We start from the raw sequence: 51,936 nt of genomic DNA, 5'->3' as shown, positions 1-51,936 counted from the left end.
GAAGGCTGGACGGTTCAACGGTTACTAAGAATGATCCAAGTAAATCTGTTTGAGAGAAAAACCTTAAAAGCTTTATTCATGCCCGATAAAATACCGATAAAACAAAAGGAAGCTCAATTGAGCTTCCTTTTATGAAAAATTGTGGGACAGCAGTGGGCTGAGGCTCGCTTTTTATTTCTTTAAAATGTTCCTTCTCCTTTTGAGATGAGGAACACTATTCTACAAGGGAGAGATCTAACGATTCAAAATCTAGAAGCTAAACAATGATTTTCTCTTGATTAAATGAGAAGAAATTAAAAAAATCAACGCACCTCAAACTCTGCTTCAGCAGGATCAAAACGCCAGGTCCGGACAATACGCAGTTCTGAAATATCTTTCATGCCTTGATCAAAACCACCAAAGGGTGCCGCTTTACGCACTGAAGTTTTTGCAGCCTCATCCAATAAAGCATGACCAGAACTGTCAATCAGGCGAATGGCACGAATCCCGCCATTTCTGTTCAGAATCACCATTAAACGAACTTCCCCTGCCAAGCGTTGCACTTTTGCAGCATCGGGATAATAACGGTTACCGTAAAATTCAACTTTTTGACGGAATTTTTCTAAATAAGCGGCTGAAATATCCTGCTTAGCTTGAATGCCATCTACAGTTTTAATTTTTTGCTGACGGCTGAAATTTTGCTGACGTTGTAAATATTGTGCTTCTAAACTTGCCACCATCGCTGCTTTGGCTTGGAACTGGCTATTCAGCGCTTCCATGGCTTTTTTACGCTGATTCTGTTCGGCTTCCTTCTTCCAGCTTAAAGTCGTCATTAAGACTTTTTCTTCAAAGCTGAGTTCACGTTTTTGCTGTAATCGCTCTAAACTTTCTTGTTGTTGCTCACCTGCACTTTGCTCAAGCATTGGTGCTGGCATATCACTCGACATGCGATGTGCTTCACGAAAGGTTCCTGAACCTTGTTGATCTGCCTGTGCAAGAAAATCAGCATTTTCAACTTTGTCTTTACTCGGGCGTAAAGTCACTGCAATTTCTTTCACTGCCGCATCACTTTCTTCCGGCATGGCAAATTGCAAGGTCAAAATCATTAAATGTAGAACAGCAGCCAAAATCACTGCGCTTCTGAAAATAGGATCTTTCCACCATGTATTCATGAAAGGTGCAAAACTGATTTTCTTAAGCATCACATTAAACCGACAAAATGTCTGGTCCCCAAACTGCATAAAACAGTATAAAATAAACACAGTCTTCACTTTTTAATAAAAAACGAGAACTCAATCAACAAGTGAACTGTAGACAATTAAAATCATGAAAATGGTGCAATTAATTTTGCTAAACTGCAAGATTGAATACTTGTATTTTTAATACTTTTCGACAAAATCTATCATCTCTCGAAGCCTAAGAAGATTCACTTGCTAGGATGCGCCATATGCAAACGCTAATATCCAATATCTCGAAACGTATACGTCAAGTGTACCAAAAAGCCGAGGGATTTATTGAAGATGAGCGTGAATTTCCATTATCTCAAGTTTTTTTGAATGCAACGTTCCAGCGCTTTGTCACCGACAATGTGTCTATGTTGAAAGATTTACATGCCGATCTGCATGATGACTGGCTACGTTTATATGCCACAATGAATGTCAAAGGTTTATACATCACCCTTTCAGTCGATTTAAAACTGGTGCAGATGGAGCTGAATAAAGACACTCAGCTTATTGTGTTTGAACAAATCAGTGACACCAAAGTAATTGAAGCAAAATACAAAAATACATTCCAAAAGCTTGCTGTAAAATTTGCTTTATTTTTCTACCAAAAAGTCTTAAATCAAGATCCTTTGGGCATGATTCTGGAAAAGCTCAATGTCATTAAGGTCAAAGACGATTTACTGCATTTAGACCTAAACCGCTGGCTAGGTAAAAATCGTTCCATCATCGACACTTTAGCCAAAGTCCATGTAAACCATGCAGTTTTACGTGAAGCTGAATTGGTGGTTATGGGCAATGTGAATCTGACCGCGCTCTTTAAAAAAATGTCAGAAGAACCGATAGATGATTGGGATATAGCAGATCTTCCTGAAACTGAAGTCAGTCCGCTTAAACAAAAATAAGCTGATTTTTTTTCATGATTAAAATCTGTATTTTTAACTGGAAAAAAACTACATAAAGATACAGATTGGACAAAATTTCGAATTTTATCTTCATAATCAAAGCGCATAATAGCAACCAAGCAAAAAAATGCACTTTATTCAAACTTCATAGGAACACCCTACTTATGGCTCACAATGTATTGAAAACAATCGCGTTAGCATCTGGTGTAAGCACTACACTGTTGTTTGCTGGTTTCTCAAGCCAAGCATTTGCCATGAGTCCATTCCAGGCAAGTTATCAATTTAGCTATAATGGCAAAAATATGGGCTCGGCAACTCGCACTTTAAGCAAGTCGGGGAATAACTGGACTTATGTTTTTGCTGCCAAAGCAGGTGCTATTGCTTCTGCAACGGAAACCAGCCATTTTAGCTTCAATGGTAACAATATCATTTCAAACAACTTTAGCCGAAGCAGCAAAATTTTGATCCACAACAACACCATGAGCATTAATTTCAATCCAAATGCTAAAACCATTAACACCAAAAAAGATGACAAAGCACGTTCTTTTGCTTGGAAATCTGGTGTTCTGGATGAGCTAAATGCTGAATTGCAACTCCGTGAAGACTTAAAAGCTTCAGGCTTAAAATCAAGCTATGCAATTGCCGATGCCAAAGAAGTTGAATCACGTCGCTTTGTAAAACAAGGCACTGAAAAAGTTAAAACCTCTTACGGTACCTTTGACACCATCAAAGTGGTGATGAAACATGATAAACCAAACCGTGATACGATTTTCTGGTTAGCACCTAAACTTGACTATGTTCCAGTGAAGGTTTCTCACCAAGATGGCAAAACATCATACGGTTTGCTGTTAACAGGCTATAAAGGCTTAACGAATTAATCGATTTGATCAATTTCGCTTGCATTTTTTGAGAGCCTTTTTAAAATACGCTTTTGCTTGAAAAAGCATCTGCCCTTAGAGGAATTCTCCCGTGCACGCACTAGAACAGAAAATCTTAAGTGAAGGTATCGTTCTATCTGATCAAGTTCTGAAAGTTGATGCTTTCTTGAATCATCAAATTGACCCTGTATTGATGCAGCAAATTGGTAAGGAATTTGCTGCTCGTTTTAAAGATGCAGGGATCACGAAGATTATCACCATCGAAGCTTCTGGTATTGCTCCAGCAGTAATGGCAGGTTTAGAACTTGGCGTGCCTGTGATCTTTGCACGTAAATATCAATCTTTAACTTTAAAAGATGATTTATATCGCTCTAAAGTTTTCTCTTTCACTAAACAGATCGAAAGCACCATTGCGATTTCAAACAAGCACATCAACTCTAGCGATAAAGCGTTAGTCATTGATGACTTCTTGGCAAATGGTCAAGCTGCTTTAGGTCTTGCTGATTTAATTCATCAGGCAAAAGCTGAAGTTGTGGGTATTGGTATTGTGATTGAGAAATCTTTCCAACCAGGCCGCCAATTGTTACTGGATAAAGGTTACCGTGTTGAATCTTTAGCACGCGTTAAATCTTTGGAAAATGGTACGGTTGAATTTGTTCGTGATTAAGTTTCGAATTGAATTTTAAGAAGAGCGCTTAGGCGCTCTTTTTTTATATTAATCTTTAGGGGATTATTCCTTAGTTAAAATATCTATGTAATTAACTATAGCTAAGTCTGACTTAAACCCATTATTTCCAGCTTTCCCATGGACGAACAGATCCCCTAGTATCTTTAAATTAAAACTGACTTAATGCTGATTTTTGATTTGCTAAAGCTACATCTGTTTGCGTGATGATGCGTGTTCTCATAGACACATGTGCAAATATTTCATCTACTTTTTTTTACCAAATCCTCAATGGATTTTATGTATTCCACCTGAATCCGGTTCTACATTATCCGCTTCAAATGAAATGTAAGAAAATCTGAAATTCATTGTACTTTTTATCTAATGATCCGATTGAAATGAGCTTCCGGAATAAATGCTACTATGGAATAGATGAATGACACTATATGCGATTATTAAATCAACAATTTATATTCATATTATTGTAAGATAAAAAGGTCTAACTATCCGAAAATAGTTAGACCCTGGATCATATTGAGAGGTGGATTTACTTTACAGTCACTGTAATGCTACCGGTGTTCACAGCACCGATTGCTGAAGTTTTGATGCCATCAATATGATTCACTTTTCCGCCTATATTTACAGATGCATCAATAGCTGCTGAATTAAAGGCTAAATTCGCTGCAGTGTAATTACTCAAGGTTTCAGAGAATTGATCATAAGTGTCGGTATTCAGGCTAGCACTGATAGAACTTTCAAACCCCGATGAACCCTCAGAACGCCATAGTTCTAAAGAACGCTCTGCACTTTTTTCAGCATCAAAAGTTTTCTCTACTGTACCTGTATTCACAGCACTCAGATTGCCTTGTTGTAAGTTAATGCTACCGGTGTTTACTGCACCAATTGCTGAAGTTTCTACTGCGAGTTTGTCTCCCACATTATTCAGTGAATTATACTTCCCGTGTACGTTGACTGTTGCATCAACAGTAGCGGTATTAATGGCAAGGTTAAGCGCAGTACCATTTTTAGCATGTTGAGATACAGCGGCCAAGGTAGCGTCTAAACCCGTATTTACAGTGACGTGGTTGCCTTGCGGATTTGCCATGGCTGCACTAGACAGGAAGGCAACAGATAAGGTGATTGTTTTAATGATCTTATTCATGGTTATTTTCCTTTTTTAATTCTGAAGTACTTCTCGCTAAGCACTTCTTTTTATAATGGGAGCGAGCCCATTTTTATATATTTTTTAATCACGCTGCGTGCTTGACCAGTAATTTTCTATAACACCTGGGTTTACATCCCACAGCTTCAGAGTCTTCTCTTCTTCTTTTTGGTTATTATCTTTTTCTTCATTCATTTTGCCTAAAGAAGATGAGTACTTTTTCATGCTGATGTATTTAATTAGATCCTGTTTGCTCATTTCAGGCTCTTCTTCAGGATTTTTAATTACCTCAGATTCTTTATTCTTAAGCGGCTTGGTATCCTTGCTTGGTGAGTTGGTCGATTTATTCTTCTCATCAGGTGAACTCATGTTATGCGAGGACGATTCCTCCAACAAAGATCTGCTGGAATCCACGGTATTTTGTTTCTGACTTTCCTTAAATTTATACAGAGCAACCGAACTTCGCGTTAAACTTAATTGGCCAAATTCAGCCGGTATTTCAGCACGGCAGCTTTCAAATGTTGCTGGTGGAATGACCTGACTGAGCAATTCAAAGGTTGCCAGATTCAACATTTGGCGTAAGGCAAAGTTTGTTGCCTCCCTCTCTCCCTTACCGACCTGAATGTTCAATAAAGTATGGCCAGCAAACCTGCCTGCACTTATGCCGTAATCCTGTGCGGCAATTTGCTTCTGCAGTGAAACATTGGCGACGACTTTACTGCTGCGTGTATCGGTCAGAGATAAATCCAAACCCACCATAATCCGGGTTTGACTGTAATTAGGGCCAACCCCGCCAATCTGCATGTCCAAACCGCCACCAGGAATAAAATCCAGACTGTTAATGCTGCCTGTCACATAATAATCAGAAGCCTGGATTTGCCTTGGATCACGAATTCCCCACTTGGCTTCACTTTCTATAATCCGAGGATCACGTCGGTTTAATAAGCTGACACCAGCCTGAAATAACGCCGATTGCACCATATCTCCAGCACCTTGGGTCACCATTTTTCCACTACCACCATTGGTCACAACATCTTTGCCTGTTTGGTCTAGAATCGCTCCAACAGAGAAACTGACATCATTCCGCAATTGTCCTTTCAGGCAGGATAAAGCCATATCAAAAGGAGTAAAAATATCGGTAATCGGTGGTCCTTGCACCAAGCTAACAGGCTCCTTGTTGGAAAGTGCCATGCCCGTACATCCTGTCAGAAAATAGCCAAAAAAGAGTGTAATACTCACAGAAGATATTTTTCTTCTGTTCAACTCAGGTAAATTCAGCATAATGATGCCCCCCCTGGTTGAGTGCTTAAGTTAGGGCATTGCTGATTATTTTGAGTGGTATTCGAATTTACAGACCCGTCATTGGCAGTATCATTCGAAATATCCACACCGTTATTTGAACCATTTATATTCACATTGCTGGTAGCTGAATTAACGGTACCTATAGAACTTGTCGATGTGCTATTTATTGTGGTTTTTCCTAACCCAGAATAATAATCTGAATCCATGAGCTCAATCAGATTTGCTTGGACTAAATTCTCATTGGAACGAGTACTTGATGATTTCCAACGCTGACTCCACTCATCAGAGGTTGCATGAGTATTACTCAGGAAACATAAACAAAATAAACCCACATTGATCACTGATATTCTCATGATGTTTACCATCCTTAGAGCTAAGATGTTTATTTATTTTTAATCATTTAGTAATAGTTAATTAGTAATGTTTAATTTCTATAACAAACATTAAATCACATAAAAAAAACCAAAGACATAATTTATCGAGTTTTATATGTTTCTTGTTTGTAAAAACAAAGTATCATGTTGTTTTAATTAATAAATTGTTATTTATTGTTTGTTTTTTAGTTGTAAGAAATTATTATATAAAAATTTTTAAAATTTATGATTCACATGAAAAAATCAATTTTATTAATATATTTTTTATATTAAAAACAATAGAAATGTTCGATAAGAAAGACTAAAATTATTAAATTGATTCAGTTTTATGAAACGATTAACTTTGATTTTATTAGAACTTCCATTTCAATGTGAACTAGATAGCGATTCATTAAAAATATAATAAAACAATCACACTTTAGATTATTTATTTAGGAATTCTGACATAAATATGGATTTTTCAGAGCATCACAGGCCAGATAGGAAGTTATACGGTACCTCCGCTTAAGGCTCTGCTTGCTTCACCAATACAATTAAAAAGCATAAAGATGTGACCAATAGAGCATGTCTATATTTTGAATTGTGAACATTCAGGGAGAGTGGGTGTTAGATGATGAAGTAACTTTAAAAAAGTGTAAATTTTAAGAATGATTGGAAAATAATTTTCTCTCAGGAGCAGATTTTTACTCTATATACGACAAATACAGTGAGAAATATTACTAAAGATTCCTTTATTTATAAGTCATGATTTTTATATTTTCCTTACTCACTCAATTCATAAACAGTCAACAAAACAAAGGAAAAATAATTATGCCTTATCTCGATTCCTCTTATTAAAGCAGCGTATTTACAACTTAGATAAACTTCTATGACTTTATTTCAACTAGAATCAAGTTGGCATGAAATGTTCCTGACATCTCCAATGAGAAGATAGATACTGCTGTGCCTCGATGCACTGACCAGTATCTTGATGAAGTCAGATCTAAACTTTATTTCAAGATAAGTAAATATAAATAGCGGATGGAAAAATCTATGCAATGTCCCAAATGTGGATCTTCGGAAGTTGAGAAACGTGATCACGAGAAAAACATCAAGACAATAAGCGGAATCCTTCTTACTTCTGCTGGGGCAACCGCAGGAACAGTCGGTGGGGCGGCAACTGGCGCATCCGCTGGGGCAGCGATTGGCGCTGTCGCTGGACCATTAGGGGTTATTTTTGGTGGAACCGTCGGGACTTTTGTCGGAGCAATTGCCGTAGGTGTCACTGGGGGTATTTTAGGTAATATCTTCGGGAAAAAAGCCGGTGTAATTATCGATAAAAATGTGTTCTTAGATTATAAATGTTTAAAGTGCAATCATCGCTTCAAAGAAAAAGTATAACGATTCAACTCTTAAATTTTATCCTGTAATTAAAAAAGACCATTCATTTTAGAATGGTCTTTTTATTTTTTATATATCGATAAAAATTCTATTCAGAAAGTCACCTATTTAAGTTCTATTTCCACTTTAGACAATTATGTGTTTGCCTGCAGTTTTTTAACCACATCACCCAAGCGTTTACCCTGCTCTTCACACAGCACTTTTTCATCTTGGCTTAAGCCTAAATCGTGGCGTGGACCACTGACATGGCTTGCACCATACGGTGTACCACCCGATTTAGTATTGGATAACGCTGGATTTGCATTTGGTAGTCCCATAATCATCATGCCATGATGGAACAAAGGGGGAAGCATGGTCAGCAAGGTACTTTCCTGTCCGCCGTGCATGGAACCTGATGAGGTAAATACACAGGCAGGTTTTTGATGCAAAGCTCCATTCAACCAGAGACTTGTGGTCTGGTCCCAAAAATACTTCATCTCAGATGCCATATTGCCAAAACGTGTTGGCGAACCCAAAGCCAAGCCTGAACAATTCGCCAAATCATCTAAAGTACAATAAATATCGCCTTCAGCAGGAATACTTGGCTCAGCTTCTTTGACCACTGTTGATAAATTTGCAACAGTGCGAATTTTTACAGCCATACCTGCAGATTCAATACCATTGGCAATTAAATGTGCCATTTCTTTAGTCGAACCATATTTGCTGTAATATAAAACAAGGACATAAGACTGCATAATTTTTATAAACGAAGCTAAAAATGAAAACTATACGGTATTTTTCCCATTTTTTGGTTAAGCTTGGTCATGAAAATTCATAAAGATGATTAAAAAAATTGAGACTTTATACCTATGTTAGAAAAGTATTTAAAAAAACTTCCTTTTTATAATGAGACTTGGTTTCAGTTTGTTTTATTTGTCATAAGACGTTTTGAAGCAGATCGTTGTCGTGAACAGGCAGGTTCACTGACCTATACCACGCTATTTGCAGTTGTTCCCATGCTGACCGTTTTCCTGGTCATCATTTCTTCCATTAAAGCGCTTGAGCCAGCCAGGCAACAATTACAACAACTGATTTATAGTCATTTCTTACCCAGATCCACAATTGCTTTTGACAAAGCCTTTAATGCCTTTACCGATAAATCCAGCAATCTAACCGTTATTGGGATTTTATTTCTGTTTATCACCACGGTGATGATGCTGACTAGTATTGAAACCGTTTTTAATCGCATTTGGCGAGTCCGGGAAACCCGTGGCGGCATTATTGGTTTTATGCGTTATTGGACTATTATTTCACTCGGTCCAATTCTTTTAGGTAGCGCATTCGCTATTTCATCTACCGTAGCATCGCTAAATGTGCTGAGCAATAATTTTGCCGGCTACGAATTAAATGGCGAGTTTATCTTTTGGTGCATTTCCTTTGTCTTGACCATTTTGGGTTTTTTCATTTTAAATTGGACTATTCCTAATCGGACTGTTCCCATCAAGGCGGCTTTGATTGCAGGGACATTCAGTACGGTGGTATTTGAATTATTGAAAAATCTGTTTGGCGTGATCATGTCCAATTTCACCAGTTATGAAATTGTCTATGGTGCTTTTGCTGCCGTGCCGATTTTCCTGTTATGGATTTTCCTGTCCTGGAATATCGTGTTATTGGGGGTTGAAATCAGTTATGCCCTGACTGCATTTCATTCAGGGAAGGATCGCAAACGCCATCCTATGATCATGCTCTTAGACTTGCTGGAATTGTTTTATCAGAAGCAACAGAAAGGCGAAAGTGTCTCTGATGAAGAAGCATTAGAGGTCTTGGGTCGTGGCGAAATTGGTCGTTGGCCTTCTTATGTGCTGATGCTTGAGAAACAAAACCTGGTTAAACGTACCGACAATGACGAGTTTGTTCTAGCGCGAAATTTGGCTCAAGTCGATTTCTGGAGTTTTTATACCCAGTTACCTTATCCACTTCCACGCCGTGAAGATATGGGCAATATTTATCCTGAAGATGTATGGATGCAAAAACTGGGGCCTGCACTGATTGAAGCAGATGACTATCTGGCAGCAAAATTGGCGATTCCCTTATCTAAAATTCTGGAAGAGAAATAGCACGCTATTTCTCTCATGCCACCGAGTGTTGAGAAAATTCCCCCAAGATAAAAATAGCTCGCCTTCCTCGGTAAAAGAGGAAGGAACATGGATCAGACTTAAATTTCCGAAGTGTTCTTCCAGCACATCATTGCCCCGAAAGTGACCAAGCATGTCCCGATCCAAAAGGTGAGATTAGGTGTTGCATCCAAAATCAGCATCGACATAAAGGAAGATAAAATTGGCATAAAATAGGTAGCGAGAATCAACAGCTTGATATTGCCGAACTGCAAACTCTGATTCCAGTTGCTATAGGCAATCCCCACCAAACCACCGGTCACTGCAATCAATAGCCACATATTCAGCTGTGGAAAAATAAAAGCCTCATCCAGAATAAAATGAATGCACCATAAGGCGATCGCCGTCACCATAAAAAATAACGGTACAGCATTTTGTCCTTGGGCATATTTTTTGGTCAGTACGCTATAACATGGCCAAAGTAATGCCCCTAAAAAAGCAAATAAATAGGCCATTGGATTTTGTTGCAGTATTTGCAGAAATTGCTGCAGATTCAAAATATCTGGATTAACCACCAGCAATAACCCAAGTACAGAAACAATAAATCCTAAAATCAACGGCCAACGATAATTCAGCTGCTTTGCCAATATTGAAAAGACAATGGTGAGAGGCGGCCATAAATAATTGATCATCGCAATAATCAGCACCTGATCATGATTTTGTGACAAGGCAATCGAAACCAAAAATAGAATTTCATAAGCCACAAATAAAGCGCCACAACCCCACAAATAAGCTTTCGACATTTGCTTAAAATGTGGCAGTCCATTCAACCCTAAAATAACCATTGCACTAAAACTATAAATCAGTGCAATGGCTGAAACAGGACTTAAAGATTCAGTAATCAGTTTAACCACGGCAACCAGACTTGCCCAAATCAAGATGGATGAGAAGCCTATCAGGGTGGCTTTATTGAACGCTTTCATGCGTTGCTATTTTTCGGCTTCAACCAGCCCTGTAAACTTACGATCAACACACCCATCATCACCATGACTGTGCCAATAATAAAATTCATTTCGATGCTTTCATTCAGCAACCACACCCCAAACAGCATGCCAAACAACGGTGTTAAAAATGAAAATACGCCTAAACGTGAAGCCAAATAGCTTTTCAGCAGCCAGAACCAAATCAGATAACTGGCAAATGAAATAACGATACTATGAAAAATCAAACTACTCATGGCAAGTGTTGTCCAATGAATAGTTGCTTGCCCCAACACGAAAGTTAAAGGCAACAGGAACACAAAACCACCCGCCAATTGATAAAATAAAGTCTGGGTTGCTGGTGCATCGGAAAGCTTGCTTAAGCGAACAGCAATTGTGGTGGCTGCCCAGAGTATGCCTGCCAATAACGCCAAAAAATCCCCAAACAGCATTTGCGATAGATTGTGCCCTGAACTGCCATCGCGCCCAAAAAACGTCACTACGATGCCTAAAAATGCAATAAAAATACCGCTCCACTGCAAAATGGATAATCGTTCTGAAGGTAATTTCCAATGCAGACCTAAAGCCACAAAAATAGGTGCGGTATAAAGCAGAACAACGGCATGCGAAGCAGAAGTAAATCGAATGGCTTGAGCAAGCATAAAGAACTCAGCTGCAAATAATAAAGCCACGACTAAACCAGGATACAAATAATCTTTGCTCCACAGTGAGTTCCCTTCCGCAAGCTTGATCAGTGGATAGACCATTAAGGCAGAAAGCCCTGATCGCAAGGCAACTTGCATTAAAGCAGAAATATCTGGAGCCGCCATTTTCAAGACGACTTGCTGTAAGCCCCAAAGAATACACAAGCCAAACATGATGATCGATGCTTGTACATCCAGTGCCTTGCGTTCTATCACTATTGTTCCTTGAAACTTACCGTATTTTTTTACGCATCCAAAGATACGCTAAACCCCTCAACTTTGAAATTGCAGAGAATCTAAAAAAAGTATTCAGCACCATATATATTCAATAAAAAAGGACTGCCTTGGCAGTCCTTTTTTATTGATTCAAAACTTAAGCCTGAACAAAGGTTTTCCAGACAAACTCCTGGCTTTGACCTTGTAATGTCATAGTCAGTTGATCCCCTGCTTTTAATGCAGCTACACCTGCAGGTGTACCGGTCATCACCACATCACCCGGTTCTAAGGTAAAGACTTGGCTGATGTCTGCAAGCAAAGTGGCAATATCAAAAATCAGCAACGAGGTATCGCCGGTTTGACGTAGCTCATCATTGACATGAAAAGAGTAATGTACATCTTTCCAGTCTTTAATTTCAGAAAGCTCGACCCAGTCTGCCAAGACACATGAACCATCAAAGGCCTTGGCACGTTCCCAAGGCTGACCTTTCTTTTTCAAGTCGTCTTGTAAATCACGTAGCGTCAAGTCCAAACCTAAAGTCACCGCACCCACGGCTTCCAAAGCTTTAGCCGGATCAGCTTCCGCCTTTAAAGTGCGGTCGATACGCAAGCTTAACTCACATTCATAGTGGCAATTGCCCCAAGTCGGGTTCCATGAAATACCTTGTTCCAAACTGATCAAGCTACTTGGCGGCTTAATGAATAAAACTGGACGATCAGGAATGGCATTACCTAATTCTTTGACATGGTCTGCATAGCTACGACCGACACAGACAATTTTAGATGGACGTGTATTCATGATCTTCCCTTTTATTTCACTTTTAAATATTTTAAAACTTACTTTTTGAATGTATTTTCAAATACGGTCTGATCCGCAGACTGCTCAAAAGCACGTTTCGGTACAATAATCACGGTACGATTTTTTAATTCAATCATATAAGTCAGCTTACCTATGGCAAAGTTTTGTACTTCGCTATAGTTGAATATCTGCTTACGGCCATTGGCATAAATTTCTGCATAATCTTGAAATAATTCGATGCCCTGTTCACTTTTACCAAACTGGTATTTCACAAATTGACGTTTAAACATCATCGGTAAAAACCAGTAACGCATAATCAATTGTAAAACTAAAAAGAAAGCACCTAGCGCCACGTAATAGCGACCTACACCATTAAAGCCGAGGTAAAAACCCCAGACAATGATCCCAATACTCACCAGTGGCGTAATAAAGCGAGTGATTTGCTTTTTACCAAAAGTAGCAAGGGCAAAACCATCTTGTGATTCTTCCAAGTTTAAGGAATAACGTAGCGATACAGCCGGCTTAGTCTCTGACATATTTCATCATCAAATTATTACAACAATTGTGCCAGATATTACACCAGATTCAGCCTTTTCCTTATTGTTTTTGCCGGCCTAAATTACATAAGTTCGCTTCACAATTGCTGGGAAATTAATTAAAACATCAGCATTCACTGATAAAAAGCATAAACAGGATGTGATATGCAAAACAATAAAAACAAATACAGCCTATTGATTCTGTGCTGCCTGATTGGCACGCAGACTTCGGCTAAAATTATTCCATGGAAAGAACAGATTCCCAGTAGTTTGAGTCTATTTCAAGGCAAGGCTCAACCACTGGCAGACTTAACTGCAAATCGTATTTTAATTTATGCTCATCCTGCGCAATCCATTACTTTACCGACCTTTAAAAATCCGCAAAGTATGACAGGCAAGTTTTATACTGGTGCAGTGGTTGTACCGAGCAATAGCCAAAATGTAGCGCGGCTTTTAATGAATTACAGCCACTATAACGGCCTATTTCCAACCTTAAAATCTGCAAAAGTACTGGAGCAGCAAGGCAATATTACCCAAATGAAATATCAGGTGCATATCCCTACCCCAATTCCGATCTTAAACTTTAAAGAAAATGTGGTAATGCAGCATCATTTAACGGCTAACAGTATTTCCACCCTTGTTCTGGATGCACCCATTCCTTACGGCGCGGGCAAAATTGAATGGTTTGATTTAGGCAGTAATAAAACTTTAATTACTATTACCCAGTGGGGCGACTTAAACCATCCCAAAGGCTTTTTATTCAGTACCATTTTGAATGCCATTCCAGAGGCCAAACTTGGCATTCCATCAGGAACCAATGCTTTTTTATTAGAAGCTTTGCAAAAATACTTTAAAACACCGAGTTACCAAACCTTAAAAGCGGGAGAACTCCCTGAAACCCCGTTAAGCTCAATCCAGGTTCAAAAAATTGCCACACTGAGCCAACTGTCTCAGGAACCGGTTTCTTTTATCTTGCCCTCAAATAAAGTGCCCTATCCACACGATTTAGAAAGCCTACGTTTTACTAGCAGCTATCAATATTTTGCCAAAAGCCCGCAACAGTTACAGCATTGGCTGAGTGTTCCTGCCTATCAGGAACTTTTTCCGCGCCAGATTAAAGACATCGATATTAAAAAAACTACCCCCAATACCTTTGATGCCGACTATAAAATTTCAGTCGGATTGGGCGTGATCAATATTCCCTTCGATTTTAAGCTGCGCTTTGATTATCCCAACAGTTTAGAAAATCAGTTTGATGCCGTGAGTGGAGATTTGCAGTTTGTCAGAGGTGGAATGCAGCTGATTCCGCAAGGCAACGGGACATTATTAAATATCACCAGCACCATGAAAATCCATGACAAAGCCCCTTTTCTACTTCGGGCGATGCGCAGCATGCCTTATCACGACATGTTGCCCGCGATTGGTGGCAATACCGTATTGGCATTGAAGATTAAGCAGAAGATGAAATAATTGTTTAACAGATTTAATTTATTCTAGGCACAAAAAAACCGCAATTAAGCGGTTTCTTCCAGTTTTACATCCGTCGATGTTATCAAGTTGGTGCGCTCAGAGAGATTCGAACTCCCGACCCCTTAGTTCGTAGCCAAGTGCTCTATCCAGCTGAGCTATGAGCGCGACGTCTTGATGTGGTGCATTATACGCGTTTTTAACGCTCTGTTAAGTGCTTTTTAACAAATACGTAATCAAGTGAACAGTTATTGGGCAAAATTGAATTTTTCAGCTATTTTTTAAACGAAAAAGTTAATTTAATCCTGCCACACTACATCTATATCCTGTAAATGATCATGCTGATAAAGAGAATTGAATCATTAATCATTACCCCACCTTACCCTTTTTCACTTCTCCTACCCGCTGGTAATAAGTGAATACCACACCATTTGATGTGACCAAGTGATCCGTTAATTCAAAAATCGTGGGAATTAAACCCTCAGCAAATAAGCGTTTACCTGTACCCAGGAGAATAGGCAAAGTCATCAGACAAAGTTCGTCAACCAAATGATGTTTGAAAAGTGCCTATGCCATATTGGCACTGCCATGAACTTTGACATCATCACCTTCTGAAGCTTTGAGCTTTTTCACATCATCAAGATTCTTCAAAAAGACAGAATTTTGCCAGTCCGAGTAATCCAAAGTATTAGACATGACCTACTTAATGACATCATTAATTCCCGCCCACATCTCAGCATGCTTTGACCAGTAAGGTTCCCAAATCTTAAAGGTGTTTTTCCCAAAAGAATCTCTGTGGACTGCATCCATTTTTGCATGATCGTATCGAGTACTTCATCCGCATCATAAAAATAAGAGGCAACCCAGCCACCATCTTTAAAGTCGCTTGACCGATCTTCCTCTGGTCCACCGGGTGCTTGAATAACACCATCTAAAGTCATAAATTCCTGAACAATGATTTTTCTCATCTTATTTTTCTCGTATCAGCCCTTCATTTTGTTTATTTTATGACCCAGTATTTGTTTTTATTATTCAGCTTATTTCAATTCTATAAATTTCAGACACAAAAAAACCGCAACATGTGCGGTTTTTTCCAGTTTTACATCTGTCGATGTTCAAGTTGGTGCGCTCAGAGAGATTCGAACTCCCGACCCCTTAGTTCGTAGCCAAGTGCTCTATCCAGCTGAGCTATGAGCGCGTACTTGAGTTGCCTTTCAGCATTCGTTACATTTACGTTTAACTTGATTGGTGCGCTCAGAGAGATTCGAACTCCCGACCCCTTAGTTCGTAGCCAAGTGCTCTATCCAGCTGAGCTATGAGCGCATTTCAAGTTATTCGTGGCGGTGAGAGAGGGATTCGAACCCTCGGTGGGCTTTAAGACCCACGCTCCCTTAGCAGGGGAGTACCTTCAGCCACTCGGCCACCTCACCGTAACGAGCCGCCATAATACAAACTAAACTTCACTTCTTCAAGTCACATTTCAAAAAATTCTGATATTTTTAATCAATCATCTATTTTTTAAACGATTTCCACCCTTATTGAGCCCCTTTCCCGCTTTTTTCGACAGTTGCTCGTGTGAAATGTGCAGCTTCACTGTAAAATTGGAATTGAAAACACAATATTGCAATCATTTTCGTGCAGTATCATGCTGCATGACTTATGCTAATCCTATCTTCTGACATGAAGCCAAAGACATTATGAAAAATTGGGTCGACCCTGAAGCTAAGGCTGAAGCCGAACGTTATGACAATCCTATTCCAAGCCGTATTCTCATTTCAGAAACGATTGAAAAATTACAAGCACCACAATCTCATGCAGATTTAGTGGAATACTTTAATATTGCAGATGAAAGAAGTATAGAAGCACTCAGCCATCGTTTAAGTGCCATGGTACGCGATGGCCAGTTGATGAAAGATGGATTTAAGTTCCTGCTCGCAACCAGCCAGCCGACTCATGAAGCAACCGTATACATCAACTCGAAAGGTTTAGGTAGTGCGAACATTTCCGGTCATGATGATATTTTATTGCCTGAACGTGAACTGCGTTTAGTCTTTAATGGTGACCGCGTTAAAGTGCGTCAGACTTCTGTCGACCGTAAAGGTAAAGCTTGGGGCTTTATTACTGAAGTCGTGCAGCATCGTGTAAAACAGATTATTGGTAAAGTTGCGGTTTACGATGGTGAATACTTTATTCAACCTGCAAATCCAAATGCACACCAACCGATTACCTTAGAAAAAGAACTGATTGAACATGCCCAAGTTAAAGTCGGTGATTCTGTTCGTGTAGCCATTGATGACTACCCGACCCGTGAAGAATTACCTACAGGACACATCGTGCAATCGATGGCGGACAAAGCCGACACCGAAATCATTATTCCACAAACCATTCTGGAATTTGGTTTGCCGTATGAATTCCCGGAAGAAGTGGTTCGCGATGCAGAAAGCTTTAAAGAACCGAATGAACAGGATCGCCAAGGTCGTATCGATTTACGTGATTTAGCCTTAGTCACCATTGATGGTGAAGATGCGCGCGACTTTGACGATGCCGTGTATGCAGAGAAACGTCCAGGTGGCGGTTACCGTGTGGTGGTTGCGATTGCTGACGTCAGTCATTATGTGCGTAACGACAGACCACTGGATGATGAAGCCAAAGAACGGGGTACTTCGGTGTATTTCCCGCATTTTGTCTTGCCGATGTTGCCTGAAGCCTTGTCCAATGGCTTGTGCTCGCTCAATCCACACGTCGACCGTCTATGTATGGTGTGTGATTTGACTTTATCCCGTGCAGGTAAAGTCACCGGCTTCCAGTTTTATCCATCAGTCATGCATTCAAAAGCACGCTTAACCTACACTCAGGTTGCGCAATATTTTGATGGCGAAAGCGATGCGATTCCTGAAGACCGCAGTGTGCACAAGTCATTGAATACCCTGTTCCAGCTCTATCAGACCCTCAAAGGTTTACGTGCTGAACGTCATGCAATGGAATTCGAAACTGTCGAAACCTCCATGACTTTTGATGAGCTAGGTGGGATTAAAGAAATTCTGCCGCGTTCACGCAATGAAGCACACAAACTGATTGAAGAATGTATGTTGCTTGCCAATGTTGCAGCAGCAGAATATGCCTTGGAAAACGACATTCCAATGTTGTACCGTGTGCATGAGCCACCTGAATTTTCACGTATCCAAAAAGTTCGGGAGTATGTGAAATTACTTGGCTTACCATTCCCGGAACAGCCAACACAAAAAGATTACCAAGCGGTGATTGATGCGACTAAAGACCGTATTGATGCGCCAAGTATTCATGCAGTGTTGTTACGTTCAATGATGCAGGCTTATTACGGCGCAAACAACGCCGGGCATTTTGGTTTGGCTTATGATGCGTATACGCACTTCACTTCACCAATTCGTCGTTATCCTGACTTGTTGTTGCACCGTGCCATCAAAGCGCATTTAAAACAAAAGCCTTTTGCGCTTTCAGGTGCTGCTTTAGATAATGCCGGCGAGCATTTCTCGCAAACTGAACGCCGTGCTGATGAAGCATCTCGTTCTGTGACCACCTGGTTGAAATGTCACTATATGCAGCAGCATTTAGGTGAAGAATTCGTGGGCATCATCAGTGCAGTCGCTGAATTTGGTTTATTCGTCACCCTTAAAGACTTATATGTCGATGGCATGATTCACGTTAGCCAATTGGGCGATGACTTCTTTGTTTATGATCAAGCCAGCCAAAGCTTGGTCGGTCAAAGTCGTGGTCAAACCTTTAGTCTGGGTGATGAAGTCAAAATCAAAGTTGCAGCTGTGAATCTGGAAGATCGCAAGATTGACTTTGAACTGTTGCAGCAAATGACCCATGCCGGTCGTGCGATTCGTAGCCGAGCACCGCGTGTTGCCAAAACTACAGCGAAAGAAGAGGTTTATAACCCTCGTGCCAAAGTCGTAGTCAGTGAAGATGGTGAACAGCCAATTCGCAAGAAAAAGCCAAAAACCAAGTCAGATGCTTTTGCTAGAAAGTCAGATAAAAAGCCTGTAGCTAAATCGGACCTAAAAGCCAAAGATAAAGACAAAGTGAAGAAAAAGTCTAAGCCGAAAAAGAAAAAGGCCAATGCGAAACCTAAAATAGAGTAATTTTCAAAAATTAAGCCCTACTTGGGTAGGGCTTTTTTATTGCTCAGTGATATTCATAGCTATTTACCGACTAAAACAGGCATAGACCTTGATTTCCTCGTGCCTAAGCCCTACATCTACTATTAAGTTTATAAATGATATGGCGTATAGAAATGACTTTAGAAAAGGCGACTTTGCCTGTTCCACAATTTGATCAAATTCAACTTGCAGATTTAAAACAACAGATTGAACAAGCCATTCAACAAGGACAAAACTTTTTAAATCATTTAACTGAAGTCCCTGACAATATTAAGGCACAACAGGCCGTATTAGACCAAGTCGATACCCTTGAAAATAATATGAGTGAATCCTGGGGGGTACTGTCACATCTCAATGCAGTGATGAACAATGCAGAAACCCGCGAGCTGTATCAATCCCTGCTTCCTGCTTTAAGCGAATACTATACCCAACTGGGTCAACACACGGTGTTGTATCAAACCTATCAACATGTACATGATGCGCCCCAGTTTAATACCTTGCCTGCAGCACACCAAAGTGCGATCAAACTGGCACTACGTGACTTTAAACTTTCAGGTGTGGCTTTAGAAGGCGAAGCCAAAACACGTTATGCGGAAATTTCTGCACGTTTATCTCAGCTTTCATCCGACTTCTCCAATCATGTGCTTGATGCAACCCAAGCCTACTTCAAACCACTGACTGAAGAGCAACTCAAAGGCTTGCCGCAAAGCAGCATCGATCTACTCAAACAATATGGTCAGCAACGTGAACTTGAACAGCCAGTTGCCACTTTAGATATTCCCTCTTATCTTGCAATCATGACCTATGCAGATGATCGTGCCTTACGTGAGGAGCTATATAAAGCCTATACCACACGTGCCTCAGATCAGTCTGAACATACAGAATTTGATAACACCAAAATCATCGAAGAAATTTTAAGCTTGCGTCATGAAATGGCACAGCTGTTAGGCTTTAAGAACTATGCCGAGCTTTCACTGGCCAGCAAAATGGCGCCTGATGTCGAAACTGTCGATAAATTTCTGGTCGACTTGGCCGAACATGCCCGTGCGCCTGCAACTCAAGAAATTGCCGAACTCAAAGCCATCGCATCTCAAGACGGTATTCAGGATTTACAGCCTTGGGATACCGGCTACTATTCTGAAAAGCTTAAAGTCCAGCAATTCAATTTATCTCAAGAATCATTAAAACCCTACTTCCCTGCACCGAAAATTTTGCAAGGCTTGTTCAGTATTGTGAACCGTCTTTACGGCATCAACATTGTGGAACGGGAAGCTCCGGTTTGGCATCCCGATGCACGATATTTTGAACTGGAAGATCAAGGCACGGTGGTTGGCGGTTTTTACTTTGATCTGTACGCACGCAGTGGCAAACGTGGTGGCGCATGGATGAGCGGCTTCCGTTCCCGCATGCAAACTAAAAATGGCTTACAAAAACCGATTTGCTACATGGTATGTAACTTCACTCCTGCGGTCGGTGATCAACCGGCACTGCTCACCCATGATGAAGTGAATACCTTATTCCATGAATTTGGTCATGGCTTGCATCATATGTTGACCGAAGTTGACCATATTGCGGTAGCAGGAACACACGGCGTCGATTGGGATGCTGTCGAACTGCCAAGTCAATTTATGGAATTCTGGACTTGGGATCATGAAAGCCTGGACCTGCTCAGTGAACACATCGAAACCAAACAGCATCTTCCGCAAGATTTACTTAAATCTTTACTCGATGCACGTTTCTTCCAGTCCGGTATGCAAACTTTACGTCAGATCGAATTTGCCTTGTTTGACTTGTCGATCCACAAGCACAGTTCCGCTTTAAATGCAGAACAGGTCCAAGCCACCTTGGATGATATTCGTCAAAAATATGCAGTAGCACCAACGGTAAGTTATAACCGTTTCCAGCATAGTTTTAGCCATATTTTTGCTGGAGGCTATGCCGCAGGTTATTACTCTTACAAATGGGCAGAAGTTTTGGCCAGTGATGCCTTTGATCGTTTCGAACAGGAAGGCATTTTTAATGTTCAGACCGGAAAAGAATTTCGTCAATTTATTCTAGCAGTTGGCGGAAAAGATACAGCACTTGATGCGTTTATCAATTTCCGCGGACGCGAGCCAAAAATAGATGCGTTATTACGTCATCAAGGTTGGACGAACCCCGGTAAAAACGCTTAAACTAGGCGTCTTAGATTGATCAGAAGGTAAGTAAGATGGCTATTAAACGTCGTTTCATTGCAGGTGCAAAATGTCCTAAATGTGAAGCGCTAGATAGAGTGGTCATGCTTACCTCTGGCGACGATGAATGGATTGAATGTGTCGAATGCGATTATACGGAAAACCGCCCGACGCATATTGATGAACCACAAATACCGGAAGTACCGGATGAAATTGGCGTCATTCAATTCAAGCCTCGTCAGCCAAAATAAAAACAGGTTCAATACATGACGTTAGATCAAAGAAATAGCCCAAAACTTTTATTGGGCATTACTGGGGGCTTGGTTGCAATCATTGTGCTTTTTTTGGCCTATCAATGGTTTCTTGCAACATCAAACGAAGTACTTCCTGAACATGAAGGAAGCAGCTTAAATACACCGGCAAAGCCTACGGCTTCTGCTGAAGCTAAACCGACTGAACCCGAAGTTGCGACAGATGAAAAAACCATTCAATTGGTCGATGAAAAAATTCTGAAAGCAGCTGTTCCAGAGAATGAATCATTAGCCAAAGAAGAAGTCGCTAAACTTGAAGATATTCAGGCCCAATTGAAGGATCAGGAAGCCATGTTGAAAGCACAACATGCAGATGCCGACGACTTAGTTGCACTAAAAGAAGAGCAAATTAAATTACTTGAAGCTCAACTGGCTCAAAAACAATAATTTTATAATTGTCGATTCAGCTAAAATATCAGCAAATGTTCTAGCTGATTCTTTTCATGCCTATAGCTACAAGCAATCACAATTTATTTAAAGCACTTGCTTTACTCACCGGCTCTGCTTTTCTCTTTTCCCTGATGGGTGTCTGTATTCGTTATGCATCGCATACGGTCGATAATCCCACTATTGTCTTTTTCCGAAATTTTGTCGGCTTACTCATTTTCCTTCCACTCATTTTTAAGCAAGGGACGGAATTTTTTAAGACTGAAAAAATCTGGATGCATAGCTGGCGTGCAGTCATTGGGCTGATTGCGATGTATGGCTTTTTCTATGCCATTGCACATTTAAAGCTGTCCAATGCCATGGTGTTTACCTACTCGTCCCCGATTTTTATTCCATTGATTGCCTGGCTATTCCTCAAAGAAAAAATCACTAACGCCATGTTTCTTGCTGCAGCGATTGGCTTAATCGGTGTGATCTTTGTCGCCAAACCGGATACAGGTATGTTTAATCAAATGTCGATCATTGGACTGGGCGCAAGTTTCTTGGCTGCCATGGCATTTGTCACGGTTCGAGCACTGACCAGTACCGAGTCACCTGAAAAAATCGTGTTTTATTTCTGCTTTATCGGCACACTTATTTCCATGATTCCGATGTTTTGGCTGTGGCGTCAGTATAGATGGACTGAACTCGGTTTCCTGATTTGTGCAGGTTTACTGGCGAATATCAGTCAAATTTTGATGTCAAATGCTTATAAACTTGCACCTGCAGGGCAGATTGGACCCGTGAATTATATTGCCATTATCTTTGCCGGCATCTGGGGGTTCATATTTTGGAGAGAAACACCTGATCATTACAGTTTGATTGGTTTTGCACTGATTCTTAGTGCAATTGTGCTATGTAGCCCTTTAGTACAAAAACGCTCAGTGCAATAAGCAAAAATAACCTGCCATCAAAAAAAGCACCCCAAGGTGCTTTTTTCTTATCACTTAAAACTATTGATACCAATCAAACAACCTAAAAATATACGGCGCATAGGTCACGATCAGCAATGATGGGAACAGCACCATAATTGGCAATAGCCAGCGCTCATAACGGTAATAGAACTTGTTATATTTCACTTTGGCTTCTGCATCGGCAGCCCGAACCTCATCATCTCCTACAGACATTCGCGTCAGCAAATGATTCAGGGCAACTGGCGGTGTGACATAACCCAATTCAAAGGCAACCAGTACAATCATCCAGAAATGAATTGGATGGATACCATTTTCATAGGCCACTGGCGCAATGGTTGCAGCAACCAGAATCACCGCACCAAATGGGTCTGTGGTCATACCAATAATGGCAAGTAACAAGGCGATAAATGCCAGTGAAATATAGATATTACCCAAATGCGTCGGCAATAATTCAACCACTTCACTACGTTCAATCAAGCCGCCTACACTTGCCGACAAAGCCATCAAGATAATGAGTGCACCAATATGACCAACCGTTTCTGCCGAAGCAAACCACAGTGAATGACCAAAACCTCGCGATTTCTCTCCCACATGCGGCGTATGTTCGCGCATAAAGGTCGATTGCTTTTCATGTTCCAAAGCCAAAGCAGCATGGCGATCTGGTGGAGTCGCAAAACGATCGCCCCACCATTTATCAAACATAATATAAGCAATCAAAATAATTGGCAGAATCACAGGTGCTGTGAATTCATCCATTTTGGTGTCTAGACCATATTTATATAAAGCAATCACAATAATGGTAATCACGATATAAGGAATCACCGGAACAATGGCTTTTAGCATGCCTGGAACCGCAATTTTCGGTGAATTGACACGGAAACGCGTTTCAGCCAGATATAACGATACCCCAAGGAAAATAAACGCGGTCAGCCAGAAAACATAGAGACCATGATTAAACAGTTCGTCAGAAGTCACATGACGACTATCTAGCATCGAGATCAAGATTACCAATAGACATGGACGAATCACCACACCTAGTGAGCCTGACATCGCAGATACCGCCAAGGCATATTGACGACGAGAACCCGAGTTCCACACTTCCTTATAAATAATCGCACCTGCGGCAACAACGAAAATCCCTGAAGCACCGGTATATGCAGTTGGAATCGCAGCAGCAATCAAAATTAGCCAGGTCAGCGTTTCAGGTGCAAGGTTCCAAGGACGTAAAATCCCGAGGAATAAATCCATAACACGGGTTTGGGTCAGCAACATACCTGCCCAGATAAACAGTGCGAGGTTTAAGAAGATGCCTGAGAATTCAACCAGAATTCCGAGGTAAATCCCTTGCCCCATTGGATAATCCATGACAAAGGTAAAGACAATCCCGGTCAGTAATGCCATGTAGGCATATAAAGGCACACTCAGTAAAGCTAAGCCGAAATTACCTCTGCCTTCCTGTTTAGCTGCGGGTGGCTTAATAAGCTGGAGTAAACTGATCAAGGTCAGGGTAATAAACAGGAAAATCCACAGCCAGTAAACCACCAGCGTTTCATAAGTAGAGGTCACACCTGAATTGATGATTGAATGATATTGACTGAGCACAGATGACGCCAGCAAACCATTACCGAGCATCATAAACAGTGCATAGACTCGATAATCCAGTTTGGTGGTTGGAGCACGCAAACCAATATGATGAAATTTCACTGATGCAGTAATCGCAGCAACGACAACCATCAATAATAAAATGATGACTCGATTTTCAGTCCCAAACTTAAAAACACCAAAGAACGATGTTTCAAGCGTACGATAGGCTCTGATTGTTGAATGCTCATCCATATATTGCATGGCTTTGTCATAGAACTGATACTTTTCTTCACACTGTTGTTGCCCCGCCAATACTGAAGCACGTACGTCTGCTTCCGATGTGGTACCAAAAATATCGGCAAATTCATCATTGGCATTGGATTTCATTTGCTTCTGTACTTGCGCATCTACATCTGGATGACGGTCACATGTGGGCGTTGTTGGCTCTGCACGTAAAAAGGAATATTGCATGCCAATTTCTTCATTGCCATACAAACGCTCTCCCACACGTAACAACTGACCATGAATCATCTCACCGGTACCGATGATGAGCGTTAGCAAAAGTAGTAATAGAATGACAAAAGTCGAAATCCACTCCGTCCATATATAACGTAACAGACCTAATCCTGATCTGTTATTTTCATCATTTTGCATGTGCATTCCTATTTTTTATCTTGGTCATTGCAACGGGTTCAGCAATACCAACTTTCCTTTTTTGAATAGAAAATACCCTTTCTCTATTCAATCTCTTTATTGTTATGAATAAATTTGCATCAATTATGTATGAATAAAAATGACAATATGCATTTTCTTTTATGTTTTAAATGTCAATCTCATCACTATTCAAAGAAATAATCCCATAAAATATAAAACATTGCGATAATGACTCCGCCAATTACCCCCAATAAATGTGACTCAACCAATACCGGACTGCCAATCAGTTCAGCCGTTCCTACACTGCCGATGGTATTTTCCCAAATCAATTTGGCCAGAATAAGAAACAGGACAAACGCTGCGAAATTTCGCTCTTTTTTATACAGCAAATGTACGCAGGCAACCGTGACATAAGCGCCATGCAAGACCCCAGACAACCCTGCATAGGCTTCAATATCAGGAAAGAAATAGTAGAAACACAGACTAATAAATAATGGAAGTAACAGCAGCAAAGCAACAAAATGCCAAACTTTTACCCGGGGAAAAATGAAAGGTAAACAGGCAAAAGCCAACATGTTCAGCGCATAATGGATCCATCCCACATGTACCCAATGCCCGGTCCATATCCGCCAAAATTCTTTAAAAAAGCCTGCTTGCCAATAAATAAATGAATCTGCAAAAACTTGAAGGCATGCCGAAAATGACACCACTATTGCAATAAAAACAATTTTCCGCGTGAGAAATTGGTCTTTCATTGACATGCCCTCTGTTTAAAAATGACTTATCAAAGATTAAAATCATCCATTCAGGCCAATTAAAATCCTCTTTTAACTCAACTTAGGATTGAGCGGTGACCTCTTCGCTAAATAAATCATCTAATTCTGCAGTGTTGTCTTCATCATCCCAAAAGCGCTGCATCCCCTCATCGCTGGTACGAATACCGGTATGTTCTGTCCAATAACGGTCTGAAATACTCTGTACCATATTTTTCGACATGCTATCGACCAGCTTAAACTGCGGATTCACAGGTTTTTCTTCTGTACGTGACGCGGCAAAGGTTTTGAGTGCCTCACGAATTTTGGCATCATCACCACTGGCTTGCGCAGCAACGGCATATAAGGCATGTGACAGACGCACCCCTTTTTGCTCACCCAATTGCACGGATTCTTTTAAGGTTTGATAAGGATCAGGTTTACCATCACCTGCACCCGGCAATAGTGTCCAAATCACAGCACGGGCTGCATTGGGTGCACCCCAGAATTTGGCATTGTCCAAACATGTCATGCCACGTTCGACCACTGCCGCAATATCTTTTGGCACATTGATTGCACCGCCAGAATTAATGTCATTGGTCATGGCTTGCAAACCACTAATCATCCCCATCAAATAAACGGTTTGATCCAGATCATTCTTCATTTTCGGGCAGCCTTCGCCCAGTTTCTTGTTATATTTTGCTGCCCAACGATTTTCAAGCAGCTGGTAACCTGCATATTGACGCTGTGCTGCAATCGCCGCCCAGCGTTTTTGTTCTATACGGGCATCTTGCGCTTCTGAAACTTGACCCGCTTTCGAGGCACGTAAATAACGCAATTCCGATTCAAGCGCCTGATTTTCAGCACAAATTCCAGATGAAGCATATAACAGAACAGCAATACGGGTTGGATCTGCCCCCATATCCTTGGTTGACATAATGGCTGGAGTTAACGCATTCCCCGAATTACACGCCATATCAGCATCATCCATCGCTAAAATAGGCGGTACAATGTGTTTCTCACTAAAACCCAGTGCGACATTTGCCCCTGTTTTAACCACTTGAGAACAACCTGATAATAAAGAACTTGCAATTGCAACAACTGCCATACCTTGGCATATTTTTTGGACTCTCGACATTTTCCTGTCCTCTATAATTGTGTTTATGTCCATAGCAACTAAACATATCAGATGCGAAATCTGAATAAAAGAGTATTTACTCTAATCAGATCAGCTACTTTGCCATGAAATAAAGTTTGGAAAATTGACTGGATTGAATGAAGTTATAATTTTTGGGCAAAAAAAAGTAGCATTGCGACGGTTCGGCACATGCTACTTATCAAGGGGTCGAAGCCTAAGGGCTTTCATGTTGTGCAAATCGATCCTTCAGCACAGTTCCTAGTCGTCCAATAACAATTGCCAAAACAATCGCTACCACCAGAAACATCCAAGTTGGAATCACCATCATGATATCCTCATTTGCTGTTGGTAAATTTAATGTACATTTAGCGTAAATAATTAACAGGAAAAATTGTCTGACAATTGGAATATTTCGCAACTTTATATTAAAGCTGTCTTACAAAGATGAGTTCTAAATATCTATATTATTGATTATTAAAATTTTAATAAGAAATTAAAATATACAACTGTCTAACAATTAGATCAATTTCGCCAATTTCTTCAATGCCTTCCACTGCTGTAGTGGCAGTTGATCAATCCAAATCAGTAACGGTTTTTCCTGAAAATGCTGGAAATAAACCACAATATAAAGCTGATGATCAATAATATGACTAATCGAAACGCGTTTAATCTGTTCAGATTTGACACTTGAAAGTGACCACTCTCGCGCTTCTAAATGTTCAAAGTAAATGGGTTGCGGTACTTTTAAACCATAGGCATAAGCCATCACACCCAGCAGAACACACAACAGCCATAGCCATGGCGCTAAGAGTTGCTGTAAAAGTACAATCACCAGTGTAAAAATGATCAACTGAAACACAAAGGCCAAGCGGCTGCGTTTCAGTTGAAAAGATCGATTAACCATGTACGTAGTGTTTCAGCTTAACAATCAGATCTTTCATTTCAGGACGTGGCGGTTCAGACACTTCCATAAACCAATCCAGCAAATCTGGATCTTCTTGCGCCACCAATTCCGCAAAAGTTTCTTTCTCAGCGGCATCGGCCTGTAAATAATGATTCTTTACATAGGGATCAAAGTACACATCAATTTCTTTTAAACCACGACGGGCACGGTAAATTACTTTGCGTTCTTCCAAGCTCATTTCTTCACTCATAGTCTTCCCCAATAGTGTACAAATTTTTGCTAGTTTACCCTATCAGTACTGCATGTTTCGAGCCATTTCCTGCAATTGACCAAATTCATCATTTCCTCGAAATATTTGAGCATTCAGCACATTGTCGCTTGCTGATGGATCTTTTACTTTCTATACCATAATGACTCTGAAAATGGACACAATAAAAATGCAATCAGCTGCGATCCGCCCCATAGCCAATATGTTAGCGCGCAATTTATTTACAGCAGAGCATGAAGCCTTTCGTGAAACCGTGCGCAAGTTTTATGAAAAAGAAGTGGTTCCCAATATTGAAAGATATGAACAGCAACAGCATGTCGACCGTGATTTATGGAATAAAGCCGGTGCAATGGGACTGCTCTGCGCCACCATGCCTGAACAATATGGCGGTTCAGGGGTAGATCGCCTTTACAGCATGATTCTGATTGAGGAACAGGCCTACGCCATGGATTCATCCACAGGCTTTTCTCTTCACTCGGATATTGTTGCCAACTACCTCAATAATTTCGGTAATGAAAACCAGAAATTAACATGGTTACCGAAAATGGCTACCGGGGAAGTCGTTACAGCCATTGCCATGACCGAACCTGGAACAGGATCTGACCTGCAAGCTGTACGTACCACGGCAGTTTTGGATGGTGACGATTACGTGATTAATGGTTCAAAAATCTTTATCACCAATGGCTACTTATGCGATATGGTCATTGTGGTCTGCAAAACTGGTAGTGGCGATAAAGGCTCAGCCAATTTATCCTTACTCATTGTTGAAGCAGATCGGGCAGGTTTTAGCAAAGGAAAACCTCTCAACAAGATTGGAATGAAAGGACAAGATACCTGTGAATTGTTCTTCGATAACGTGCGGGTACCTAAAGAAAATTTGCTTGGTATGCAAGGCATGGGTTTTATGATGCTGATGAAAGAGCTGGCTTGGGAACGCATGCTGGTTGCCATTATCTGCCAAGCCGGTGCAGAAGCTGCATTCGCCCATACTGTACAATATACCAAACAGCGCCAAGCCTTTGGCAAACCGATCAGCGCTTTTCAAAATACCCGTTTCAAACTGGCTGAATTGCGTACCGAAATAGATTTTTGTCGTGCTTATCTAGACCGCTGCATGCAATTACAGCTTGAAGAAAAACTTGGAATTGATGCAGCAGCTGCCGCGAAGTACAAAATTTCAGAGATGTTCTCTAAAGTGGTCGATGAATGCCTGCAACTGCATGGTGGTTATGGCTACATGATGGAATACCCAATTGCACGTGCCTATATCGATAACCGTGCCAATCGGATCTATGCAGGCACCAATGAAATTATGAAAGAGCTAATTTCACGTTCACTTTAACCCCTAATCCAAGCAATAAAAAAAGGAGTCTTAGACCACTGCTGTCCCACAATTTTTACAAGAGGAAGCTCATTTAAGCTTCCTCTTGTTTGATGGGGACTTTATCGGGTGAAAATAACGCTTTTAAGGTTTTTATTTCAAATAAATTCACTTGAATTATTCTGAGTAAGCGCTGAACTGTCCAGCCTTTTTTCCCTAAATGTTGAGCGAAACTTACCAGTAAATAGGCGATCATCGCAATCCAGATTTGCGTCTGAATGGCGTTCTTGCTTCGGCCTAAAAAGGCTTTTAATTTCAGGTTCTGTTTAATCGCTTTAAAGAACAATTCAACTTTCCAGCGGTCTTTGTAAATCGCTGCAATGGTAGAGGCAGCTAGATGAAAGTTATTGCTGAGAAAGCTAAAGTGCTTGCCACTTTGCTGATCTCTATATTCAATTCTTCTTAATACGGGGGCTTTTCTTTTTAGGGCATGTGCGCTATTTAGCTGAATGGTTTCATCTTTTAGAATGCCTTTGGATTCAAGCACGGGATGTTGCTGGATCACCTGATACACCGATTTAGGTCTAAAACGTGTCACAAAGCTAACGTTTTGAGCGCTTAGATTCGCATACCATTGATAATCGACATAGCCTTTATCAAAGACCACAATGCTGCCAGCGGGAAACTGGAATTTTCGGCCTTGTAACATGTCATTTTCTTTACCATTTTCAACTGCAATAAACTCAGGAATATCATTGCTGTGATTCAATCCTATGCTGAGTTTCATGCTGGCTTTTGAGTCGTGAACTTTGGCCCATTCACATAAGGAAAGCGACAGGTCAATATGACTGGCATCCAGGGAATATAATGGATTCTTAAAGCGAAATTTATGGGCTACTTTTGAGTGTTCATAGTATTTAAGCAACTTGTGAAAGAGCTGTTGGTACAAGGCAGCGGGCTGCTGCTCATTGATTCGTGCCAGTGTACTTCGGGGAATAGACTTTGCTCCGAAATGACTCAGTTTTTCCTGTTGGCACTCCAGATTGGATTGAATATCTCTCAGACTTTGCCTGCAGGAAAGTTGAGACATCAAGATGGCAATAAACTGATCCCATCTTGAAGCCGCTCTAAATTTCTGTCCAACATGGTGTACTTTAGCAAGTTGCTCAAAATCCTGTCGCACGACGGGTTTAATAAGCTGATGAAATACGGTATTCTGATGTGACAAAACCTGAATCCTGGTCGTTAAAGTGTTTGTTTGCACTCATATTTTAACGATTTGGACTCAGGTTTTTTATTTAAATCAAACTATGGGACAGCAGTGGACATGATGTCCTCTTTTTTATGCGCTAAAGATTATTTAGAGTCTTGATATAAACGATCACCTTCATCGAAACGTGTAGTGATTTCTTCCGTTGGTGCTTTACCCATTAAGCTGACCACAACAATCGCAATCAGTGAGCAAATAAAGCCTGGAATAATTTCATAAAGCCCGGTAGCACTGAACATGTTTTTCCAGAGAATCACCACAACCGCACCAATCAACATGCCAGCAAGTGCGCCATTTAGCGTCATACGACGCCAGAACAATGAAAGAATGATCAGTGGACCAAAAGCCGCACCGAAGCCAGCCCAAGCATACGCCACCAAGCCGAGGACTTTAGATTCAGGATTTCCAGCCATCCAGATTGCAAGCAGGGCAATCAGGAGTACCATTAAACGGCCAATCCACACCAGTTCTGTTTGCGTTGCATTTTTGCGCAAGAATGATTTGTAAAAGTCTTCGGTTAAGGTACTTGAGCAAACCAGTAACTGGCAGCTTAAGGTACTCATCACCGCGGCTAAAATGGCAGCCAACACAATCCCTGCAATCCATGGATTAAACAGAATTTTGGTCAGTTCCATAAACACGGTTTCTGGATTGGCGTTCACTGCACCAGCAAGTTCAGGGTGTTGCTGGAAGTAGGCAATACCAAAGAAACCGGCAGCAACTGCACCGCCTAAGCACAGGATCATCCAGGTCATGCCAATACGACGTGCATTGGGAATGGAGGTGACTGAATCGGCAGCCATAAAACGCACAAGAATATGCGGCTGACCAAAGTAACCCAAGCCCCAAGCCAGTAATGAAATAATCGCGACAAAGCTTAAATTGCCAATCACATCAGTTGCCTGTGGGCGAGCAGCTTCAAGCGCCAAAGTCACTTGATTCATATCGGCAAAGCTTAATATGGCAACCACAGGAGTCAGCAACAAGGCAAAAATCATCAGGCCGGCCTGAATGGTATCAGTCCAGCTGACCGCCAAGAAACCACCAATAAATACATAACTGATGGTGGCAATCGCACTGACCCAAAGCGCTGTGCTATAGGACATGTCAAACATGCTTTCAAACAGACGTGCGCCAGCCACCATGCCTGAAGCACAGTAAATAGCAAAGAAAATCAAAATGATGAAAGCAGAAGCAATACGCAGAATTTTCTTTTGATCGTTAAAACGGTTGGAGAAGTAGTCTGGCAAGGTTAGGGCATTATGTTGCACTTCGGTGTGAACACGAAGACGTCCGGCAACCAGTCGCCAGTTCAGCCATGCGCCAATAATCAGGCCAATCGCAATCCACATTTCAGACAAACCTGAAAGATAAATTGCGCCTGGAAGTCCCATCAGCAACCAACCACTCATATCTGAAGCACCCGCAGAGAGCGCCGTTACGAAACTACCTAAACGACGACCCCCCAAAATATAATCAGAGAAGTTGGCTGTCGCGCGATAAGCCATGAGGCCAATCACGATCATGGCGACAATATAAAAAAGAAAGGTAATTAAGGTCGGATTCAGGGAGCTCATACGGTATCCATTTACAAGGTGGACAGTAGATCGAAACAAAGGCTTATAAAAAGAAGCACAAATAATTTCAAAAAATAACGCGAAATTTAATCATAATTTCACAATGATTGCAGAGTTTTTCGCAACCGAAATAAAAATAGACAGCGAATGCTGTCTATTTTATAGAAAAAATGCGGTCGTTTATGGATTACGACCCATCACGCCACGAATGGTATTCATGATATCTGCAGGTAACACAACTGTTTTGGCATTATTCGATTTCGCCATATCTTGCATGGCTTTAACATACTGTTCACCGAGCAAGTAGGCGACAGGAATTTCTTTATCACCGACCGCAGAAGTAATCATTTCAATAGCACGTTGTGATGATTCAGCCAAGACCACTTGCGCTTCAGCATCACGACGCGAAGCTTCCAGGCGGCCATCTGCTTCTAAAATAGCGGCCTGTTTTTCACCATCGGCCTTGGTTACGGTGGCACGGCGCTGACGTTCAGCCGCTGCTTGCGCTTCCATTGCGGATTGCATGGTGGCTGAAGGTTGAATATCTTGAATTTCAACAGTCTTTAGGGTAATACCCCAATCAGAAATATCATCAGAAATGGCCGCTTTAAGTTTGGCCTTAATGTGATCCCGTGAAGACAAAGCATCATCCAGATCCATTTCGCCGACAATTGAACGCAGTGAAGTCTGTACCAGGTTTTGAATCGCCCAAGTATAGTTTTCAATACCATACACCGCTTTTTCCGGGGTGGTGATATTGATATACGCCATGGCATTCATCAGTAAAACCGCATTATCACGGGTAATCACTTCCTGAGAAGGAATATCCATCACGATGTCTTTGGTGGTGACTTTATACGCAACTTCATCGACATAAGGAATCACAAAATTCAGACCCGGTGTTAGCGTGGTATGGTATTTACCCAGACGTTGTACAATCCATTTATACCCTTGGGGAACAATGCGCACCCCTTTAAAAATGGTGACACCTGCAAAAACCAGGAGGGCTAAAACAATAATAGATCCACCAGACATGTTATTTCCTCACTTTATATATTTTCATGATGTGAATGGTGTGGCTTGACCACGAGATCATTGCCTAGAATATCGACCACGCGAACCCGATCGCCCACCTGAACTGGTGCTAAGGTACGGCAGTTCCATTCATCAGAGCCCAAAACCGGCATGGGGAAACGGACTGTAATCAGGTCATGTTGCATATGGGTTTGAATGACCATACCGACCTGACCAATAGTCGCCTCACGAGATAAACCGGCTTTAGTTTTATCGATTGAAAGCGGTTTAATAAATTTAAACCAAAGTAATGTGCACAGTATGGATAAAATAATCCAGGTGACGATTTGAGTGGTGAAGCCCATCATCGGGAACATCCACAGTAAAACCCCCACCATGATGGCTGCGAGACCAAACCATAGTGCAGCAAAAGCGGGGATTACCAATTCAGAAAGAATGAGCAAAATACCCAATACAAACCAATGCCAAGGTTCGAAAGCAAATTCCATACATCTACTCGTGTATTGTTAAAATTGATATAGATCACCAAGTGTCTATATCAATTTAGCAGATGAGTAAGTCTTTGAATATTAAAAAAGCATCTTTTTTAAATTTTGGCTTTTGGTGCAGCTTTGAACGCGGCTGGAGACTTTTTAAAATCGGTAATGGCTTTGTCAATCGCGATGATTTTCAGTTGGGTGGCTTTTTCACCTTCCAGAATCGACTGATTACTGGCTTTTAAATCCAGCGTGCCTAAATGTCCCACTTTAGGCTGAATTACTACAGTGGCTTGACTGAGTTCTTCATTAATACTTTGCTGTCCCATAATATTAATGGTTTGATCGAGCAAGCCCCACATGTTCAGGGGTTTACCGCCGACTGGGCGTGCAGAAATATCCACTGCAATAACAATATCTGCGCCCATATCCTTGGCTGTTTTCACTGGAATCGGACTGACTAAACCGCCATCGACATATTGTTTCCCACCAATCGTTGCAGGTACAAAGACATTCGGAATACTGCATGAGGCACGAACCGCCTGACCTGCATTGCCTTTAATAAACTCAGCTTTACGACCGGTGTCGAGGCGTGTTGCAACAGCAGCGAAACGAATCGGAAATTGTTCAATCGGTTTGTTGGCAATGTGCTTGTTGACATAGTTCTGCAATTTTTGACCTTGCACCACGCCTTGACTGTTTAAGGTTAAATCACGAATGTCAGATTCTTTAAGGGTCAGTGCAATTTGCTGAAGTTGGTAAGGGGTTTTACCACTGGCATAAATACTGCCAACAAAGCTCCCGGCACTGGTGCCTGTGACAATTTTCGGTTTAATGCCATGTGATTCTAAAACTTTCAATACCCCGATATGGGCAAAACCTTTGGCTCCACCACCCCCTAGAGCAATCGCAACTACTGGTTCACGTGCTTTTATGGTTGTTGTTTGTGGGGAGGTTTTGGTGGTTTTATCACAGCCAACCAGACTAAACGCAAGCAGACCAATGAAAGAGTATTGCACAAGATTCATAGTTGAAGTTGGACGTTAAATAGACAAAAGTGTGCACATGACAGCAGATAATGCTTAATTTGGCTAGCTATTTTTTATACGATTTTGTAACGGTTTGGCCAACCACTGTGGATTTTTCGGAGAAAATTTTCCCACGTACCGGTTCAGTATCTGTTCTAAATCTTGTTCATAATTGCCAGTCGGTTGAAATACGCCGAGGCAATAAAGGGTTTTATGGTCGTAATCAAAAGAAAACATCACAATCGGGAGCTTGGCACCCACTGCAATACGATAAAAACCGCTTCTAAACGATTCTGCCTGTTTACGCGTTCCTTCAGGCGCCATACCTACCCAGATCTGCTCTTGAGTATCAATGAAGTTGATAATTTGCTGAGTGGTACCTTGTTGAATACTGCGATTGACCGGAATCACGCCAATCCATTCCAGTAAGGGTTTCAGCGGGGTGTTGAATAACGTATGTTTGCCAAAAATGGTAATTTTAATGCCCAGTCCGATCAGGGCTGTAAAACCATGCCAGGCATCTATATTGGATGTATGGGGGGAAATAATAGCGACGGCTTTAGGCAGGTTGGGAAAGTCACCTTCAAAACTCCAGCCTTGGGCAAGAAATAATTTTTTGAAAATATTTCGGCTCAAGCTGCTACTACGAGCAGGCACTTGATCGGGCAATGTTGGGAAATGTGCTGACATAGTCTTATCGGCCTCCCTGACAAAAGTTTATTGCATTTTAATGATGTTAAGCTTTTGTTAAATAAGATTCATTGGCAAAATGTAAACTCCAATTCAGCTTGCTTGATAAAAATAATCAATCCGGTTTTGATCATAAGGGCACACTATGCCGAGTACACGTAACATCTATATCTTGTTGTTCTCTTTATATTGGGCACAAGGTTTACCTGTTGGTTTTATGACCCATGCTTTACCGGTGATTTTACGTGCCCAAGGGGTGTCACTGGCACAGATTGGTGGCTTTGGATTATTGATGTTGCCATGGTCGATTAAGGTTTTTTGGGCGCCGTGGGTCGATCGTTTTGGCTATTCAGCGTTTGGACATTACCGGAGCTGGATTATTCCGACTCAGTTACTCAGTGTGGTCGTACTCATTGGTTTATCATTCCTGCCGATTCAGGCCTTAAATCAGCCCGAATATTTACTGGCTTTTTTTGTGGCTTTACTGAGCATGAATCTGGTCGGTGCGACCCAAGATATTGCCACCGATGGCTTAGCAGTCAATATTCTGAAAAATGAACAGCAGCATTGGGGCAATACTTTTCAGGTAATCGGTTCACGGCTGGGGTTTATTGTCGGTGGTGGCGCGATTTTATGGGCACTGGACTGGCTAGATTGGCAAATCACTTTTTTAGTTTTGGCAGGGCTGGTTCTTCTAAATACATTACCAATTCTGTTTTTTAAAGAACCTGCGCGATTCCAGCATATTCAGCAAGCTACTGATAAAGAATCATTTAGCTGGAGCAAAGTAAAAAGTTATCTGGCTTATTTTTATCAAACCAGCAGTCTGGCTTTATGGTTAGGCGTGCTGATCATTTTTAAAATTGCAGATGGTTTAGCAGGTCCTTTACTGAAACCGTTAATGGTGGATATGGGACTGACATTTTCCCAAATTGGCATTTATGTGACCATGCTGGGAGCATTGGCTGCACTTATGGGGGCAGGATTTGCTGGACTGAGTCTGAAGTACATTTCTCGTGCCAATGCGCTATTGAGTTTTTCTGTATTGAAAATTTTCAGCTTAGGTGCATACACATGGTTAGCATTTCAATATGAGGCACATCAGCTAGTCACGCCGTGGGTTATTTATTTGATTAATGCCGCTGAAGATATGATTTCAGCCATGTTATTGGTGGTGATGCTGACATTGGTAATGCAATACAGTCGCAAACATTTGGCAGGGACAGATTTTACTTTTCAGGTGGCGCTGATGGCGACGGTCAGTGGCGGGCTATATAGCCTAAGTGGAATATTGGGAGATCTTTTAGGTTATGCAGATTATTTAGCCTTCATCACCTTGCTTGCAGTGGTCTGTTTATTGCCTGTTCTTAAATGGAAAGCCAACCAGTAATAATGCAATAAAAGCTTTTTTAATTCAATTGAATATCTATTTAAAATCTAAGGAATAAAAAAGATAACTAAATAAAATCTAAATCATTTTTTTAAATATTTCTAAACAGTAACATCTGTTACAAAATAACTTAGGGGTATTTAAAAATGAAAACCAAAATTGCAGCATCAATTGCTTTAACTCTACTTGCAGGCTCTACATTTGCAGCACCAACCTTCTATGGGGAAATCGATGCTTCTATCGATTATTTACCTGAAGACAATAGATCAGGTTTTTCTGATAAAGATGTCGTTGAAGTAAGTTCAAACAGCTCATTCATTGGTTTAAAAGGTGATGAGAAGCTGACTGATCGCTTAAGCGCCGTGTATGCGATTGAATGGAGTATTAGCGCAGATGGTGATTCTACCGATTTAGGTGTACGTAACCGTTTTGTTGGTTTAAAAGATGCCCAGCTCGGTATTTTAAAAGTGGGTGCACATGATACTCCATTGAAACAACTTTCAAGCTCAGTTGATACCTTTAACAACTACGTAGCCAATAAAGCCGATGTTACTGGCATTATGACCGGTGAAAATCGTATTTCTAATGCAGTCATTTATGAATCTCCAGCAATTGCCTTGCCTACAGGTACAATTAAAGTGAACGCTTTATTGGCTTCTGGTGAAGATTCAGGTATTGCGAAAGGTAATGGCTCATCTAAGACTGCAGGTCGTGGCTTAGGTGATGCATGGTCTGCATCTGTTGTTTATGACAGCCCAGTGATTGTAGCAGGTATTGCTTATGACAAAGCGATTACAAGCAACTTCTTAGGTCGTGGCTTTGTTAATGCTACTGCACCAGAAGTTGCAGGGGGTAGTTTACTTGCCGCTGCAAATACCATTCGTGCAATTGGTCGTGTGAACCTTGATGGTGGTTTAGCGCTTAAAGCGCTATATCAAACTTCTGAAGTAGAAGAAACGAAAAATGCTGATATTTCTCCTACTGATTTAGTGGCTCAGGCAAATTGGCTAGCAGCAATTAGAAATATTGATGATGCTCAAGGCTGGTTGTTGGGTGCTGAATATAATCTTCCTACTGCGAAAGCCTGGACTGTAAAAGCACAATATAGCCAAAATACAACCAGTTTTAAAAATGCAACAGCAGATTTAGAAGCGAAGCAAATTTTTGTTGGTGCAGACTATGCATTTAACAAACAAGTGAAAGCTTATGGTTATGCAGGTTATTTGACCCTTGAACAAGGTTCTAATGAAACCAAACAACCCGTTGTAGGTACAGGTTTGGAATATAAGTTCTAATCAACGGTTACTTTTAGTTAATCAAAAGGCGATGGTTACATCGCCTTTTTTATTATTTTCTTTTATTAAGTGAGTTTTAAGTTTTGTATTTTAGATTAAGATATCAGTAAAAAGATTAGTCAGTAAGCATGTCAAATATAATCAGTCTAATACGCAATAAGATAAAGCCGATTTCATTAAGCCAGTTTAATTTATTGCTGGCGATTTGGTTGGGAGTGGTTCTAAACTTTGCTTTTTTTCAAAAAATACAAAGCTTGACCCCGTATCAAGGTCCTAAAGTCTACTTGTTTTTAATCGCCACTGTATTGGTGATTGTTGCAGCTTATAACTTCATTTTTCAACTGATCCAATGGAAATGGAATGCAAAAATTTTTGCCTATGTATTAATTTTCATTGGCGGTTTTACTGCATATTTTGTGAATAGTCTGGGAGTGGTGATTTCACCTGAACAAGTTCAGAATATGATGCAAACTGATACGCGTGAAGTCCGGGGCTTATTGTCTTTACGCTTTGTTTTATGGACATTGGCCTTTGTGATTTGCCCGCTCATTTTGGTTGCTTTGGTTCGTATCAAGCCTGAATTTTTCTTATCGAAAGTCACTAAAAAATTCATTAATAGCAGCATTTCATTGTTATTGGTGGGGGGATTGTTATTTCTCTTTTATGTGGATTATGCCGCGATCTTTCGTGAACATCGTTATTTAAAAGGCATGATTTCTCCACAAAATACCATCGCATCGACACTCTCTTATTATCATAAATCTAAACCCGCACAGAATTTGCCTTTAGTCACTTATGGTGAAGATGCCCATTTGCTTCAGCCCGCGGCTAAGCAAAATAAACCAAAATTGATGGTATTGGTGGTGGGTGAAACAGCTCGGGCAGAAAGTTTTTCTTTAAATGGCTATGCCAAAAATACCAATCCTGAACTCTCTAAACTGGATATTATTAATTTTAATCAGGTGAGTTCATGTGGTACGGCAACAGCCGTTTCAGTACCGTGTATGTTCTCTGGAATGCCACGTTCAGATTATGATGAACAGTTGGCCAGTCACCGTGAGGGAATGCTCGATATTGCACAGCGAGCAGGTTATAAAGTGACCTGGATTGACAATAATTCTGGCTGTAAAGGCACCTGTAACCGGGTGGAGCAGTATCAAATTCCACAACAGTTAAAAGATAAATGGTGTGCGAAAGATGGTGATTGTTACGATGAAATTTTGGTGGATAGTTTAAAAACCTATCTTGCGGCTATTCCTGAAAATGACAAAACCCCGCGTTTAATTGTGCTCCATCAAATGGGCAGTCATGGACCGGCTTATTATCAGCGTGCAACTACTGCATTCCAACCGTTTAAACCCAGCTGTGATAGCAATGCGATTCAAGGCTGTAGCAGCACAGAATTATTGAATAGTTATGATAATTCGATTGTATATACCGACCATGTTTTAAGCTCGCTTATTCAGGTATTAAAAGGCAATACCAGCTATCAAACTGGATTCTGGTATTTATCCGATCATGGTGAATCGACAGGGGAACATGGTTTATATTTACATGGTTCACCGTATGCGATTGCGCCAAGCCAACAAACTCATATTCCAATGTTGATGTGGTTTTCACCGGAATGGACTCAACACAATTCTGCACAAATCACTTGCTTAGCAAAGCAAAAAAGCAAAGAATTAAGCCAAGATAACTTGTTCCCAAGTCTATTAAGTCTGCTAGATGTTAAAACCCAAGTTATTGATGAACAAAAAAATATGTTGCAGCAGTGTGAATCAAAAAAGAAAGCGTGAGTTTAAAGCATGACTAAAATATTAATGATTGAAGATGATTTTATGATTGCTGAATCAAGCATGACTTTGTTGAAATATCAGCAATTTGATGTGGAGTGGGTCAATAATGGGATTGATGGTTTAAAAAAACTGACCCAAGAAAAATTTGATATTGTCTTGCTCGACCTTGGTTTACCGATGATGGATGGCATGCAGGTGTTGAAACAAATTCGTCAGCAATGGTCAAATTTACCTGTTCTGATTATTTCCGCACGTGATCAATTACAAAACCGTGTCGATGGCTTGAACAGTGGGGCCGATGACTATTTGATCAAGCCCTATGAGTTTGATGAATTGGTGGCGCGCATTCATGCTTTGTTACGCCGTAGCGGTGCAGAATTAGCCCTTCAAGACAGCCCAGAAATCCTTCGTTATGGCGATTTGGTTCTGGATGTGGAGCAGCATATTGCCAAGTTTAAGGGACAATATATCGACATTTCTAATCGTGAATGGGCTATTTTGATTCCTTTAGTCAGTCATCCGAACAAGATTTTTTCTAAAGCCAATTTAGAAGATAAATTGTATGATCTGGATAGCGAAGTGAGCAGTAATACCATTGAGGTCTATGTGCATCATTTACGTGCCAAACTGGGTAAAGATTTCATTCGCACCATTCGCGGGTTAGGCTATCGACTCGGATAACTATAAGGTCAGCAACTGGTGCAATCACAGTATTCATTAAAAAAACGCCTGATCATTTATATTTCTGTTTTTAGTATTGCCTTGGGCTGCTTGCTGATTTTTTCTGCTTATCGGATTGCACTGGAAGAAATTAATGAAGTTTTAGATGCGCAGATGCAAAATTTGGCAGAACGCGTCGCTATGCATGATCCTGAACCGGTTAAAAGCCAGTTTGATCCATCCAAGCATTATCATGAACAAGATTTATTTGTTGATGTCTGGGCTTATGCCAATCAAGATCATAAAACGCATGATTTAGATTTGTTGATCCATCCTGTTCATAAAGCAGGATTTTATACCCACAAAACCGCACAGGACATTTGGCATACTTATGTTTTACCTTTAGAGCATTATCAGGTTCAGGTTAGCCAGCAGCAATCGACTCGGCAGCGTTTGGCATTAGAGCTTGCTGGTAGTATGTTTATTCCTTATCTGCTGTTTATGCCTGTTGTGATTTGGGGGTTAAGCTGGATTATTAGCCGCAGTTTACAGCCACTGGATGATTTTAAAGCTGAATTGGCGCAACGCGATTCAGATGAATTAAGTGCCATCCAACTCAGTGATTATCCTGTAGAAATTGTTCCAACCATTACTGAAATGAATCATTTGTTTGAGCGTATTTCACATTCGCAACAGGAACAGCGACAATTTATTGCCGATGCCGCACATGAATTACGCACGCCCATCACTGCATTAAATTTACAAATGCAAATTCTGTTAAAACAATTTCCAGAAGATCACAATTTACAGAATTTGAGTAAGGGATTAATCCGGATTCAACATCTGGTCAGCCAGTTACTCAATCTGGCTAAACAAGATGCTTCAATTTTGAATGTGGAAACTAAACAGCAGTTTTTACTCAATCAGGTGGCAGCCAATTGCGTTGAACAGTTGATTCATTTAGCTATGCAAAAAGAAATTGATTTGGGCATGGAGCGACAAGAAGATGTACTGCTGAATAGCCAAGAATCAGCCGTTCATTCCATTATTTTTAATCTGATTGATAACGCGATTAAATACACACCGAATCAGGGGGTGATTAATGTTTCTGTATTTGAACAAAATGGTTTTGCCATGGTTCAAGTTGAAGATAGTGGACCGGGGATTGCCCCCGAGTTACACCAGCAGATTTTGAAACGTTTTTATCGTATTCATCATCATTTAGAAATAGGCAGCGGTTTGGGACTTTCTATTGTTGATAAAGCCACGGAACGATTGGGTGGCAGCATCTCTTTTTCAAGGAGTGAAAGTCTGGGCGGTTTACAGGTGAATGTGCAATTGCCATTGGTTAAGCAAATTTAAAACTCCATCATTCTGGAGAAGATGGAGTAATAGGAAAACGCTTGTAGTTAAATAAATAAAAAACCACATTGACCAGCCAGATAATCCATGCTGTCCACAGGTTATGACTGAGAAAATGCGCTCCACGCATCATCTGTGCCCAACCCATGGCAAACCCTAAAATACAGCCCGAGATTAGAAAAAAGTAGGCGCGCTTTTTATCAGATTGGCGAAACACAGCATAGCCTGCCATGAGCGCAAAGCCGGTTGAGGCATGACCACCCGGGAAACAATGTCCTTTGCTGGCGGAAAAATCCCAAAAGAAGCCTTGAGAGGTGGGAATCGTGATATTCCAGGGGCAGGCGTGGGCAGATTGAGATTTTAACAATCCAATGATCGAGGTCGAGAGAATGACCATGCAAAAGAAATAGCCATAGGTCCAGCGTAACGGTTTTAATTTTTCAACTTTAAACGAAGCCAGCCAGATAATAAAAAAACTGATATAGACCAAAATGATCAGATCTTTCACATAACGGTGATTCAGCTCGGCTAGATACCAGTTATCACGCAATAAAAATTTCCCCGATTCACTCACCCACGGATGAATCAGGGCAAGATCCAGTGATCCACCGATAGGAAAGAATATCCAGAGCATGCAAAAACTGATGACCAAGAAGCAGCCTTGGTAGAGGAGGAAGCGTTGCTTGTCGTGCATAAAAAAGATCGATTGATTTTATTTCAGCGATTACACCAAGCAAAACTTAATTTAGACTTAAGCTATGGCTGAATAGGGGGCTAAATCCCTAGAAAATTGAGTGAGGGTGCAAAATAATTTTGTGCTGTATCGTGATAAGCATATGCAAGAAACAGCATAATCATTCAGGTCTTCAATGCTACATTAGCCCACAAGATCTGTGAGGTATTAATATGACGATTCGTGCGGTTTTATTTGATCTGGATAATACCTTAACCCATCGTGATCAAAGTATTTTGGCATATAGCCAACATCTGGCTCGTACATATCAGTATCACTTACTGCATGCTGAAATAAGCCAGATTCAGTTGATTATCCGCCGTATTGATAATGGTGGCTACCCTAAAAAAGAGCTGTTAACCCATCCGAGTATTGCGGCTTCCGTAGCTTATGCTTTACAGCAAGAACTGACGTGGAAAAACTTACCTGACTTGGAAGAGTTATCACAATTCTGGTTTCAGCAATTTGGATTGTCTGCTGTTGCCATGCCAGGTGCGAATCATCTGTTGTCCGATCTAAAACAGCAGGGTTATAAACTGGCAGTAGTTTCCAATGGTGGACATGCCACGCGTTTAACCATTTTGCAAGGCTTGGGTTTTAGCCATTATTTTGACGAAATTGTCAGTTCTGAATTGGTCGGGATGAGTAAACCGAATCCTGAAATTTTTCTTCATACCAGCCGTCAATTGGCTGTTGAGTCGCAACATTGTCTTTTTATTGGTGATCATCCAGTGAATGATATACAAGGCGCAACCCAAGCGGGTATGAATGCTCTGTGGCTGCAAGGTTTTCATGAGGTTGAAGATCATCAGCCGATGAATACGATTCAAAATTTAGCTGAAATTAAGCAATATTTATAAGGTTGATTATTACTTATCTATTCTTAGAAATAGAAGTGACATCTATATAGATAAAAAAAGCGACTCTTTCGAGTCGCGCTGAAAATCGTAATTAAGTTTAAAGATCAGGTTTAAGAATCAGGTTTAAAATTTAAGCTTTAAAACATGGTGTCTTCTGAATTAGCAGAAATTTTATGAATAGACAAATCCGCACCACGAAATTCATCTTCTTGGGATAAGCGGATGCCCATGGTGATTTTGAGTGCACCGTAAACCAGAAAGCCGCCAGTAAGTGCAATCGAGATTGCGAGGAGTGTACCAATGATTTGCGAAATCATGGAAACATTGCCCAGGCCACCTAACCATTGTTGTCCGAAAACACCCACGGCCAAGCCACCAAATGTTCCACATACGCCATGCAATGGCCAAACGCCCAAGACGTCATCGACTTTAAGTTTATTTTGGGTATAGGTAAAGAGTTTCACGAAGATCACGCCTGCAACTGCTCCAATTATAAGCGCTCCAACCGGATGCACCACATCAGAACCTGCACAAATCGCCACCAAACCTGCCAAAGGACCATTGTGTAAAAAGCCGGGGTCATTTTTGCCCATGAAGTTGGCAGCAATGGTTCCACCGACCATCGCCATGAGTGAGTTAATCGCAACCAGACCTGAAATAGCGTCTAAACGTTGCGCGCTCATCACATTAAAACCAAACCAGCCCACGATTAAGATCCATGAACCCAAAGCCAGAAAAGGAATGGAAGAGGGTGGATGTGCACTTACTCGGCCATCTTTTTTATAACGGCCATAACGCGCACCAAGTAAAAGCACCGCCACTAAAGCCATCCATCCGCCCATGGCATGCACCACCACAGAACCGGCAAAGTCATGGAAACTTGCACCAAATGTACTTGCTAACCATTTTTGCAATCCCAAATTGCCATTCCAGGCAATGCCTTCAAAAAAAGGATAGATTAAGGCGACCAATAATAAGGTGGCAATCGCTTGTGAACGCATTTTGGCACGTTCGGCAATACCGCCAGAAATAATGGCAGGAATGGCCGCAGCAAAAGTCAGCAGGAAGAAACAGCGCATCAGGTTATAGCCATGATCCGCAGCTAAGGTTGCGCCAATATGGAAAAAATGTTGTCCATAAGCAATGTAATAGCCCACAAAAAAGTAGGCGATGGCTGAAATGGAAAAATCAGTCAGAATTTTGCTCAGTGCATTGACCTGGTTTTTATGTCGTACTGTGCCCAGCTCCAAAAATGCAAAACCTGCATGCATGGCTAAAACTAAAACTGCACCAAGAAGGAGAAAGAGTAAATCTATATTTTGCATATTTTAGCCCCATTTTAGTGCTGTTTTTCACAAAAAGAAGATCAGTATATCGAGGCTTAGGATTTGAGGAAGAGCTTTGAAAAAGGGAAATATTGATAATTCATGCAAAAAAATGCTCAAGACTCGATATAAAGCAAAGCATGATTTTTAGATGCATTTCATGCACCAATTTAAGGCAAGAGATTTAAATTAAAGTATATATAAATATATGATTAGTAAATTAAATTTAGGACTTGTGGTTTTGTCTATTTTTTCGGCTTTTTCTCCGAGCACTGAATAGTGGCAATGTTATTGATCTAAAATATTAAAAATAATTTAAAGATAAAGTAAGCAATGCATTTTGATGAAGCAATTTTAGCTGCTTTTATTAGCAATTATGGTGCTCTTTGAAAAAATTACTCTTATTTGAAATCTGCGAAATCTAAATGAAAGATGAGCAAAATAAAAATAAAGTAGGAGCAACTGAATTTCTTTAAAGCAAACAAGATGAATAATTAATCAATATGGGATACAAAACCTATAACGAAATGGTAGTTTTGGTTTTGCGTTCAAAGTGTTAACTCTAGAAGATAAGTCTTCATTTTATATTATATTTTAGGATTTAATAATGAAGCGGAGTATGCTTGCGTTAATGGCATTGGTTGGGTTTAATTATTCATTTGCAGCAGAAGGTACACAGTTTGATTGGGGTTATGCAAAACAGACTGCACCGGCACAATGGGGCAAGATTAAACCTGAATATCAAGCCTGCGAAGGAGTCAATCAAGCACCGATTAATATTGATCAAACCATATCGGCAAAACTACCGGCTTTAAAATTAAATTACAGTTCAAAAGCGGATACGATTATTAATAATCATCGGACCGTGCAAATTAATTTTGCCGAGGGCAATACCCTAGAATTAGATCATAAACGCTTTCATCTCAAACAATTTCATTTACATAGTCCAAGCGAAAATACCATTAAGGGCAAAAGCTTTGCCATGGAAATGCATTTGGTGCATGCCACTGAACAAGGCGAGTTAGCCGTTATTGCTGTGATGTTTGACGAAGGTCAGGAAAATAAAAAACTGAAAAAACTCTGGAAAGAATTGCCGAAAAAAGCAGGCAATGCCGTACAGTTGAAACATCAAGATTTAGCTGCTGCCTTCTTACCTGAAAAATTAGATTATTATCGTTTTAATGGTTCGCTCACCACGCCACCGTGTTCTGAAGGTGTACGCTGGATTGTACTTAAAGATATTCAACAAGCTTCGAAACAACAAATTCAGGCATTTTCAAGTTTGCTGGAACATCCGAATAACCGGCCGGTACAACCGACCAATGCACGCTTGGTGCTTGAATAATTTTTTCCCCATAAAAAAAAGCAGATCTTATGATCTGCTTTTTAAATACTTTCAGCTTTAATGCAAAATTTTATCCAGGAACTGCTGAGCGCGTTCGCCACGCTTCGTATTAAAGAATTCATCTTTAGTACAATCTTCTACAATTTTGCCCTGATCCATAAAGATCACACGGTTCGCCACCTGACGCGCAAAGCCCATTTCATGCGTGACACACATCATGGTCATACCTTCTTTGGCCAGTCCCACCATCACATCTAAAACTTCGGTAATCATTTCAGGATCAAGTGCGGAGGTTGGTTCATCAAACAGCATGGCAATTGGATCCATACTCAAGGCACGGGCAATGGCAACACGTTGCTGCTGTCCGCCGGAAAGTTGTGCAGGGAATTTATCTGCCTGAGCACTCAGTCCAACTCGCTCTAAATACGCCAAGCCTTTTTTCTTGGCTTCGGCTTCAGAACGTCCCAAAACTTTAATCTGTGCAATGGTCAAGTTCTCGGTAATGGTTAAATGCGGAAACAGTTCAAAATGCTGAAACACCATACCTACACGGCTGCGCAACTGGTTTAAATTGGTTTTTGGGTCTTTAATCGAAATCCCATCGACCACAATGTTTCCTTGCTGGAAGGCTTCCAGCCCATTGACGGTTTTAATCAGGGTGGATTTCCCCGAACCAGAAGGACCACAGACCACCACAACTTCACCTTGGCGAATTTGTGTGCTGCAATCTGTGAGTACCTGAAATTTATCGTACCATTTACTCACGTTCTGAATGTCGATCATCACTTTGTTATCATTCATACGCGTAACCTTCTTTGTAATTTTTTAACCGCATACGTGGCCAAAAGACTAATGGTAAAATACACCAGCCCTGCAAATAAAATGTACTGGGTCAGCAGCGACATTAGGTCACCACGGACATAGTTGGTTCTGAAAAAGTCCAGTAAACCGATGGCATACACCATGGTTGAATCCTGAAATAAAATAATGGTTTGCTGTAGGAGCAGGGGCGTCATTTTACGAAAGGCTTGCGGCAAGATAATGAGACGCATCGATTGCCCATAACTCATGCCTAAAGCCGAAGCTGCTGCCGATTGTCCACGTGGAATCGACTGAATGCCGGCACGCACAATTTCAGAAAAGTAGGCAGCTTCAAATAGCATGAATGCCACAATACTGGATACCAAGGCGGTATCGATGGTCAGGTAATTTCCCGTGACTGCGGTATAAATAAAAGGCACCGCAAAGTAGAACCACATCAACACCAATAGCAAGGGAATGGAGCGAAACAGGTTCACATAGCCTTGTGCAATCCAGTTCAACACTTTAATGGAAGATAAACGCATTAAAGCTAAAATGGTGCCAATCAGAATACCACCCACGGTTGCAATACAGACCACTTTTAAAGTGATACTAAAGCCATGCCATAAGGCAGGACCCGAGAGTTGCAAGTCATTTAAAAATGCAGAGAGCCATTCCATCATTTACCTCCTGCAATTAAACCGGGCACATGTAAGCGTCTTTCCAGCAGAGTCATTGCCGAGATTAAACAGACGTTAATCACAATGAAAATCACGGTCACAATGGTGTAAATCTCGATGGTGTTTTGCGTGTATTCACTGATGGTTTTCATCTGGGAAATAATTTCTGCCACTCCCACCAGTGAAGCAACCGAGGTGTTTTTTACACAGTTGGTCAGCTCTGAACTGAGCGGTGGCAAAATGGTACGAAAAGACTGCGGTAAAATAACGTAGCGATAGAGCTGGGCCGTACTAAAACCCATGGCATAACCGGCATTCACCTGTCCAACCGGCAAGGCTTCAATCCCGGTACGCACCTGTTCACACACCCGTGCAGCGGTAAATAAACCCAAACCGACACTGGCTGAGATCAGCGCTGTAGTATTGGCACCTAGGTCATTGATCCACCAGTCTCGGATGGCTGAGGGCAAAAAATTGGGTACCACATAAAACCAGATAAATAATTGAATCAGCAACGGTACATTACGGAAAATAGTGACATAAGCGGTACCAATCGCGCGTGCAGTTTTGTTCGGTAAAGTCCGCATGATGCCCAGAATACTGCCCAAAACCATGGCAATGCTCCACGCGACCAGGGCAATCACCAACAACCAGCCCAGACCCACTAAAACCCATTGCAAATAGGTACTATCACCGACTCCTGTGGATTGCCACAAAACACTCCAATTCCAACTATAATTCATAGTGACTCCACCGAAGAATCAGGTAAAAATCCACGTTTACCTGACCTTGAAAGTATGTTGTTTTAAAGTTTATTGATCGCGATCGTGCGGTGTAGCAATTAACGCTTTAAGCTGATCTGACATTTTGAAGTTTAGATTAATATTTTTTGGTGGAATCGGTTGCTGGAACCATTTCTCGTACATTTTGTTGATTTCACCGGAACTATAAGTGGCTTTAATCGCATCATCGACCACTTGTTTAAAGCCCGTGTCGCCTTTACGCAGCATACAGCCATAAATTTCGTGAATTGGGGCTGTCCCGACAATTTCCCACTTATTTGGATCAGCGGCTTTGGATTTTTCCCCTGCCAGCAAGATGTCATCCATCATAAATGCTGCAGCACGTCCGTTTTGTAGCATCAAGAATGATTCTGCATGGTCTTTGGCAGAAATAATTTCACCAATCCCGAGTTCCTGCTGATGCTGGCGAATATAACGTTCAGAGGTTGTTCCGGCTGTAGTGACCAGTTTTTTACCTTTCAGATCAGTGAAATCTTTCACCCCTGAATCTTTAGCCGTAAGTAGGCGAGAACCCACTTCAAAGAAGCCCACCGAGAAATCGACTTGTTGCTGACGTTCTTTGTTATTTGTGGTTGAACCACACTCTAAATCGACCGTGCCATTTGAAACCAGCGGAATACGATTTTGACTGGTGACCAGGTTATAGCGAATTTTTAAGTCCGGCATATTCAGTTTTTGTTTAACGGCCTCGACCACTTTTAATTGCAGGTCATGGGCATAACCGACCGGTTGATTTGGATTGTCTGCAATATAAGAGAACGGAATAGAAGAATCGCGATAGCCCAGCACAATGGTGCCGGATTTTTTAATCTTATCCAGCGTGCCAGAGGTAGTTGCATCGCCAGTGGTTTTTTCGCCCGATGCAGGAGCTTTATTGTCGCTACAAGCGCTTAGTCCAAGCATCAGTGCGCTTGCACAAAGTAAAGAGGTCATAGTGCGTTTAGGTGACATATTGAAAACTCCATTTCTATTATTAATCATCATTTGTTTTGGATTTAAACCGATGATTCATTCATCAGCTTGAGATAACAAATGACACTTTTTGTTGCGTTTATTTTTAATCTTGGCTTTCATCTTAATCGAGTTTCTATTCAAGGCTCAAGCAAGATTTTTTACCGTTTTGTTAATGATAAATATTGAGGAAATAACCAGTTTTTAGTCAAAACTCCGTATAACAACTGACTTTAACTACAGCAGGAAGCATGCCAGAGGAAGTTTATAATTGAGACTTGTGACTAAAATTTAAGGTAGCTTAATTTAAACAAAAGATACAACTATTCAGATCACTTGGAAATTTATCTTAACATCTGACTATTAAGCGCTTTGGCCCAACGACAAGATTGGCAACGTGAACATTTCTGATCTGGCTTGAAAATATAATCGACATAACCGCAATGCATGCAGGCATAGTAGGTTTTCGGTTCTACTTGAGTGGTTTGCTGATACTGTTTGGGGAAAAGGGGGAGACCGTAACGAATTTCATCGGGCTTAAACAACAAAATACTAAAGTTACCGTCGGTTTCCAGCAAGCCGGCACGAACCTGACCTAAATGTTCGATGCCTTGCTGACGCATTTCCGCAAAGAATTCATCATGCGACATTTTACCGCGTTTAATCTTGTCCAGAACCAGCATGCCGTCTTCCACAATATAGAGCGACTTTCCTTCGATTAAGTCTTCAAAAGGCTGGTATTTCATCATCAGCCAGGTGGTCAGGCGGTAAAGTGTGATCACAATACTCATGATCAGCAGGGCTTGAATCAGCGGCAGGTCTTCGGTGAACATCGGGTCACCGGCAATGGAACCGAGAGATAAAATAATCGCCAGCTCAAAAATGGAGAGTTGCCGAATACCCCGTTTACCGGTTAAGCGCAGAAAGATCATGATCATGCTAAACATGAGAATTACGCGTATGGTGATTTCTGCGGCAAATGTCCAAGTGGTGTCATGAATAAAGAGAGTTGCCCAATCCATGGATGTCGTTCCTTTCCATTATTCGTTTATTCATCTTTTTATACTATGCCCGAGTAAAGCAGGGCGTATGTTTATAATTCGGTAAAGAACTGCCAGTATTTGAGTAACTTAGTTCATTTAAAATAACCGGTATGACACAATAAAAAATGAATCATCCCATAATTAAATGGGTCCTTTTAACTCTTGCCTCGCTTTAGATTGCTTGCTGTTATCTGTCATTGGGTCAGGAATATTGCTATAGTTTTTCTTTTGCTTTTTTCCTCGCTATGTCTTTCGATTTAAAAACCACTGTTCAGCCAGATGCAGAGCTTTCGCCACAACAAAAAAAGCTGAATCGCCTGATTGAAAAAATTGAACAGCAGAAAATAGACTTGGCAACTTGGGAAAAAGCTCAAGCCGACATTCAACAACATGCACGTAAAACTCTTGTGCCAGTTTATAACGAATTACATACTGTATTGTTTCAGCAGCTTGAACAGTTATGGAAACACTTACATGGCGGTGAATTTTCAAAAGCAGAAGTCGTGAAGCTTGATGAAAAAATCCAAAACCTTGCAGCATACTTAAAAGATTCAAAAGCCTTGTCAGCGCAACAAGCCAATACAGTCGAAGAAATTGATAGCTTTTACCAGCAACATACAGAACATACAAATGCGAAGAAAATCAAGAAAAAGCCCTTCGTTGAAACAGGTTTTGTGTCTGAAAGCGTTGAATCAGGTGAAGACGAAACAGTATTTGATAGCTTCGATGATTGGGACAATACAAAGCATGAACAGCAACGTGAACACGCCAAACTCAAAAAACAGCAAGAGAAACGCGAGCAAGCTCAGAAAATGGCAGAGCAATCTTTAAAAACTGTGTATTTGAAAATTGCGTCGAGTATTCACCCTGACCGTGAGCAAGATGAAAGCAAGAAACTTGAAAAAACGGAAATGCTGCAGCATGCCAATGCCGCTTATGAACAGCAGGATTTGTTCTATTTGCTGAAACTGCAAATCCAGATTGAGCAGAATAGAGGTACTTCACAAAAGGGTTTAAGCGCGGAGCAAGTGAAGTTTTATAAATTAGCTTTAGATGCACAAAGTCAAAAACTTGATGATCGAATAAATGACATTATTGATTCACTGGTTTGGTCAGAGAATGCCAAAATTGCAGTGAAAAAGTCCAAAGGGAAGGTTCAAATTTCTGACTTATATAAGCAAATTGATGCAGATACTTCATCTTTAAAGCAGCAGGTAAAATGGGAAAAAGAACGGCTTAAATATATGAGTCGAGTGAAAGGGTTGGAGATGTTATTGGAGAATGGGGCACTTTAGTTCCCCCCCTTGTGAAGTAATGCTTCTCATCCCATAGGGAAAGGGAGCAGTACGTGATTTTATGCCATCATAAATTTAAAAATGGATGTTCCCTCACTGCTGTCCCATAGTTTGATTTAAATAAAAAAACCTGAGTCCGAACAGTTAAAATATGAGTGCAAACAAACACTTTAACGACCAGGATTCAGGTTTTGTCACATCAGAATACCGTATTTCATCAGTTAATTAAACCAGTCTTACGACAAGATTTTGAACGGCTTGCTAAACAACATCA

The 51,936-nt window shown here is 40.9% G+C and carries 48 protein-coding genes, 4 tRNA genes and 2 pseudogenes; 22 read left to right on the top strand and 32 right to left on the bottom strand.

Going from position 1 to position 51,936, the window contains the following annotated elements:
- A pseudogene (locus E0409_RS11145) lies at positions 1-135 on the top strand (IS4 family transposase); the annotation flags it as partial.
- Positions 136-302: 167 nt separating this feature from the next.
- Here the strand turns inward: E0409_RS11145 and E0409_RS11140 are convergent.
- Positions 303-1,181: an energy transducer TonB gene (locus tag E0409_RS11140; RefSeq protein WP_131290888.1), complete on the bottom strand. Its 879-nt coding sequence runs from the start codon at positions 1,179-1,181 to the stop codon at positions 303-305.
- Between the two features lie 245 nt (positions 1,182-1,426).
- Between E0409_RS11140 and E0409_RS11135 the strand changes: the two genes are divergently transcribed.
- The 3 genes from E0409_RS11135 (at position 1,427) to E0409_RS11125 (ending at position 3,649) form a co-directional block, all read left to right on the top strand.
- Positions 1,427-2,104, top strand: coding sequence for a hypothetical protein (locus E0409_RS11135; protein WP_131290886.1), 678 nt, complete (start codon positions 1,427-1,429; stop codon positions 2,102-2,104).
- Positions 2,105-2,268: 164 nt separating this feature from the next.
- Positions 2,269-2,982, top strand: a complete 714-nt coding sequence (locus E0409_RS11130; protein ID WP_131290884.1) for a DUF3108 domain-containing protein — start codon at positions 2,269-2,271, stop codon at positions 2,980-2,982.
- 91 nt (positions 2,983-3,073) lie between these two features.
- Positions 3,074-3,649 (top strand): xanthine phosphoribosyltransferase, encoded by a 576-nt coding sequence (locus E0409_RS11125; RefSeq protein ID WP_067723750.1) that lies wholly within the window; start codon positions 3,074-3,076, stop codon positions 3,647-3,649.
- Between the two features lie 544 nt (positions 3,650-4,193).
- Here E0409_RS11125 and E0409_RS11120 read toward each other — a convergent pair.
- The 3 genes from E0409_RS11120 to E0409_RS11110 form a co-directional block, all read right to left on the bottom strand.
- Positions 4,194-4,808, bottom strand: a complete 615-nt coding sequence (locus tag E0409_RS11120) for a hypothetical protein (RefSeq protein WP_131290882.1) — start codon at positions 4,806-4,808, stop codon at positions 4,194-4,196.
- An 84-nt stretch (positions 4,809-4,892) separates the two neighbouring features.
- On the bottom strand, positions 4,893-6,089 hold the full coding sequence (locus E0409_RS11115) for a CsgG/HfaB family protein (RefSeq protein ID WP_131290880.1): 1,197 nt from the start codon (positions 6,087-6,089) through the stop codon (positions 4,893-4,895).
- Entirely contained in the window at positions 6,083-6,463 is a 381-nt protein-coding gene (locus tag E0409_RS11110; RefSeq protein ID WP_131290878.1) for a hypothetical protein, read from the bottom strand. The genes E0409_RS11115 and E0409_RS11110 overlap by 7 nt, the downstream gene beginning before the upstream one ends.
- Positions 6,464-7,504: 1,041 nt before the next feature.
- On the opposite strand from E0409_RS11110, the gene E0409_RS11105 reads away from it, so the two are divergent.
- On the top strand, positions 7,505-7,864 hold the full coding sequence (locus E0409_RS11105; protein ID WP_131290876.1) for a hypothetical protein: 360 nt from the start codon (positions 7,505-7,507) through the stop codon (positions 7,862-7,864).
- Positions 7,865-7,998: 134 nt separating this feature from the next.
- Here the strand turns inward: E0409_RS11105 and wrbA are convergent, their stop codons facing one another.
- Positions 7,999-8,598, bottom strand: coding sequence for an NAD(P)H:quinone oxidoreductase (wrbA, locus tag E0409_RS11100; RefSeq protein WP_131290874.1), 600 nt, complete (start codon positions 8,596-8,598; stop codon positions 7,999-8,001).
- 114 nt (positions 8,599-8,712) lie between these two features.
- On the opposite strand from wrbA, the gene E0409_RS11095 reads away from it, so the two are divergent.
- Positions 8,713-9,960, top strand: coding sequence for a YihY family inner membrane protein (locus E0409_RS11095; RefSeq protein ID WP_131290872.1), 1,248 nt, complete (start codon positions 8,713-8,715; stop codon positions 9,958-9,960).
- A gap of 98 nt (positions 9,961-10,058) precedes the next feature.
- Here the strand turns inward: E0409_RS11095 and yddG are convergent, their stop codons facing one another.
- The 4 genes from yddG to E0409_RS11075 form a co-directional block, all read right to left on the bottom strand.
- On the bottom strand, positions 10,059-10,940 hold the full coding sequence (gene yddG, locus E0409_RS11090) for an aromatic amino acid DMT transporter YddG (RefSeq protein WP_131290870.1): 882 nt from the start codon (positions 10,938-10,940) through the stop codon (positions 10,059-10,061).
- Positions 10,937-11,815 carry a DMT family transporter gene (locus tag E0409_RS11085; protein WP_171458810.1) on the bottom strand — a complete coding sequence of 293 codons (879 nt, stop codon included), beginning with the start codon at positions 11,813-11,815 and terminating at the stop codon, positions 10,937-10,939. Before E0409_RS11085 ends, yddG begins: the two co-directional genes overlap by 4 nt.
- 199 nt (positions 11,816-12,014) lie before the next feature.
- Positions 12,015-12,671 (bottom strand): fumarylacetoacetate hydrolase family protein, encoded by a 657-nt coding sequence (locus E0409_RS11080; protein ID WP_286364054.1) that lies wholly within the window; start codon positions 12,669-12,671, stop codon positions 12,015-12,017.
- A gap of 23 nt (positions 12,672-12,694) precedes the next feature.
- Positions 12,695-13,192: a YcxB family protein gene (locus E0409_RS11075; RefSeq protein WP_131290864.1), complete on the bottom strand. Its 498-nt coding sequence runs from the start codon at positions 13,190-13,192 to the stop codon at positions 12,695-12,697.
- Between the two features lie 165 nt (positions 13,193-13,357).
- Between E0409_RS11075 and E0409_RS11070 the strand changes: the two genes are divergently transcribed.
- Positions 13,358-14,662: an SRPBCC family protein gene (locus E0409_RS11070; protein WP_131290862.1), complete on the top strand. Its 1,305-nt coding sequence runs from the start codon at positions 13,358-13,360 to the stop codon at positions 14,660-14,662.
- 88 nt (positions 14,663-14,750) lie between these two features.
- Here the strand turns inward: E0409_RS11070 and E0409_RS11065 are convergent.
- The 5 genes and pseudogenes from E0409_RS11065 to E0409_RS11045 all read right to left on the bottom strand — a co-directional run bounded on the left by E0409_RS11065 (position 14,751) and on the right by E0409_RS11045 (position 16,089).
- Positions 14,751-14,827 (bottom strand) — tRNA-Arg (locus E0409_RS11065).
- A gap of 201 nt (positions 14,828-15,028) precedes the next feature.
- Positions 15,029-15,627: pseudogene (locus E0409_RS11060) on the bottom strand (dihydrofolate reductase family protein).
- A 153-nt stretch (positions 15,628-15,780) separates the two neighbouring features.
- A tRNA-Arg gene (locus tag E0409_RS11055) sits at positions 15,781-15,857 on the bottom strand.
- A 48-nt stretch (positions 15,858-15,905) separates the two neighbouring features.
- Positions 15,906-15,982: transfer RNA gene (locus tag E0409_RS11050), tRNA-Arg, on the bottom strand.
- A gap of 15 nt (positions 15,983-15,997) precedes the next feature.
- Positions 15,998-16,089 (bottom strand) — tRNA-Ser (locus E0409_RS11045).
- A 264-nt stretch (positions 16,090-16,353) separates the two neighbouring features.
- On the opposite strand from E0409_RS11045, the gene rnr reads away from it, so the two are divergent.
- The 5 genes from rnr to E0409_RS11020 all read left to right on the top strand — a co-directional run bounded on the left by rnr (position 16,354) and on the right by E0409_RS11020 (position 22,605).
- Positions 16,354-18,783, top strand: coding sequence for a ribonuclease R (rnr, locus tag E0409_RS11040; protein WP_213073370.1), 2,430 nt, complete (start codon positions 16,354-16,356; stop codon positions 18,781-18,783).
- Between the two features lie 137 nt (positions 18,784-18,920).
- Positions 18,921-20,975, top strand: coding sequence for a M3 family metallopeptidase (locus E0409_RS11035; RefSeq protein ID WP_171458809.1), 2,055 nt, complete (start codon positions 18,921-18,923; stop codon positions 20,973-20,975).
- A 41-nt stretch (positions 20,976-21,016) separates the two neighbouring features.
- Positions 21,017-21,226 carry a YheV family putative zinc ribbon protein gene (locus E0409_RS11030; RefSeq protein ID WP_171458808.1) on the top strand — a complete coding sequence of 70 codons (210 nt, stop codon included), beginning with the start codon at positions 21,017-21,019 and terminating at the stop codon, positions 21,224-21,226.
- A 15-nt stretch (positions 21,227-21,241) separates the two neighbouring features.
- Positions 21,242-21,673 (top strand): hypothetical protein, encoded by a 432-nt coding sequence (locus E0409_RS11025; RefSeq protein WP_131290854.1) that lies wholly within the window; start codon positions 21,242-21,244, stop codon positions 21,671-21,673.
- A gap of 56 nt (positions 21,674-21,729) precedes the next feature.
- Complete coding sequence (locus E0409_RS11020; protein ID WP_131290852.1) at positions 21,730-22,605, top strand: DMT family transporter; 876 nt, start codon at positions 21,730-21,732, stop codon at positions 22,603-22,605.
- Between the two features lie 60 nt (positions 22,606-22,665).
- Here the strand turns inward: E0409_RS11020 and E0409_RS11015 are convergent, their stop codons facing one another.
- The 5 genes from E0409_RS11015 to E0409_RS10995 all read right to left on the bottom strand — a co-directional run bounded on the left by E0409_RS11015 (position 22,666) and on the right by E0409_RS10995 (position 27,908).
- Entirely contained in the window at positions 22,666-24,864 is a 2,199-nt protein-coding gene (locus E0409_RS11015; RefSeq protein ID WP_131290850.1) for a TRAP transporter large permease subunit, read from the bottom strand.
- Positions 24,865-25,049: 185 nt separating this feature from the next.
- Positions 25,050-25,619 carry a rhombosortase gene (gene rrtA, locus E0409_RS11010; RefSeq protein ID WP_131290848.1) on the bottom strand — a complete coding sequence of 190 codons (570 nt, stop codon included), beginning with the start codon at positions 25,617-25,619 and terminating at the stop codon, positions 25,050-25,052.
- A gap of 82 nt (positions 25,620-25,701) precedes the next feature.
- Complete coding sequence (locus E0409_RS11005) at positions 25,702-26,754, bottom strand: hypothetical protein (protein ID WP_131290846.1); 1,053 nt, start codon at positions 26,752-26,754, stop codon at positions 25,702-25,704.
- Positions 26,755-27,271: 517 nt separating this feature from the next.
- Complete coding sequence (locus E0409_RS11000; protein ID WP_131290844.1) at positions 27,272-27,658, bottom strand: hypothetical protein; 387 nt, start codon at positions 27,656-27,658, stop codon at positions 27,272-27,274.
- Complete coding sequence (locus E0409_RS10995) at positions 27,651-27,908, bottom strand: FAD assembly factor SdhE (protein ID WP_131290841.1); 258 nt, start codon at positions 27,906-27,908, stop codon at positions 27,651-27,653. Before E0409_RS10995 ends, E0409_RS11000 begins: the two co-directional genes overlap by 8 nt.
- 187 nt (positions 27,909-28,095) lie before the next feature.
- Here E0409_RS10995 and E0409_RS10990 point away from each other — a divergent pair, with 187 nt between their 5' ends.
- Positions 28,096-29,268, top strand: a complete 1,173-nt coding sequence (locus E0409_RS10990) for an acyl-CoA dehydrogenase family protein (RefSeq protein WP_131290838.1) — start codon at positions 28,096-28,098, stop codon at positions 29,266-29,268.
- Positions 29,269-29,341: 73 nt separating this feature from the next.
- On the opposite strand, the gene E0409_RS10985 is transcribed toward E0409_RS10990, so the two are convergent.
- From E0409_RS10985 to E0409_RS10960, 6 genes are all read right to left on the bottom strand, one after another.
- Positions 29,342-30,475: an IS4 family transposase gene (locus tag E0409_RS10985; protein WP_131290835.1), complete on the bottom strand. Its 1,134-nt coding sequence runs from the start codon at positions 30,473-30,475 to the stop codon at positions 29,342-29,344.
- 128 nt (positions 30,476-30,603) lie between these two features.
- Positions 30,604-32,094 carry a sodium/proline symporter PutP gene (putP, locus tag E0409_RS10980; protein WP_131290832.1) on the bottom strand — a complete coding sequence of 497 codons (1,491 nt, stop codon included), beginning with the start codon at positions 32,092-32,094 and terminating at the stop codon, positions 30,604-30,606.
- Between the two features lie 180 nt (positions 32,095-32,274).
- Positions 32,275-33,129 (bottom strand): SPFH domain-containing protein, encoded by an 855-nt coding sequence (locus E0409_RS10975; protein ID WP_131290829.1) that lies wholly within the window; start codon positions 33,127-33,129, stop codon positions 32,275-32,277.
- Positions 33,130-33,143: 14 nt separating this feature from the next.
- Positions 33,144-33,617, bottom strand: coding sequence for an NfeD family protein (locus E0409_RS10970; protein WP_131290826.1), 474 nt, complete (start codon positions 33,615-33,617; stop codon positions 33,144-33,146).
- Between the two features lie 98 nt (positions 33,618-33,715).
- The gene (locus E0409_RS10965; protein WP_131290823.1) at positions 33,716-34,633 is read right to left on the bottom strand and encodes a patatin-like phospholipase family protein; all 918 of its coding nucleotides are present in this window, start codon (positions 34,631-34,633) and stop codon (positions 33,716-33,718) included.
- Positions 34,634-34,696: 63 nt separating this feature from the next.
- Positions 34,697-35,323, bottom strand: a complete 627-nt coding sequence (locus E0409_RS10960) for a 1-acyl-sn-glycerol-3-phosphate acyltransferase (RefSeq protein WP_131290820.1) — start codon at positions 35,321-35,323, stop codon at positions 34,697-34,699.
- Positions 35,324-35,468: 145 nt separating this feature from the next.
- Here E0409_RS10960 and E0409_RS10955 point away from each other — a divergent pair, with 145 nt between their 5' ends.
- The 5 genes from E0409_RS10955 to E0409_RS10935 all read left to right on the top strand — a co-directional run bounded on the left by E0409_RS10955 (position 35,469) and on the right by E0409_RS10935 (position 41,826).
- The gene (locus E0409_RS10955) at positions 35,469-36,713 is read left to right on the top strand and encodes an MFS transporter (protein ID WP_131290817.1); all 1,245 of its coding nucleotides are present in this window, start codon (positions 35,469-35,471) and stop codon (positions 36,711-36,713) included.
- Positions 36,714-36,859: 146 nt separating this feature from the next.
- Positions 36,860-38,008, top strand: a complete 1,149-nt coding sequence (locus E0409_RS10950) for a porin (RefSeq protein WP_131290815.1) — start codon at positions 36,860-36,862, stop codon at positions 38,006-38,008.
- A gap of 128 nt (positions 38,009-38,136) precedes the next feature.
- A complete protein-coding gene (locus tag E0409_RS10945) occupies positions 38,137-39,804 on the top strand; it encodes a phosphoethanolamine transferase (RefSeq protein WP_131290811.1) in 1,668 nt (555 codons plus the stop codon).
- 9 nt (positions 39,805-39,813) lie between these two features.
- Positions 39,814-40,485 carry a response regulator transcription factor gene (locus tag E0409_RS10940; protein ID WP_131290808.1) on the top strand — a complete coding sequence of 224 codons (672 nt, stop codon included), beginning with the start codon at positions 39,814-39,816 and terminating at the stop codon, positions 40,483-40,485.
- 18 nt (positions 40,486-40,503) lie between these two features.
- Positions 40,504-41,826 carry an ATP-binding protein gene (locus E0409_RS10935; RefSeq protein WP_131290805.1) on the top strand — a complete coding sequence of 441 codons (1,323 nt, stop codon included), beginning with the start codon at positions 40,504-40,506 and terminating at the stop codon, positions 41,824-41,826.
- A gap of 7 nt (positions 41,827-41,833) precedes the next feature.
- On the opposite strand, the gene E0409_RS10930 is transcribed toward E0409_RS10935, so the two are convergent.
- Positions 41,834-42,520, bottom strand: a complete 687-nt coding sequence (locus E0409_RS10930) for a phosphatase PAP2 family protein (RefSeq protein ID WP_131290802.1) — start codon at positions 42,518-42,520, stop codon at positions 41,834-41,836.
- A gap of 212 nt (positions 42,521-42,732) precedes the next feature.
- Here E0409_RS10930 and E0409_RS10925 point away from each other — a divergent pair, with 212 nt between their 5' ends.
- Positions 42,733-43,419: an HAD family hydrolase gene (locus E0409_RS10925; protein WP_131290799.1), complete on the top strand. Its 687-nt coding sequence runs from the start codon at positions 42,733-42,735 to the stop codon at positions 43,417-43,419.
- Between the two features lie 137 nt (positions 43,420-43,556).
- Here E0409_RS10925 and E0409_RS10920 read toward each other — a convergent pair whose 3' ends face one another.
- Entirely contained in the window at positions 43,557-44,744 is a 1,188-nt protein-coding gene (locus E0409_RS10920; protein WP_131290796.1) for an ammonium transporter, read from the bottom strand.
- A gap of 607 nt (positions 44,745-45,351) precedes the next feature.
- Here E0409_RS10920 and E0409_RS10915 point away from each other — a divergent pair.
- Positions 45,352-46,089: a carbonic anhydrase gene (locus E0409_RS10915; protein ID WP_131290793.1), complete on the top strand. Its 738-nt coding sequence runs from the start codon at positions 45,352-45,354 to the stop codon at positions 46,087-46,089.
- Positions 46,090-46,146: 57 nt separating this feature from the next.
- On the opposite strand, the gene E0409_RS10910 is transcribed toward E0409_RS10915, so the two are convergent.
- The 5 genes from E0409_RS10910 to E0409_RS10890 all read right to left on the bottom strand — a co-directional run bounded on the left by E0409_RS10910 (position 46,147) and on the right by E0409_RS10890 (position 50,346).
- Positions 46,147-46,872 (bottom strand): amino acid ABC transporter ATP-binding protein, encoded by a 726-nt coding sequence (locus E0409_RS10910; RefSeq protein ID WP_171458806.1) that lies wholly within the window; start codon positions 46,870-46,872, stop codon positions 46,147-46,149.
- 14 nt (positions 46,873-46,886) lie between these two features.
- On the bottom strand, positions 46,887-47,570 hold the full coding sequence (locus E0409_RS10905) for an ABC transporter permease subunit (RefSeq protein WP_131290890.1): 684 nt from the start codon (positions 47,568-47,570) through the stop codon (positions 46,887-46,889).
- Positions 47,570-48,313: an amino acid ABC transporter permease gene (locus E0409_RS10900; RefSeq protein WP_131290787.1), complete on the bottom strand. Its 744-nt coding sequence runs from the start codon at positions 48,311-48,313 to the stop codon at positions 47,570-47,572. Before E0409_RS10900 ends, E0409_RS10905 begins: the two co-directional genes overlap by 1 nt.
- A 69-nt stretch (positions 48,314-48,382) precedes the next feature.
- Positions 48,383-49,324, bottom strand: a complete 942-nt coding sequence (locus E0409_RS10895; protein WP_131290784.1) for a transporter substrate-binding domain-containing protein — start codon at positions 49,322-49,324, stop codon at positions 48,383-48,385.
- Positions 49,325-49,668: 344 nt separating this feature from the next.
- Complete coding sequence (locus E0409_RS10890; RefSeq protein WP_131290782.1) at positions 49,669-50,346, bottom strand: DUF421 domain-containing protein; 678 nt, start codon at positions 50,344-50,346, stop codon at positions 49,669-49,671.
- 266 nt (positions 50,347-50,612) lie between these two features.
- Here E0409_RS10890 and E0409_RS10885 point away from each other — a divergent pair, with 266 nt between their 5' ends.
- A complete protein-coding gene (locus E0409_RS10885; protein ID WP_131290779.1) occupies positions 50,613-51,662 on the top strand; it encodes a molecular chaperone DnaJ in 1,050 nt (349 codons plus the stop codon).
- A gap of 191 nt (positions 51,663-51,853) precedes the next feature.
- The coding region (locus tag E0409_RS17070) for a DUF4372 domain-containing protein (protein WP_502699825.1) at positions 51,854-51,936 on the top strand (83 nt) is incomplete at its 3' end.

The sequence above is a fragment of the Acinetobacter sp. ANC 4862 genome (assembly GCF_004336635.1).
Lineage (GTDB): Bacteria > Pseudomonadota > Gammaproteobacteria > Pseudomonadales > Moraxellaceae > Acinetobacter.
The sequence above is the reverse complement of the archived record's forward strand: the minus strand, read 5'-3'. Positions and strand labels throughout refer to the sequence as shown.

Bases quoted from the DNA above. Each gene is read 5' to 3' on its own strand.
- E0409_RS11140 (WP_131290888.1), bottom strand. From the start codon at position 1,181: ATGCTTAAGAAAATCAGTTTTGCACCTTTCATGAATACATGGTGGAAA.
- E0409_RS11135 (WP_131290886.1), top strand. From the start codon at position 1,427: ATGCAAACGCTAATATCCAATATCTCGAAACGTATACGTCAAGTGTAC.
- E0409_RS11130 (WP_131290884.1), top strand. From the start codon at position 2,269: ATGGCTCACAATGTATTGAAAACAATCGCGTTAGCATCTGGTGTAAGC.
- E0409_RS11120 (WP_131290882.1), bottom strand. From the start codon at position 4,808: ATGAATAAGATCATTAAAACAATCACCTTATCTGTTGCCTTCCTGTCT.
- E0409_RS11115 (WP_131290880.1), bottom strand. From the start codon at position 6,089: ATGCTGAATTTACCTGAGTTGAACAGAAGAAAAATATCTTCTGTGAGT.
- E0409_RS11110 (WP_131290878.1), bottom strand. From the start codon at position 6,463: ATGAGAATATCAGTGATCAATGTGGGTTTATTTTGTTTATGTTTCCTG.
- E0409_RS11105 (WP_131290876.1), top strand. From the start codon at position 7,505: ATGGAAAAATCTATGCAATGTCCCAAATGTGGATCTTCGGAAGTTGAG.
- wrbA (WP_131290874.1), bottom strand. From the start codon at position 8,598: ATGCAGTCTTATGTCCTTGTTTTATATTACAGCAAATATGGTTCGACT.
- E0409_RS11095 (WP_131290872.1), top strand. From the start codon at position 8,713: ATGTTAGAAAAGTATTTAAAAAAACTTCCTTTTTATAATGAGACTTGG.
- yddG (WP_131290870.1), bottom strand. From the start codon at position 10,940: ATGAAAGCGTTCAATAAAGCCACCCTGATAGGCTTCTCATCCATCTTG.
- E0409_RS11085 (WP_171458810.1), bottom strand. From the start codon at position 11,815: ATGTTTGGCTTGTGTATTCTTTGGGGCTTACAGCAAGTCGTCTTGAAA.
- E0409_RS11075 (WP_131290864.1), bottom strand. From the start codon at position 13,192: ATGTCAGAGACTAAGCCGGCTGTATCGCTACGTTATTCCTTAAACTTG.
- E0409_RS11070 (WP_131290862.1), top strand. From the start codon at position 13,358: ATGCAAAACAATAAAAACAAATACAGCCTATTGATTCTGTGCTGCCTG.
- E0409_RS11025 (WP_131290854.1), top strand. From the start codon at position 21,242: ATGACGTTAGATCAAAGAAATAGCCCAAAACTTTTATTGGGCATTACT.
- E0409_RS11020 (WP_131290852.1), top strand. From the start codon at position 21,730: ATGCCTATAGCTACAAGCAATCACAATTTATTTAAAGCACTTGCTTTA.
- E0409_RS11015 (WP_131290850.1), bottom strand. From the start codon at position 24,864: ATGCAAAATGATGAAAATAACAGATCAGGATTAGGTCTGTTACGTTAT.
- rrtA (WP_131290848.1), bottom strand. From the start codon at position 25,619: ATGAAAGACCAATTTCTCACGCGGAAAATTGTTTTTATTGCAATAGTG.
- E0409_RS11005 (WP_131290846.1), bottom strand. From the start codon at position 26,754: ATGTCGAGAGTCCAAAAAATATGCCAAGGTATGGCAGTTGTTGCAATT.
- E0409_RS11000 (WP_131290844.1), bottom strand. From the start codon at position 27,658: ATGGTTAATCGATCTTTTCAACTGAAACGCAGCCGCTTGGCCTTTGTG.
- E0409_RS10995 (WP_131290841.1), bottom strand. From the start codon at position 27,908: ATGAGTGAAGAAATGAGCTTGGAAGAACGCAAAGTAATTTACCGTGCC.
- E0409_RS10990 (WP_131290838.1), top strand. From the start codon at position 28,096: ATGCAATCAGCTGCGATCCGCCCCATAGCCAATATGTTAGCGCGCAAT.
- putP (WP_131290832.1), bottom strand. From the start codon at position 32,094: ATGAGCTCCCTGAATCCGACCTTAATTACCTTTCTTTTTTATATTGTC.
- E0409_RS10975 (WP_131290829.1), bottom strand. From the start codon at position 33,129: ATGTCTGGTGGATCTATTATTGTTTTAGCCCTCCTGGTTTTTGCAGGT.
- E0409_RS10970 (WP_131290826.1), bottom strand. From the start codon at position 33,617: ATGGAATTTGCTTTCGAACCTTGGCATTGGTTTGTATTGGGTATTTTG.
- E0409_RS10965 (WP_131290823.1), bottom strand. From the start codon at position 34,633: ATGAATCTTGTGCAATACTCTTTCATTGGTCTGCTTGCGTTTAGTCTG.
- E0409_RS10960 (WP_131290820.1), bottom strand. From the start codon at position 35,323: ATGTCAGCACATTTCCCAACATTGCCCGATCAAGTGCCTGCTCGTAGT.
- E0409_RS10955 (WP_131290817.1), top strand. From the start codon at position 35,469: ATGCCGAGTACACGTAACATCTATATCTTGTTGTTCTCTTTATATTGG.
- E0409_RS10950 (WP_131290815.1), top strand. From the start codon at position 36,860: ATGAAAACCAAAATTGCAGCATCAATTGCTTTAACTCTACTTGCAGGC.
- E0409_RS10945 (WP_131290811.1), top strand. From the start codon at position 38,137: ATGTCAAATATAATCAGTCTAATACGCAATAAGATAAAGCCGATTTCA.
- E0409_RS10940 (WP_131290808.1), top strand. From the start codon at position 39,814: ATGACTAAAATATTAATGATTGAAGATGATTTTATGATTGCTGAATCA.
- E0409_RS10930 (WP_131290802.1), bottom strand. From the start codon at position 42,520: ATGCACGACAAGCAACGCTTCCTCCTCTACCAAGGCTGCTTCTTGGTC.
- E0409_RS10925 (WP_131290799.1), top strand. From the start codon at position 42,733: ATGACGATTCGTGCGGTTTTATTTGATCTGGATAATACCTTAACCCAT.
- E0409_RS10920 (WP_131290796.1), bottom strand. From the start codon at position 44,744: ATGCAAAATATAGATTTACTCTTTCTCCTTCTTGGTGCAGTTTTAGTT.
- E0409_RS10915 (WP_131290793.1), top strand. From the start codon at position 45,352: ATGAAGCGGAGTATGCTTGCGTTAATGGCATTGGTTGGGTTTAATTAT.
- E0409_RS10910 (WP_171458806.1), bottom strand. From the start codon at position 46,872: ATGATCGACATTCAGAACGTGAGTAAATGGTACGATAAATTTCAGGTA.
- E0409_RS10905 (WP_131290890.1), bottom strand. From the start codon at position 47,570: ATGGAATGGCTCTCTGCATTTTTAAATGACTTGCAACTCTCGGGTCCT.
- E0409_RS10900 (WP_131290787.1), bottom strand. From the start codon at position 48,313: ATGAATTATAGTTGGAATTGGAGTGTTTTGTGGCAATCCACAGGAGTC.
- E0409_RS10895 (WP_131290784.1), bottom strand. From the start codon at position 49,324: ATGTCACCTAAACGCACTATGACCTCTTTACTTTGTGCAAGCGCACTG.
- E0409_RS10890 (WP_131290782.1), bottom strand. From the start codon at position 50,346: ATGGATTGGGCAACTCTCTTTATTCATGACACCACTTGGACATTTGCC.
- E0409_RS10885 (WP_131290779.1), top strand. From the start codon at position 50,613: ATGTCTTTCGATTTAAAAACCACTGTTCAGCCAGATGCAGAGCTTTCG.